The following is a 57,671-nucleotide window of genomic DNA, read 5'->3' as shown; positions in this document are numbered from 1 at the left end:
GTTGAACAATTTAGCATCCGATTTGATCAAAGGAGTTGAGCTCGACTTCAACTTACAGTCAGAGGAAGATTACCTAACGGGCAATGCGGAGACACGTACCGATTTAAATGTCGGCATTTCCAAGATGCTTTTTGATGAGCGGCTTAAGATTACAATAGGTTCCAATTTTGAGGTAGAAGGTAACACAAGACCAGGAGAAAATCAGACGAATATTGCGGGTGATATATCACTAGAATATCAGCTCTCAAAAGATGGCCGTTATTTTGCACGGGTATATCGGAAAAATCAATACCAAGCCACGCTACAAGGGCAATTTGTAGAAACAGGTATCGGTTTTATTATTAATATGAGCTACGATCGTTTCCGAGAACTGTTTATGTCTTCGAAAGCACTCGAACAGTATTATAATACCGAAAGTCGCGGCTTCCGACGCAGGTTTAACGTGGAACGTATGGAAATGGACTCCGTTTACCGCGATAGTGTCCGCACAGTTATTCAGGATAGCCTGATGACCCACAGTCCGGAATACCGAAAAAGAAAAGAAAAGGAACGAAAAGAAGAACTAAAAAAACAACGTGAGAAAAACAATCAACCGCCTGCAAAAAGCGTGATTGATACCACACCAAAAGCCGTCAGAAATGAAGAGGAAGAAAGGAATACCAATGAAAAGTAATACACTATTCTATTTCGGAAGCCTACTTATTTTGGCATCTTTGGCCGCCTGCAGTGGTACTAAACACCTCGCGGAAGATGAATTCCTATACGACAAAGGTACCGTAACCATCCATAAAGATAGTATGGATGCCCAGCGTAAAGCAACCTTTGAAACGTATATGCAAACACTTCTGACCCCTAAACCTAATAAAAAGTTTTTGGGGCAGCGGTTCAAACTGGGGATGTACTACGCCGGTGGCGGTGCTGATACCACAAAAAATCTGGTCCGCAACTGGCTAAAAAAACGTGGTGAAGAGCCTGTTCTTTTGAGTGATGTCAATCGAGAATACAATGAGAATATCCTGCGAAACCGCATGGAGAACCTTGGTTTCTTTAATTCTTATGTCACATCGGATACCATTATAAGAGGAAAACTTGGGGAAGTAAAATACAACGCCTTTCCAGGTAACATCTATCGTATTGCCAAAATCAATTTTGAAGTAGATTCCTTAAAAGAATTGGGACGTGATATCTACAGCACACGCAATCAGTCTTTACTCCAAGTCGGGAGTAACTATAACCTCGATGTTATTATTAACGAGCGTGAGCGGATTGACAATGACCTGAAGAATAAAGGATACTATTATTTTTCACCAGACAACCTACTGGTGGAGGTGGATAGCACGATTGGCAATCATAAAGTCAATATGTATGTAACGCTAAAGCCAGAAACACCTGAAAAAGCGAAACATCCACAAAAGATCGGTAATATTTTTATTCATCCTAATTATAAGGTAACAGATGGCGGATATACGCTATCCAACCCAAAACGGTATGAATTGTACCAAAATAATTTTTACATCATCGACCGACAGAATACCTACCGCAAGAAGGTACTGGCGAACCATATTTTCTTTAAACGTGGCGATACCTACAATCGGCAGGACCACAACTTGACGATTAGTCATTTGGTCAACCTAAATGCCTTTAAGTTTGTAAAAAACAATTTTGTAGATACACCTGACTCCACGAATAGCATGGATGTCTACTATTACTTAACGCCGTTACCGAAGCGCTCGCTGCGTTTTGAGGCACTGGCTAAAACAGCTTCAGTCTACAACGGAACGGAAGGAAATGTCAACTGGACGGTACGAAACGCCTTCAAAGGGTTTGAAACAGTGAACCTCACGCTATTTGGAGGGTATGAAACACAAACCGGTGGCAATGTAAACCTAAATTCCAGCTATCTCCGCTATGGTGCGGAAGTAAGCATCACGTGGCCGCGGTTATTATCCGTATACAAATGGGCTCCTTCGCGTCGCTTTATTCCAAAAACATACACCAAAGTAGGCTATGAATTCTTGAACCGTCGAAATGCATATACCCTGAATTCGTTAACAATCAACTACGGCTACAATTGGAAGGAGCATGAACAAAAGCAACATGATCTTGCTTTGTTGGAGATTATATATGTGCAACCGCGCAATATCTCCGCGGAGTATCAAGCACAGATGGATACCGTCCCTACGCTCCGACATATTGTAGATCCGCAGTTCTCGTTTGGCCCAAATTATAGCTACACGTTTACCAATAGCATGGAAAACAAGCAGCACACCTTTTATGCTAAGGCGGGCTTAAATACGTCCGGAAATGTGCTTGGTTTAATCCAAGGAGCCAATTACAAAGACAACAAAGTGGAGACGTTGTTTGGAACCGCCTATTCGCAATTCGTAAAAGTTGAAGCCGACTTTCGTCATTACATGAAACTAACACCGAAATCTACACTGGCTTCGCGCATTATGATCGGTACAAGTTATTCGTATGGTAACTCCAAGTCTCTACCCTACCTGAAACAATATTACACGGGCGGACCAACTGGTTTACGTGCATTCCGAGCACGTTCTGTCGGACCGGGAAGTTCCATGCCAGAAAATATTGGTAAAGAAAATTTCTTTGCCGACCAAACGGGAGACTTCAAGCTGGAGCTGAATACCGAATACCGGGCACAGATTTCAGGGATGTTCCATTGGGCCTTTTTTATCGATGCGGGAAATGTGTGGTTGCAGCGAGAGGATGAAAACAAACCCGGTGGAAAGCTTACGGGTAGTTTCTTGAAAGAATTGGCTGTAGGAGCTGGTGCCGGCTTACGATTTGACTTGGATTTCTTGATTATACGTACCGATTTAGCGCTACCGATCCGCGTGCCATACCGGCCTTCGAGCGAACGTTGGGTGTTTAAGGAAATTGACTTCGGCAGTTCAACATGGCGTCATAATAATTTGATTTTCAACCTAGCAATCGGCTATCCTTTTTAATTTTTTTCTTATATTTAGCATATAGTAGTTTTTGATCTTTTAAAACGACGCGATATGAAAATCACAGTTATTGGTGCAGGCGCTGTTGGTGCTACCACAGCCGACAATCTAGTTCGAAAAAACATGGCTGAAGAGATTATCCTTTTGGATATCAAGGAGGGTGTGGCTGAAGGGAAAGCACAAGATATGATGCAAACCTCGGCTTTGCTGGGCTTTGATTCTAAAATTATAGGTGTTACAAATGATTACAGCCGTACCGCAGGCTCTGCTGTCGCTGTGATTACTTCGGGAATTCCACGCAAACCCGGAATGACGCGTGAAGAGCTGATTGGAACCAATGCGGGGATTGTGAAATCGGTCGTCGAAAACTTAGTTAAACATTCACCTGATATCATTATTTTGATCGTATCAAATCCGATGGATACGATGACCTATTTGGCACTGAAATCAAGTGGACTTCCAAAGAACCGAATTATCGGAATGGGAGGTGCTTTGGATTCTGCGCGCTTTAAATATCAGTTAGCAGATAAACTTAATGCTTCAGCGAACGACTTAAATGCAATTGTTATAGGTGGACATGGTGATACAACGATGATTCCCCTCATCCAGCATGCCACGTGGAACAGCGTTCCGGTACGGAATTTCTTAACAGAAGAGGAACAAGATGAAATCGTAAAGAAAACAATGGTGGGCGGCGCTACACTTACAGCATTGATCGGCACTTCGGCCTGGTATGCACCTGGTGCAGCAGCAGCTGCCATGGTTGAAAGCATTGTGCGGGATCAAAATCGCTTATTCACGGCATCCGTTTACTTGGAAGGTGAATACGGTGAAACAGATATCAATATTGGTGTTCCCGTCATCATAAACAAAAAAGGTTGGGACCGCATTGTACCGCTAGAGCTTTCCGACAAAGAGGCTGCCCTATTTAAAGCATCCGCAGATGCTGTTCGTGCCATGAATGCGGTGTTGGGTGATTAGTTGGACAATTGGTAGACTATAGTTTATAGTTGGTCGAAGGAAAATAAAAAAGACACAAGGTATTGTGTCTTTTTTATCTATTACCCATGCTAATTTGAGATTTTAACCCGGACTTACATAATATCTTTTATTAGAGGACACGAGCCTTCGGCTCGCACCCGTATTCCGGCGAGGTTAAAGGCGTTAAGAACCAACAGCGAAAAAGCGGAAACAAACTCAGTTTCTTGAAGAATTTTTAAAAAAAACATGCAAAAAATACCATTAGAAATACTAAATCTACAAGGTGATGGCTACCATATCTTGGTCCGCGTCGAACTATTTGGACAAGTACATAAGATGGTAGTCGATACCGGAGCTTCCAAAACTGTGCTCGACAAAACCATGCTTCTTAACATCGGCATACAGGAAGAAGAAATGTTGCACACCGATATTCTATCCACCGGTTTAGGTACAAACAGCATGCAAAGTTATAGTATTATTATTCCGGAATTGCGGATAATGCATTGGCAGACTAAGAAGTTCAATGCGGCCATACTCGACTTAAGTGCCATCAACTATGCGTACGAACAAATGGAATTCCCTCCAGTGATAGGCATTCTGGGTGGAGATATTCTCCGTCGTTTTGCAGCAAAGATTAATTACAAGGAGCTCACGCTCACTTTAAATCAGCGTGGTCTAAAACTTGAATAAAGGTCGGTGAATATGTTGACGAAGATAGCCGTAAAAGAAAATAGCAATCGCCACTCCTGCCCCACCCATAATGTATAAGGTGGTTTTAATACCTGTATACTCCGCAACGGCACCAACCAACAACGTCCCCAAAGGCGCTACGCCTTGAAACGCCATTACATAATAGCTGATGACACGGGCTCGGTAGTGTGGCATAGCATGCGTTTGTAAATAGGTATTAATAGATGAGTTCTGCATCATCATAGCAAAAGATACCATCGCCGTAAAAAGCAAGGCTGTCGGTAAAAAATGTGCATACGCCAACAACAAGAGAGACAGCCCCATTAATAGCGCGGAGAACAAGACACGATAACGTAAATTTTGTCCTGTACGTAAACGTGCCATATTGATTGCACCAATCATTGCGCCCAAACCAGCCGCACTCTCAAACCACGAGAAAGTCGCCTCATTTCCATTAAACAAATCTTTGGCAACAGCGGGTAACAACGAAGTATAGGGAATGACAAGTAAGCTAGAAAAGGCCAACACAATAATCAATGACGCGAGGTGGGGCGATCGTTTCAAGTAATTAAATCCATCCACCAGTCCCTCCAAATTACTTTCCTTCGTTAATTTAATCTCCTCTTCGACGACATTCATGAGCATCAAACAAATAATAACCGGTATAAAACTTAGAAAGTTTATGCCAAAACAGACAAATTCGCCGTAATTCGTCAGTAACACTCCGCCAATTGCTGGCCCGACCATCCGTGCCGCATTAAATACAGACGAGTTAAGTGCTATGGCATTAGGCAGATCTCTTTTATTATCCACTAAACTAACCAACAAAGATTGCCTACCTAAGACATCAAATGCATTGATTACCCCCTGAATAAATCCCAATACAGAGAGAATCAAGACCGTCTCCCAGCCCATCCCTACAACGAGCGTCAATACGCCGGCTTGGATCATCAACGCAATCTGCGTTACAAAGACCAACCGATATTTTTTATGTTTATCTACAAAAGATCCCACAAAAGGAGATAATACAAGAGAAGGCAAAAGCGAGATAAACTGCACGAAACCAAGCCAAAATATAGAGCCCGTCATCTCATAAACCAGCCAGCTGATAGCTACACGCTGCATCCACGTACCTAAAAGCGAGATCGCTTGACCAATAAAATTCAGCTTGTAGTTCCGGTAAGAGAGGGAGCGAAATATATCCATATGGAGCTTCGTAATGTTTTGAACAAACTTATACAAGAATTGAAAATAATATAGCTATTTTTGTACCATAAATTGAAAAACACGATATTAAAATCTTTTAAATTACTATAAATCAACAATCAAAATGAAATTTTTTATTGATACAGCAAACTTAGCTCAAATCAAAGAAGCACAAGATTTAGGCGTATTGGATGGCGTAACAACCAACCCAAGTTTAATGGCTAAAGAAGGCATTAGCGGTGAAGAGAATGTACTTAACCACTACAGAGCTATCTGTGATATCGTTGATGGAGATGTAAGTGCTGAGGTTATTGCAACAGACTACGAAAATATGATCAAAGAAGGTGAAGCATTAGCTGCTTTGAATCCAAAGATTGTTGTAAAAATCCCGATGATCAAAGACGGTGTTAAAGCCATCAAATATTTCAGCAGTAAAGGTATCAAAACCAACTGTACTTTAGTATTCTCTTCTGGACAAGCGTTATTGGCTGCAAAAGCAGGTGCAACTTACGTTTCTCCTTTTGTAGGTCGTTTAGATGATATCTCAGTTGACGGCTTAGGCTTGATTGAAGAAATCCGTCTTATCTATGATAACTATGGTTTCCAAACACAAATTTTAGCGGCTTCCGTGCGCCACAGTGCTCACCTTTTAGGATGTGCTAAAATTGGTGCAGATGTGATGACTGGTCCTTTATCTGTGATTACTGCCTTGTTAAAGCACCCATTGACGGATAGCGGTCTTGCTCAATTCTTAGCTGATCACGCAAAAGCAGCAGGTAAATAATCAACTTACCTCATAACATATAAAGCCTTTGAGCAATAAACTCAAAGGCTTTTTTGTTTCTATCCCCTATCAAACCACTTTGAAAAATCCGTCCAACCGGTAACATCCAGTGAGATGATTCCCCCAATGAACCGTCTCCCGAATCTCCAAAGCACATTCACGGAATCTCCAATTCATCTTTAGAGGGGCCCCGCTTCCGCTACCATTCATGTACGGTTATCCTACTACGCATGTACGGGCTTAGTAGGACATAGGTACTGGAGTCCTACAGGAGAGGTACTAAACCCGTACATAAGGGTATCGATCCGATACATCAACCTTAGCATAACAGCCTAGTTTCCGTAAGGCAGCGACATAAAGAATATAGAGTAGGAAGTACTTTCTACAAACTGCTAACAACCAACCACGAACTACAAGCAACCACAAACTCCCTTCCCCTTTAATTTTTCTCCACTTTAAACAAAACAAACAATAAAGAAATTATTTTGTTGTAAACGATAAAAATAAAACTCTTATGAAGAAAATAATTTACACTGCAGTCTTGTTTATAACGTTACTGCATCTTACATCATGTAATGACCTCGACATCCTTGCCCCACCAGGACCAGCGGGGATGAGTGCATACAAAGAGTGGGTAAAGGCCGTTGAAGGCGGACAGATACAATGGTCCCAAGGAACCGATTTACCAAACTTCTTTAAGTTTCTAAAAGGCGAAAAAGGAGATAAGGGAGATGATGGAAAGAGTTCATACGATATCTGGAAAGATTATATTGCCAGCGGGGCTGTCGATGATCCCCACAATCCAGGTTCAAAATGGCCTGCGGGTAAAAACACACAGGCTGATTTCTATAAATTTATGACGGGTGCTAAGGGAGATGCGGGCTTAACCCCACACGTGAACGATAAAGGAAACTGGCAAATTGGTGATAAAGATACCGGCATACCCGCTAAAGGAAAAGATGGCACCGTAGTAACAATTGGCACGAATGGCAACTGGGTAATCGATGGAAAAGATAGTGGCATTTCAGCAAAAGGGAAAGATGGAAAAGATGGTACGGTAATCACGATTGGCTCAAATGGTAATTGGTTTATCGATGGCAAAGATACAGGAAGACCATCAAAAGGAGATCCGGGACCAGCAGGACCTGCGGGTAAACCTGGTACCGTGATTACTATTGGTGGAAACGGCAATTGGTTTATTGATGGTGCAGATAGCGGTAAACCATCCACCGGGAAAGATGGTTCTAAAGTCACGATTGGCGGCAATGGCAACTGGCATATTGATGGCGTCGATACGGGCGTACCGACCAAAGGCAAAGACGGCGTTGACGGTAAGAACGGATCTGTTATTACGATTAACTCCATCGGCAACTGGGTAATTGACGGAGTCGATACGGGTGTAAAGGCAGAAGGTTTAAATGGAGCTCCGGGGCCAGCGGGTAAACCAGGATCGGTTATAACCATAAGCACTACAACAGGAAATTGGGAGATTGATGGGGTAGATACAGGGAATCCATCTAAAGGAGCTAATGGTAGCAATGGTGCTGATGGTTCTAAAATAAAAATAAATGCAGCCGGAAATTGGGAAATAGATGGTGAAGATACAGGCGAACCAGCACGTGGAGCAAAAGGAGATACCGGTTCAGCAGGACCTACGGGACCTGCCGGCCAGAATGGCGAGAGTGCCTTTTCAATGTGGGTGGAAGAAGTTATGACTGGGAATATCTTTGATAAAAACAATAATCCATGGCCTCAAACCGACACTTCGTTAGAAGATTTTTGGAACTACCTTTCAGGAGAATCTGCACCAGGTGCTGTATTAGACATCACACCATTAGCCTTTGTTAAAAATTCTATCGACCCGAATGATAACACCAAAGAGATCTTCGAATTTATTACGGATCCCGAGGCTGAAGTATACGTAACTTATAAAGGCATGAAACGAACATACAAAGCTGGTTCTGATGGTAAAATTTCAATATTGCTGGAAAATGACGTTGAAAAAGATATAGCCTTTCTAGCATCTGCTAAAGCAAACAACAAATTAGAATCGACCAATTACCTGCTCAATGTCCCAGCACGTCCTGCGGTCTTTGAATTTGGAGAAGAGGCTGTGTTTGTACTTAAATTTCCAGGAATGCCTCCTGCGGTAGGAAATGGTACTGTCGGACATCCGAGCTTCCCAGGAATAGTTGTTGGAAGCTATGAGGTCACCCGACCAGACTATATTACGGCGTTGTATGACCCAGGTATTACACAAGATATGTACATACCTATACACGTAGAAAATGTACAAGACATTGTTGTTTTGGGGGGAGTCAATTTGTCCTATCAAATTCAGGCCGTAAAAGCCGATGACGTGCCACCCGAGGTTCTTAATTTATATGGGGCGGATAACTATATAAAAGTATCTCCTCCGGGAAATGCATCTGAGCATGGTAGATACACAACCACCATACAGTTTGTCAGCAAAAGCAAAAAATTGAGCTTCGCAAAGATAGACATAGAAAGACCAAAACAACTGTAAAAGACGATGAAAAAGATAACCATATTATACGCTATATCGCTCTTTTCTTATGTCTCCGCGCAAGCGCAGACCGGGACATTTGACACGGGCAGCAGGCAGGAATACAAAAAATCGACTGAGATTGGTCTTGGTGTAGATTTCCAATTCCTTAGCCGAATTAATTTTCAGAACTACGCCTCTTCCGCAGAGGGCGACCGCTATAAACTGAAGTTGCGGGATATGATGTTTGGCGGCAATATATACCTTGCCCGCGAGCTGAATCCTTGGTTTTACATTGACCTCCAAGGAACCTTGGGGGCCGTAAAGACCTTTGATGAGAACGATATCGGCAAGGAGAAAAACAAAATGTTCGCCATGGTTGGCCCGGGAATACAGTTTCGGTTGACACCACTATTTAAACGTAAATATGTGGAACCTTACTTCCGCGTAGGGGTCAACTACTACCATAAGGACTTCTATATTATCCGCCAAAATCAGCTGGAGAATTTTGAAGGTAACTTCTTGGAATGGCAGCATAGCGACCAATTCAATAAGAACACGGAAACCAAAAAGAACTTCTTCCCGATGGCCTTTGGTTTCGGGGTAAATAGCTGGTTCAACGACCGCGTCGGATTTGGGGTTCAGGGCGAGTATCTGACCACATTCAGCAGTAAACGCCTCAATTTTCCGCATGCCACAGCACGTATTATGCTGCGCTTCGGTAGCAGCAAAGCGAGCACACGGTCAGTTGATCCGGGAGCTCCAGAGATCCGTTACGTAGAAAAAATCGTAACCAAGGAAGTGCCTGTAGAGATCGTCAAAGAGGTTATTGTAGAAAAACTCATAGGCACAGAGAGTGATCCATTATTCTTGTTATTCTCGAATATCAACTTTGATTTCGATAAGAGCACCATCACACAAGAGTCCAACAAAGTACTGGACGATGCCGCTGTTATCTTAAAGAAAATGCCGAACTACAAGTTCTTAATTACCGGGTTTACAGATAGCCGCGGAGCTGTTGATTACAACCAGACGCTCTCACAAGATCGAGCCGCCGCAGTCAAGTCTGCACTTATTGCACGAGGGGTTTCGGCAAGCATGTTGAAGAGCAGAGGCGTCGGCAAGAATGCCGCTAGCTTACCTCCAACGGAAACCGCAACAGCGCGTGAAGGCGACCGTAAGGTAACCATTGAGTATATTAAAAACATGGAGTATTGGAATAAATTACCGTAAGGCGTAGTGTAGATCTGAAGAAGACTGCCTCTTAAAAAGGCAGTCTTTTTTGTATGTAAAAAGGTGTACCTCTCTCTGTGGCATGACGGCTAGAGGGGGGTAGAAATGTTATAATTAGTACGATCATTAGCCCCATTTTGTACTTACTCACTATACAATAATTCACATAATTACTCCCTCACTCGTCATCCTGAGCGAGGCACGAGGAGGGATCTAAAGAAAATATTTAGACGTAGTAAATCCTATTTTAGGGTATTTACCTATAGGATTTAAAGATACCTCCTACCGTCGGCATGACGAATAGAGGTGTTCAGAGGTGTTAAAATTAGTACCATAATGAGCCCATTTTGTACTTGCTTGCTATAGAATTATTCACAGAATTACTCACTTCGCCGTCATTCCGAACGAGGTACGAGGAGGGATCTAAAGAAAATAATTAGACTAATTTACAAAAGAATTCTCCACTAAAAAGACACAAACACCGAAGGGTTCAGCGCAGTTAAATCTTGTGTCTACAAAGCCATTTTCTACTAAGCCCCCCAACTACAAACAATCAACGACCAACTAAATCCCCTACTTATTTTCATTAAAAAACGTCATTACAAGGAGCCCAGCGACGAGACAATCTCACAGAAACCGGACTATTTGACAGGAGTAAAAACAGGTATACCCAAGCGGATATTCGTGCAATGGGTGCAGTAAAACAAGTAAAAAAACATGAGCCGATCCATCCAGAAACAACCCCGAACCGCATCATAAGAAAATGTCAAAACAAGGGAGTACAAGAGCTATCCAAAGCACTACAACTCCTCGATCTCAAAAGAAAAACACACAAAATATTTTATAGTTTTTTATAAACAACACCAGCATTGCTTTCGTCAACATAACGATTTCCCGAGCACATTTTGAACCAAAAGAACCTCAGCTGCGTCCTTGCTAGAACCGCCATAACCTACCACTTGAAATGCCCAAAACCTACGAACAAACCATCCTCACCCAATCCGAATGAACGCGTTTCATTATCGACAAAAAAATGTGTAATTTTACCTTTGTGATGATGGAAAAAAGAATAATTAAACAAGAGGATTTCGCACAATTGCTAAAGCAAAATGGGCTGAAAGTAACACCTCACAGATTGCGTGTTTTAGAAGAAATAACGCAAAAAGACGCAGCTATTTCACAGCCAGATCTAGAGAAGACATTGGGTAAGGAGATTGATCGCGTGACCTTATATCGTATCCTAGCCAGCTTCGAAGAGAAGGGAATTGTACATAAAATATTTGATTTGCATGGTACCGCAACCTATGCTGCATGTGCGCCAGGGTGTAGTCAAAACCACCACCATGACCAACATGTGCACTTCATTTGTTCGGTATGTAACTCGGTATATTGCTTGGAGGAGATTAGCCTTCCTAAGATCCAACTGCCCGCAAAATTCAACATGCAATCACTTGCTATCAATGCGGTCGGACTATGTGCTGACTGCCAAAAAGAAGACTAGGAAATGCAGGCTGAAGCGCCAGCTTTACTGCATTTTCTTTTTATAACCGACAAAACCACCTCCGCAAAAAAAGCCTTGAGCAACGAGCTAAAACAATGCGATATAAAAAAGCTAAAATTTTATCAATCAAAAATTAAACAACTGTACTATAACAAAATACATACATTTAAATAAACAAAACAAACAGATATATATTTTTTAGCAAAACAAATAAGCGCAACCAAAAACAACCGCCTCCATACAAAAGAGTCTTAGAGGGCTCAGAACTCACCTTAACACATTTAACAATTTTAGCAAAACAAACACTAAAACCTAAAAATCAAATAGATAATATAGCTAAAATAAACAAACAATAAACAAAACAAATTCCACACGAATCCGTTCAAAAGAAATCCCTATACAACATCCCCTTGTACATCTTTTTTCCGTACCTTAGACAATAGGAAAACTAACAATCGATATACGAAGCGAGCGCTCTTAATTATAGTAAAGACACTCCCCTCCCCTTGGAGCAACTCATATAACGAACGTCCTTTTTAAGACACGAAAGAAAGACAGATGAAACAGAAAAAAGAAAACCCGTACAAAGAAGTCCTGACGCAACTGATTGTTGACATTTTTGAAAAAAACAAAAACGCTGCTCTGAACTACAGACAGGTTGCTGCGAAGCTGAATGTGGTAGACACCGACTCCAAGGTCGCTATTGCCGACATCCTTTCTGACGAATCAAAATCAAGCAAGTTCGTGCAGACTGACCGCGGCAAGTTCAAGCTTCGCCAGCTGCAAGTATACGTAACAGGAAAGGTCGATATGACAGCCGACGGATCGGCTTATATTGTCCCGGAAGACGAGTTTGAAAACGACATCTATATCGCCCCACGCAAGCTGCGTCAGGCCCTCCATAATGACATCGTTAAAGTGCACGTTTACGAGCGTCGGAAAGGACGCAAACGCGAAGGTGAAGTAGTCGAAATTTTACAACGTGCCAAGACCGATTTTACGGGCACGATCAGCATCTCCAGCTCCTACGCTTTCTTCTTACCAGACGATCGAAAAATGCTTCATGACATCTTCGTTCCTCTGGACAATCTGAATGGTGCCAAGGCCGGCGAGAAGGTCGTGGTATCAATCGTTGAGTGGCCCAAAGATGCCAAAAATCCAATCGGAAAAGTAAAGTCTGTTTTGGGTAAAAAGGGAGAGAACAACACCGAGATGAATGCAATTTTGGCAGACTATGGTTTTCCTCTTTCCTTCCCGAAAGAAGTAGAAGCAGAAGCCAATGCCATCCCGGAAGAAATACCAGCCGAGGAGATCAAGAAACGTCGTGATTTCCGGAACACAACAACCTTCACGATTGACCCGTTTGACGCCAAAGATTTTGATGATGCTATCTCTTTCAAAAAACTGGACAATGGCAATTATGAAATTGGTGTACACATTGCAGACGTTTCCCACTATGTCGTTCCAAATACCGAACTGGACAAAGAGGCCTTTGATCGAGCTACCTCCGTGTACTTGGTGGACCGCGTGATTCCGATGCTTCCCGAACGCCTGTCGAACGGCGTTTGTTCACTCCGTCCCAATGAAGACAAACTATGCTTCTCGGCAGTCTTTGAGATGGACGACAAAGCAACCATCCATGACCAGTGGTTTGGCCGCACGGTGATCAATTCGGATAGACGCTTTGCTTATGAGGAAGCGCAAGAGGTTATTGAAAACAAAACGGGAGATTTTGCTGAAGAGATTTTAAAACTAAATGAACTCGCATATATCTTGCGTGAGCGCAAATTCAAAAATGGTGCTATCAGCTTTGAAAGTGAAGAAGTGAAATTTCATCTGGACGAAAACGGAAAACCACTTGGCGTATACACCAAGGTTCGGAAAGACGCACACAAGTTAATTGAAGATTTCATGCTATTGGCAAACCGGAAAGTAGCCGAATTTATTGGCAAGCAAGGCAAAGGGAAGAACAAGCTGACTTTTGTCTACCGCTTTCACGACACACCAAATCCAGAGACACTAACAACCTTTTCACAATTTGCTTCGCGCTTCGGGCACAAGCTTTCGATTAAAACGGATAAAGAGACCGCCAAATCACTTAATGCACTAATGACGAAGATAGAGGGCAGTAAAGAGCAAAACTTGCTTACATCGCTTGCCGTGCGCTCTATGGCGAAAGCAATTTACACCACAAAGAGCACAAGCCACTACGGACTGGCCTTCGATTATTATACACACTTCACATCTCCGATCCGTCGATACCCTGACGTCATGGTACATCGCTTACTCCAATTCTATTTGGATGGCGGAACAAAAGTCAATGCGGAACACTACGAGAAGATGGCTGAACATTCCTCACAAATGGAAAAGAAAGCTGCCGAAGCAGAACGTGCATCCATCAAGTACAAACAAGCGGAGTACCTTCAAGACCAGATCGGCATCGAGTTCACAGGAATTGTATCCGGCGTAACCGAATGGGGCATGTACGTGGAAATCGAAGCAAACAAGTGTGAAGGAATGGTACGCCTACGTGATATCACAGATGATTTCTACACGCTGGACGAAAAGAACTATGCCATCATCGGGCAGCGTAAGAAGAAGAAGTACCAGCTTGGCGACGAAGTACAAATTAAAGTCAAGAAGGTCGACCTCGAAAAGCGTCAGATCGATTTCACACTCCTAACCTAATATTTGATTAACCGATCAGGTTGACAACATAATCAAACCGTTTTTATAAGGGCTGGGGACACTGTTTACCCCAGCCTTTTTTTCATTATATCGATGCTGACGCGAACCTCCCTCGCCATCAAACTACTCTTTCCAGTAATAACTATCCGGATACTGCCGTTCACCGAACACCGCCGTTCCCACACGAACAATCGTCGCCCCCTCAGCAATAGCAATTTCCAAATCGCCGCTCATCCCCATGGACAACTCCACCATCTCCACACCTTCGATCGCAGCTTCTTTCACCAGCTCCTGGACCGCTCTGAGTCGCTGAAAACAAACACACACCTTTTCCTCTTCCGCACTAAAGAGCCCGATAGTCATCAAGCCCCGAACTCTTACATTTGGCAACAACGCAACCGCACGAACCAAATCCAGCGCTTGATCTGGATGTACCCCAAACTTACTTTCCTCGTCCGACGTATTTACCTGAATAAGTACATCCATCGTTTTTCCCTCCAACACCAACCTTTGACTCAGCTTCTCCGCAAGCTCGAGCCGATCGAGCGACTGTAAGCACACCACGTCGTAGCGTAAAAGCTCTTTTATCTTATTCGTCTGCAAATGTCCAATAAAGTGATTCGTATGCGGCATAGACCGCAAAGCCTCATACTTTGCTTTTAATTCTTGCAATTTATTCTCCGCAATCAAAGTCGCCCCAGCACCTAGGGCCACCGCTATCCGATCGGCCGACACCGTCTTAGTCGCCAATAACAACTTCACCTCTTCCGTACGACGTCCGCTCGCAGCACAAGCTTTTTCGATACGAGATCGAATATGATGCAAATTATTTAAAATACTTTCTTCCATACCTTATTTCAATTTATTGCTTTTTTACCTCACCCCGACTCCCTTGCAAGACAGGCAAGGCTTGCAGCAACGCGTAAGCTCCCATTTCTGTTTCTCCGCCAGCAAGCACCTGCCGTAATACCGCTCCCACAAAAGATTTCGCCAAAGGAATAGCTTCTTCCAAAGACTGTCCTAAGGTAAGTTGAGCCGAAAGTACGGCCGTAAACAAATCTCCCGTTCCCACAGCCTCTACCGGCACCATATCCTCCAAGAAACGCCGCACCTTTCCCTTCCAGATTAATACCGTTTCCACTTTATCTGCCGGTGTATCTTCAAGCAGAGCACTCGTAAGCACAATAGCCTTATCCCTTAACACAGAATGGGCTGACACAGCCTCCAACAAATTGTTGATCGTCGAGAACTTACACCCCAACAGGTAACTCAACTCAAAATGATTAGGGGTCATAATATCACATACTGGAAGCAATGTCGCAATCGAAGCATCCGCAACCGCTGCTGGCAAATACAAACCATTTGTACGCATATCGCCAAAGACAGGATCATACACATAAGGTCTATTACCACCTACCTCTTTCCAATGTTGCACAAAATCAACAACCGCAACCATCAAGGAAGCATCATTGATATAACCACTAACGATACAAGCCAACCTTTCGTAAACCGGGATCGCCGCAACACCACGAAGCAAATCTCGAAATAACTCAGGTGCCGTACTAGCACCATAATAAACTGCATGATCGGTGTGTGTCGATAAAAAGACAGTCGGCACATTCACCATATCAAGACCATGAAGTGCAATTGCCAATCCTGCCACGTTATTGCCTACATACCCCGACGATACCATGCTCTGTATCGATAAGATGGAAGATCCCTTTCTTTTTGCCATATTTAGATTCTTTGGAATAAAATAAACTATCCATATACAAAACCATAAGCTCCCCTAATTGTTCACTGATGCACAAAGGTGCCCTATTCTATTCGTTTATTGGCGCACCAGTATCTTTAAATACATATAGTCCAGCCCCACCAAAAACTTCTTATCCTACATCAATGCAAAGTCTGTTCGGGCGATGTACTTTTGTACTACACAAAGCAAGAAAGGAAAAACAACATGGCAACGAAAAACATAGAAGCAATCATCAATCCAAGAACGCCACACTTTGTCGGCGATGGATTTCGGGTACACAACTTCATCCCTAGCGGAAACAACATGGGGTCAAAACGAATGGATCCGTTCATCCTATTGGACTACAATTCAAAATTCTACTTTCCACCAACAGACAAACCACGCGGTGTCAGCGTACACCCGCACCGCGGCTTTGAAACAGTAACCATCGCTTACAAAGGTAGCGTCTCGCACAATGATAGTAGCGGCGGTGGCGGCACTATTGCCGAAGGCGATGTACAATGGATGACTGCTGCCTCAGGCATTCTTCATAAAGAATACCACGCGGAAGAATTCAGTAAGACGGGAGGTGATTTTCAAATGGTGCAATTGTGGGTAAACTTACCTACGAAGGATAAAATGTCGACTCCAAAGTACCAAGCGTTAAGCAACAAAGATATCGCTCGACACCCGTTAGATAATAACGGAAGTTTCATGGAAGTCATTGCCGGTACATATAACAGCACAACAGGAAGCGCCTCGACCTTTTCACCCGTTCATGTTTTTAATGCACACTTGAAGCAAAACGGAAAAGCTTCTTTAGACTTTCCGGCCCACTACAACACGGCACTATTGGTGATCGAAGGACAAGTAACCGTAAACGACAAGGATATTATCCCTTCTGATCATTTTGGCTTATTTAAAAATGACGGCACGTCTTTTGAAATAGAAGCTTCCAGCGACGCCGTCGTATTGATCTTGAGTGGAGAACCGCTAAACGAACCTATCGTGTCACATGGTCCGTTTGTCATGAACAGTCATCAGGAAATCATGCAGGCAATTGATGATTATAATGCAGGAAAATTTGGGCATTTAGAAGAATAAAAGACAACAAGTACGCTGTAATGCGTATAAAACAGTAAATATTAAACAATTAATAATAAACACTATGCTAGTAGAACAATTCAACAGAGACCGCAAAGGTTTTTTCAAAGCCACTGAAGATGGTAAAGAAGCCGGCAGAATGACATATTCCTGGGCGGGAGACAGTAAAATCATTATCGACCACACCGAAGTAAACGCTGAATTTAATGGTCGCGGTGTCGGAAAACAAATGGTGATGGCAGCTGTAGATTTTGCCAGAGAAAATAACATCAAGATATTACCACTGTGTCCTTTTGCAAAAAGCGTATTCGACAAAACAGAAGAGATTAAAGACGTTCTTTTTTAAAAGACGCTGCCACGCTACTGCGATAAGCGCAGTAGCGTGGCAGTCCTCCTAAGCTTTCAAAGACATTCTAATCCTTTTCGAAGTTTTCGCTAGATTTACCGGAAAATAAAGACACGATGATAATCAGACCTGCGACACCAAGTGACTACTCCGTTATTATGGAAATCTGGCGTTCCGCTGTTTTAGCGACACATCATTTTTTATCACACGAAGATTTCAAACTCTTCGAACGCTTGATCCCAACCGACTTTCTACCGCAGCTTGAGGTATACATAATGGAAGAGGCAAATGCAGCCAAAGCTTTTTTCAGTGTTTCCGAAGACAACCTCGAAATGTTATTTGTATCCCCTACCGAAAGTGGAAAGGGCTTTGGAAAAGCTGCCGTACAATTTGTGGTCCATACCCTCGGCGTCACCAAGGTGGATGTAAATGAACAAAATGAACAAGCTGTTGGCTTTTACCTAAAACAAGGGTATAAACAGATTGCCCGATCAGAAAAGGATGGCATGGGAAAACCATACCCACTTCTTCACCTTCTTTATCCCACAGAATAAAGCCTCCTCCCCCATACGAGATATTTTGTTTATTTTTACAGAAACCCTTTAAAACAACTTATCATGAATGGAACAGCAATTGTGGGCGGACTCGCCTTTTTAGTCGTTATTATTTTAGCCCTTATGTTTGGATTACCACGTTACTCGGTTTGGCAACAAGAGATGGCCGGTAAAGCAAGATTAGCTGAAGCGACACAATCACGACAAATATTAATCGAACAAGCGCGCGCAGAGAAAGAAGCAGCCTCCCTACAGGCTGAAGCCATAAAAATTATGGGCGAAGCCGCACAAAAATATCCAGAATATAGAAAACAAGAGTTTATTGGAGCTTTTGGCGAAGCGCTTAAAGCCGGAAAAATACACCAGGTTATTTATGTTCCAACCGAAGCGAACATCCCTATCATGGAAGCATCCAAGCGACCAGCCATAGCGGTTGAATAAAAAACAAAAGAAAACAATTCAACATGAAGGGGCCAGCAGATATCTGCTGGCCCCTTCATTTTTTAACAAATGTAAAAACTTTCTCGCTTCACAATACGGAACTTTGCTGCTGTAATCAAGGTGATAATTCACTATTACACTGCGCTTTTAAAACACCGAAACAGTTATTCCCTGTTTGGTGTTCTTTAAGCATCGTGAATATTTATAAAGCAAAGAAAGCATGAACAACATTCTAACGAAAAGCACACTTATTCGTCTGGTATCAGTTTGGCTTATTGTCCTCGTATTTATGCTTTTCGGACATACGCTGATTGGCGATAACATGACCATCCCATCCGCCGCCCTAGGTTTTACGGTACTTCTGGGCGCCATCATTGCAGCATCCTTTGGTGTAGTCAAGGAAGCAGACAAACTCGCCCATACATTGGGCGAACCTTATGGCACACTGATCTTAACATTGTCGATCGTTCTGATCGAAGTGATCCTGATATCCGCCGTGATGCTTGGCCCCGGGGAATCGCCGACTATCGGCAAAGATTCCATCTTCTCCGTCATGATGATCATCATGAATCTAGTCGTAGGTTTATGTATCCTTTTCGGCGGCTTACGCTATGGGGAACAATCTTATAATGCACAAGGGACACTTACATATATCTCGATGATCGTTATACTCGGTGGACTGGCCCTGCTCTTGCCTAACTTTATTGTCGGTGCTGGAGGCGGTATGTTTACCAACACGCAGGCAATAGTTATCTCCGTGCTCACCGTGGTTTTATATGGTTTTTTCCTGCTCTTCCAAATGAGGAGCTACAAGCACCTTTATATACAGCCGGCCCCGGGAGAAATGACAATTTCTTTTCCCAAAAAAGCGATCATAGAACAACATGCAGCAACGACAGAGAGCACCGCGAATTCCAGTGAAATCTGGATGCGTAGTATCATATTGGTTTTAATGGTACTCCCCATTGTATTGCTATCCCATAGTATGGCGACCGTTGTAGACTTCGGCATCACTACAGCCAACCTACCGAAGGCATTAGGTGGCATCCTGATTGCTGTTATTGTTTTCACACCGGAATCAATTACAGCCATAAAGGCAGCAATAAACAATGAGTTCCAACGGGCAATCAACTTGTGCCATGGCGCCTTCGTATCCACCGTCGGACTTACCGTTCCCGCCGTCCTGATTATCGGGATTCTAACAAACAAAACAGTGCTATTCGGCCTCACCTCGACAGAAACACTTTTGTTTGTACTGACAAGTATGTTAAGCCTGGTAAGTTTTCTTGGAAAACGCACGACACCTATCTTGGGTATTATTCACCTCGTGCTGTTCGCCATGTTTATTTTACTGGTGTTTAACCCTTAATTTTTTAGACGTTTTAAAATTTGAATTATAGTATATGAAAGAAGAAAACGGGGCAATACGCACGTTTATGTCCCAAAATTACCTCCATTTCAATGCGGCAACAGTAGTCGATGCAGCACAAGGGTATGAACAACATTTGCTAGAGGGTGGAAAAATGCTAATCTCCCTTGCCGGCGCTATGAGCACAGCCGAGCTAGGCATCTCCTTAGCCGAAATGATCCGAAACGATAAGGTTGATATTATAAGTTGTACAGGTGCCAACTTGGAGGAGGATATCATGAATCTAGTAGCACACTCCCACTATAAAAGAATCCCGAACTACCGGGATCTGACTCCACAGGATGAGTATGACTTACTAAACAATAAATATAATCGGGTTACAGACACTTGCATCCCCGAAGAAGAAGCTTTTCGCCGAATTCAATCGCATATTGAAAAGATCTGGAAGGATGCAGAAGCCAAGGGTGAACGTTATTTTCCGCATCAGTACATGTACCAATTGCTGTTGAGCGGCGTCTTGGAGGAGCACTACGAAATTGACCCAAAGAACTCATGGATGCTAGCGGCCGCTGAAAAGAATTTACCCATTGTTGTCCCGGGATGGGAAGATTCGACCATGGGCAATATTTTTGCCTCCTATGTGATCAAAGGAGAATTACAAGCCAACACGGTAAAGAGTGGCATTGAGTATATGGTATGGCTAGCCGACTGGTATGCAACACACGCGAATGGCAAAGGGATTGGTTTCTTCCAAATTGGCGGCGGCATAGCCGGTGATTTCGCGATGTGTGTAGCACCGATGCTGGAACAGGACTTGGAACGTGACGACCTATTGAAATGGCGTTACTATTGTCAGATTACAGATTCAACAACGTCCTACGGTTCATATTCAGGTTGTATTCCCAATGAGAAGATCACTTGGGGAAAACTTGATGTGGACACACCGTCCTATGTCATTGAATCGGATGCCACCATTGTAGCACCATTGATTTTCGCTTGGATATTGAAATGGTAATTAGTGTGTAGTTAGTGGTTGGTAGTTTGTAGAAGCACGAAAGTACACAGTAGAGAGTAGGGAGTAGGTAATACTTCATACGCTCTACTTCATACTGAGTAAGAGACAGAAACTCTGAAGGACGCAGTACAGCTAGACTTTATGCCGGTTTAACGACAATAAATACTTTGCACTAACTACAAACTATGACCTACAAACTACAAACTCAACAAACCAACCATACGTACGGGTTACCCTTGTGGTCCCCCCCTCCTTTAGACCGCACTTCTACAAGCTTAGTGTGACAAAACGCTACTTCCTTCCGAACATTCCATCATTAAAGGCTTGAGAGCCTCCTCGCGGAATACTTAAACTTTTCCAATCCAAGCCATGGCAAATTTTCCCGATCAGCACCATCTGACCAATATGATACGAATAATGTGCTACTTGACGGTTCACCGCTTGTATAACCGTATGTGCTTGCCCCCGGATATAGACCGTCCGTTCTAGATCCGCTTCTGTCAATGTATTCAGCAGATCCAACAACAGTGTCCAACTTTCATTCCAAGCCTGAAGTAAATCTTCGCGTGCGACTACCTGATCTTCAAACTCGCCATCCCGATTCCGCCAACTCTTCTCCCCATCGCTGGTTAGAAAATCAGTAAAACGCGAACGGATATTAGCGGTAATATGTCGCACAATAATGGAAATACTGTTACTCCCCTCCCCCGGATTCCAGCTCAACTGCTCATCACTTAACACAGCAATGGTTTTATCCGCCAGCGCCTTTCCATCAGTAAATTCTTTTATTACGCTTTGTATATAGGTATTCATTTTTGTTTAATTAAGTCTTTATGATTTTATGATTAAGGATCAGCTCCCCCTCCACACTCTTGATTTCAAAAATACAAACTATCAATTAGTATTAAATAGCGCGCATGAAGTATTCAGTACTTTACACTCGCTACAAACCACCAACTAGCTACTAAAACCGCACGCAAGCACGAGCCTTCGGCTCGTGTTGTGTATCATATAAGTCCGAGTTACAAGCTTAAGCTAGCAAGGGTAATAGATAAAAAATCAACAAAACAATCACAAACCACCAACTACGATCTAACAACTACGATCTAACAACTACGATCTACTATCTAACAACCACCAACTACCAACAAAACACCTTCACAAAAAAATAACACACAGCTCTTTACATTTTCAGATACTTTGATTATCTTTGCGGACTTAAAAATTAATTTTTTACAAATTAAAAAACAAAAACAGGTAAATGCCTACTATTCAACAATTAGTTAGAAAAGGTAGAGTAGCTCTGGTTGATAAGAGTAAGTCACCAGCGTTGGACTCATGTCCACAGCGAAGAGGTGTGTGTACGCGTGTATACACTACTACCCCTAAAAAACCAAACTCAGCAATGCGTAAAGTAGCTCGTGTACGTTTAACAAACGGTAAAGAGGTTAACGCATACATCCCAGGAGAAGGTCACAACTTACAAGAACACTCGATCGTATTGATCCGTGGTGGTCGTGTGAAAGATTTACCGGGTGTACGTTACCACATTATCCGTGGTGCATTAGATACTTCAGGTGTAGCAGGTCGTAACCAACGTCGTTCTAAATACGGAACAAAACGCCCTAAACCAGGACAAGCAGCAGCAGCTCCTGCAAAAGGTAAAAAGAAATAATTAAACGGAGGAAAAGAAAATGAGAAAGTCAAAACCAAAAAAGAGAATCATTTTACCTGATCCAAAGTTTAACGACACTCAGGTAACACGTTTTGTAAACAATATGATGTTAGACGGTAAAAAATCTACCGCTTACTCTATTTTTTACGATGCAGTAGAATTAGTAGAACAAAAAACACAAGAGAGCGGTCTTGAAGCATGGAAAAAAGCGTTGAACAACGTAATGCCAGCTGTAGAGGTTAAATCTCGTCGTGTAGGTGGTGCCAACTTCCAAGTTCCTATGGAAGTACGTCCAGAGCGTAAAATCGCTTTAGGTATGAAATGGTTAATCTCTTACGCACGTAAACGTGGTGAGAAAACTATGTTCGAAAAATTAGCAGGAGAAATCATTTCAGCTTCTAAAGGTGAAGGTGCTGCAGTGAAGAAGAAAGAAGATACGCACAAAATGGCGGAAGCTAACAAAGCGTTCTCACACTTCAGATTCTAAGCTTGAAAGCTACAAAGCAAATATGATTACACCGACTCATGTTAATCGAACTATCGTTTATCAGGGTCGGTGTACTTGTTTATTGTGTAATTAAAACATTAAGCCTTCCAAGGCAAACTGCTTAAAATATTATGGCAAAAGATTTAAAACTAGTTAGAAATATCGGTATCGCTGCACACATCGATGCTGGTAAAACTACAACAACAGAGCGTATTTTATTCTACTCTGGTGTTAACCACAAGCTAGGAGAAACTCACGAAGGTTCTGCTACAACTGACTGGATGGCACAAGAGCAAGAGCGTGGTATCACGATTACCTCTGCTGCGGTTACCGTATTCTGGAACTACCGTAACAAAAAATATCAAGTAAACGTTATTGATACACCAGGACACGTTGACTTCACTGTTGAGGTTAACCGTTCATTACGTGTACTTGACGGATTGGTATTCTTGTTCTCTGCTGTTGATGGTGTTGAGCCTCAATCAGAAACAAACTGGCGTTTAGCGGACGGATACAAAGTTCCTCGTATCGGTTTCGTAAACAAAATGGACCGTTCTGGTGCTGACTTCTTGAAAGTTGTTAAACAAGTTAAAGATATGTTAGGTTCTGATGCAGTTGCTTTGCAATTGCCAATCGGCGCTGAAGATGACTTTAAAGGTGTAGTTGACTTAATCAACAACCGTGGTATGGTTTGGAATGAGCACGATAAAGGTATGACCTTTACTGAAGTTCCAATTCCAGAAGATATGTTGGATGAGGTTGCTGAATACCGCGAGAAATTATTAGAAGCAGTAGCGAGTTATGATGAGACGTTGATGGAGAAATTCTTCGACGATCCTAACTCATTGACTGAGCGCGAAATCTTAGACGCTTTACGTAAAGCTGTATTGGATAACGCTATCGTTCCTATGGTTTGTGGTTCTTCATTCAAAAACAAAGGTGTACAAACAATGCTTGACTTGGTAATGGAATTATTGCCATCACCATTAGATCAAGAAGCGGTAAAAGGTACAAACCCGAACACAGGTGAAGAGATCTCTCGTAAACCTTCTGAAGCAGAGCCTTTCGCAGCATTAGGTTTCAAAATCGCAACAGATCCATTCGTAGGTCGTTTATGTTTCGTACGTGCGTACTCTGGTGTACTAGAAGCAGGTTCTTATGTCTTGAACACACGTTCAGGTAACAAAGAGCGTATCTCTCGTATCTTCCAAATGCACGCAAACAAACAAAACCCAATCGAGCGTATCGGTGCAGGTGATATTGGTGCGGTAGTAGGTTTCAAAGACATCAAAACAGGAGATACTCTTTGTGATGAGAAACACCCTATTGTATTAGAATCTATGGTATTCCCTGAGCCAGTTATTGGTTTAGCGATTGAGCCTAAGACACAAGCTGACGTTGATAAATTAGGTATTGGTCTGAGTAAACTTGCTGAAGAGGATCCTACATTCGTAGTAAAATCTGACGAAGAAACTGGTCAAACAGTAATCTCAGGTATGGGTGAGCTTCACTTAGATATCTTGATCGACCGTTTACGTCGTGAGTTCAAAGTTGAGGTTAACCAAGGTGCACCTCAAGTAGCATACAAAGAGTCTATCAACGGTACTACAGAGCACCGTGAGGTTTACAAGAAACAATCAGGTGGTCGTGGTAAATTCGCGGATATCAAAGTTGTTATCTCTCCTATCGATGAGGACTACGATACTTCGAAATCAGCGCTTCAATTCGTAAACGAAATCGTTGGTGGTGCTATTCCTAAAGAATACATCCCTTCTGTTCAAAAAGGATTTGAATCGTCATTGAAAAATGGTGTATTGGCAGGTTTCCCATTGTCAGGTATGAAAGTACGTTTGATTGATGGTTCATTCCACGCGGTCGATTCAGATGCTTTGTCATTCGAATTAGCAGCGAAAATGGCTTACCGTGAAGGTCTACCTAAATGTTCTCCTGTATTGATGGAGCCTATCATGAAAGTGGAGGTTTTAACACCAGAAGAAAACATGGGTGATGTAATGGGTGACTTAAACCGTCGTCGTGGTCAGATGCAAGGTCTTGACTCCCGTAACGGAGCGCAAGTAATCAAAGCATTAGTTCCACTTTCTGAGATGTTTGGTTACGTAACACAATTGCGTACAATCACTTCAGGTCGTGCAACATCTACGATGGAGTTTGATCACTATGCAGAAGCACCTCGTAACGTACAGGACGATGTAATTGCAAAGTCTAAAGGAAGAGTTAAAGGATCTGTAGAATAATCCTTTATTAATAATAAACCGACCTCCTATTGTGAATAGCTCTAATAGGAGGTCTCTTAAAACAATATATAATGAGCCAAAGAATCAGAATCAAATTGAAATCTTACGATTACAACTTGGTTGACAAGTCAGCTGAGAAAATCGTAAAAACTGTAAAACCTACAGGTGCTGTTGTGAGTGGTCCTATTCCATTGCCTACAGAGAAAAAAATCTACACGGTTTTACGTTCACCACACGTTAACAAAAAAGCACGTGAGCAATTCCAATTGTGTGCTTACAAACGTTTGTTGGATATCTATTCATCAAACTCTAAAACGGTTGACGCATTGATGAAACTTGAACTACCTTCAGGTGTTGAAGTAGAAATCAAAGTGTGATAGATTTCAGTGCATGAAAAAGAAAACCGCCAGCGTAACAACTGGCGGTTTTTTTTGTTTACATAGCATGCTTACAATAATTTCATTGTAATAATTATTTTTTTTGTAAGTTCGCAAACCAACATATGAATATTTTCGACAAGCATAAATACGAACACCTCGTAAATCGCCTTTCTCAGGGCGACCACCAAGCTTTTGAAGAATTATATCATATCTTTTATCCCGACTTGGCCGCACATGTTCTTTCCAAAGTAAACGATGATGCTGTGGCCCAAGATATCCTCCACGATCTCTTTTACAGCCTCTGGAAGAACCATGAGAAAATAGCGCAGATCCAGTCTCTCCCCGCCTATCTCTTTACTTCATGCCGTTATTTAGTCATGGCTTACTTTCAAAAAGCTTACCTGATCGACAAACAGCAAAACGTAGAAGATCTCGAAATCCACAGCACCCAAGAATCCATTGAAGACCAGCTATTTAACAGACACCTTCTCGATATTATACAAACAGAAGTAGAGAATCTACCCGAAAAATGCCGCCTTATCTTTAAGATGAGCCGCGAGGATCAAAAATCAATACGCGAGATAGCACAGGAGCTGAATATTTCAGAATCTACGGTTGAGAATCAAATAAATAAAGCGCTCAAAAGGATCCGTACCGCAACAAAAAACTTCCTACACACCGTGATTGTATTTTTTTAAACAAAAAAAATACACTGAAAATAAGCCATTTACATATTTTTCAACTTTTTATTCAAAATAGCGTAGGTGCTAACCCTAGTTGAGCACACTTACCATCACAGCGTTTATAACAAGCGCCTACTGATAGTAAGATAATAGATGAAAATCAATCAGCATATAGCAACAATCATACGTAAGTATTTCGACCGAAAGGAGTCCAACGCTGAACGGAAATCATTATACGAATGGTACGATGATATCGACAACAGCCAAAAGATTACACCCGAACGGATTGCGCGTCTGAAGGCGCTTAACGCAGCGCGTCTCTTTCCCTTAACCCGACCGAAGCAAGTTAAAAGACTGTCTACTTTTGTGAAGGTTGCAGCCGCTGTTTTGTTGTTATCGGGATTGGGGTATATCGGCCTTCAATACTACGAAAATCAACAAGAATACGTAATGGGAGCAGCTGAGCTGGCCAAAATTACGCCAGGCACGGATCAAGCCACTATTACACTTGGTTCTGGTGAAACCATAGACTTGGAAAACATAAAACTTAATGACTCTTTAAAAATAGGAAATACGGTTATTTATAAAGATGAACAAGGGCAAATAACCTATGCAGCAGTAGCTGAAGGCCTTAATACAGCAGATATTTACACCGAAAACATACTTCAAACCCCAAAATCTGCGCAGTATAAAGTGATGCTATCGGACGGTACGAAAGTAACATTAAATGCAGAATCTAAACTCATCTACCCTGCTCACTTTGCCTCCGGTAAAGATCGAATAGTCACACTCAGCGGTGAGGGATATTTTGAGGTAAGCAAGACTTCTGATAGCCGTAAGTTCATGGTAAAAACGAAAGGGCAATTGACTGAAGTACTTGGAACCAAGTTTAATATCAACGCATATGCTAATTCAAACAAAACAGTTACCACCTTGGCAGAAGGTTCAATCCGTGTCCAAAGCGACAACCACACCATCGTTTTACAACCGAATCAACAGACAGTCCTTAAAGATGGAGATCTAATCAAGCAGCATATCGATGCCACTACCGCAATTGGCTGGACCGAGGGTTACTTCTACTTCGACAACACAAATGCGGCTGAGATTATTCAACAAATAGGTCGTTGGTATGATATTGAAGTGGAGTATGATGGCAAGACACCGATTACATATAGCGGAAAGATCCCGAAGAATCTAAACCTGGGCAAACTAATTGAGTTACTGAACTACGCTGACATCAAAGCGAAAGCCGTATCGAACAAGAATAACAAGAAAAAACTAGTCATCAATTAATCTAAAAAATGAAGTTAAAACAAACAAAAAGCTAAGAGAATTGCTGAATAAAAAAACCGGGAAAGTGTTGGCCCACCTCCCCGGCAAAATAACATTCAGCTGCAAACGGAAATTTGAGCAATCTGCTCAAATTATAAACAGATTATTCACAACCAAACTAATCAAAGTTAATGAAAATTACGCTAAAAAAACGCTATGCGAAAGGTTTAGCTGTAGCTGCTTTTTCACGAACCGGGCGATGTATGATGACCCCGAAAAAGCAAACGCGTACCCCTTTCCAGAGTGCTTTAAGATCTACGTTAATGAAACTAAACCTTATAGCCAGCCTGCTCGTTATCGGACTATTGCAAGTCCACGGTAATAGTTACGGGCAGAACATTAAAATAAAACGACAGAACGCCAGCTTCGAAGGTATCCTCAAAGAGATGGAGAAGCAGAGCGGCTATATGTTTTTCTATAAAAAAGCAGAGGTATCAACGGTCAAGAACCTTCAGGTTGACTTCAATAATACACCGTTCAAAACAGCCTTAAATGAACTCCTTAAAGACAACAATTTTGAGTACGATTTTTTTGATCAAGCCGTTGTAATTAAGAAGAGCGAAAAGAGCAACACTTCGGAACCAACTGTGGTGAAGCAGCAGCGTATCCTGGGTCGGGTTATGGATAAAGATGGCAAAGGAATTTCTGGAGCTTCTATCCGTATGAAGTCTGACCCGCAAGCTGCCACAAGCTCGGGCGAGGATGGAGATTTCAGTTTACCGGTAACAGCCAGTAACAAAACGTTTATCGTTTCTTATGTTGGCTATGGGACGGTTGAATTTGTAGCTGATCCGAAAAAGGAACCGATCAAAGTTGTTTTAGTAAAGACAGATCAGGAGTTGGAAGCAATTGTCGTATCAACCGGACTTGTTACCCGTAATAAAGAAAGCTTTACGGGTGCTACCGCTAGCTTTACAGGCGCAGAGTTGAAGCAAGTCGGAAATACGAATGTAATCCAAACCTTGAAAACTCTAGATCCTTCTTTTATCTTAATGGAGAACAATTTAATGGGTTCAAATCCAAATGGCTTACCACAAATTGAAATCCGTGGAAAGACGAGTATACCAGGACAGAGTATGAATGACTTATACGGGATGGATCCGAATCAACCCTTATTCATCTTAAATGGCTTTGAAACGACTTTAAGAACGGTTGTCGATTTAGATATCAACCGTATTCTCTCGGTTACGATCTTAAAAGATGCGGCTTCCACTGCAATGTACGGTGCGCGCGCATCAAATGGGGTAATTGTTATCCAGACGATCCGTCCAACTCCGGGTCCGCTTCGCATTACCTACAATAATGACATGAACTTTGAAGTGCCTGACCTTTCCGTCTACAATATGATGAACGCTGCTGAAAAGTTAGAATTTGAACGATTAGCGGGGCGATATCACACCAGCAACCTCACTTGGAAATTAACCTTGGATGAGTTATACAATAAACATTTAACAGATGTTATGCGTGGTGTAGATACATATTGGTTAAAAGAACCTCTCCGCGACTTCGGTTTCACCAATAATTCTTCCATTTATGTCGATGGCGGTGCCGAGGCTTTCTCCTATGGTGCCAGCTTTAATTACAAACGACAGAACGGTGTAATGAAAGAATCGAACAGAGACTCCTGGACCGGAACTGTTTCATTAATATACAAAAAAGATAATTTCACCTTTGACAATGAAACATTCATTCGTGGTTATCAGGGACAAGAATCTCCATATGGCGCCTTCTCTACTTGGGTAAATACAAACCCTTATTTTGAAAAAAATACCACGGACCCATTTCTTGAAAGAGCCATAAACTCTCAAAACAGCTACGTATATACCCTTAACCCTATGTATGAAGCGAGTTTATACTCCTACGATCGCAACAAGAACGTGGAGATTCAAAATAATATGCGCTTCACCTACAAAATCAATGACCGTTTCAATTGGATAACAGGACTTCAGGTAATGAAGGGCTTTACCACTAGCGAACTATTCCGAGATCCGAGAAGCAATGACTTTGTTAATGTAATTGAGACTCAAAAAGGAACATACAGACAGGGTAAAGTAGATAACGATTCGTACAACTTCAATACGATGCTTACCTATAATCACATTATAGCGCAGCTCCATTCTATTACCGCTAACTTTCGTGTTGAAGCTGCACAGCGTAAATCGGGCAGTTTCGTCACGGACCTAGAAGGATTCCCAATTGGTAGTGATGGTAATCCACGCTATGCTTATTCGTACAAGAATAATAGTTCCCCTTCAGCTGCAAAAAACACCTACCGTACGCTGAACGGCTTATTTGCAGTTAACTACGCCTATAACTCACGCTATCTATTTGATTTTTCCTATCGGGTTGACGGATCGACCGCTTACGGAAGTGAAAATCAATACTCCCCTTTCTGGTCGACTGGTATAGGTTGGAACCTGCATCAAGAAGATTTTCTAAAAGAACACCCTTGGATCAACAAGTTAAAACTAAGTGCAAATGTTGGGATAACGGGTAATCAAAATTATGGCTCCGTTAGCTCTTTCAGAACATACGACTACGGATCCAACAGCTACTACAATTCATTTGGCAATACGATCGCCTTATCTTCTATCGGGTTTCCTGATCTAAAGCCGCAGGCAACAAAACAATACAACTTTGCTGCTGATTTCTCTTTATTCAATAAAAGATTCAATGCTTGGGTTAACTACTACATAAAAGATACGGATCCTTTGGTTGTAAGCAGTAACCGTCCTTCATCTACTGGTGTCCCTCGTTCCCCAATCAATGCCGGCAACCTTGTTGTAAAAGGCATCGAGGCCCGGGTAGATTATACCATAAAACAAAACGAGGACCGCTCTTTTGTTTGGAAGGTGAATGCAACCGCCAACCATTACAAAGATCAATATCGAAATTTTGGAGGTGCGCTCGCGGCATTGAATGGTGAAGAGGCTCTTAACAAAACACTTATTCGCTATGCTGATGGGAATAGCTCTACTGCTATTTGGGCAAAGAAATCAATGGGTATTGACCCACTAACTGGAAGAGAAGTTTTCTTTACAGGAGAGGGACAGTACACCTTTGACCCCACTAAAGCGGAGGTGATGAATGTCGGAAACACCATCCCTAATTTCGAAAGCGTTTTCTCCACTTCTGTTTACTACAAAGGTTTTAATTTTGGTGTTTACTTCAGATGGCGCAATGGAGCTGATATTTTCAACACCGCTTTATACGACAAAGTTGAAAATATCTCATTCACAAACATTGTAAGGAACCAAGATAAGAGAGCTTTATATGATCGCTGGAAAAATCCTGGAGACATTGCATCTTTTGTCTCGATCCGACAAACAAATAGTTTAAGTGACCCTTCTTCCCGCTTTGTGCAACGTGAAAATGTATTATCAGGTGAATCCTTAAATTTCGGATATACCTTTTCACAACAAGCCTGGCTACAAGCCTTAAAAGTGAAATCATTAAATGTTACAGGTTATCTAAACGAATTTTTTAGAGCTTCGACTGTACTTCGCGAACGCGGAATTAGTTATCCTTTCGCAAGGTCTGGTTCATTAAGTATCCGGGCATCTTTTTAATTGACATCTTATGAAAAGAAATACAATCAAATTAGTGCTTCCTATAATAACGATCCTTTGTGGACTGTTATCGTGCAATAAATATCTCGATGTTAAACCAGAAGGTTTTATCGATGAAGAGGAGGCGTACAGAAATGAATCTACGGTTAATGCCCGTTTGAATAATGCCTACATATCATTAGCAAGTAGCTCTCTCTATGGAGAAAACATGACAATGAGCACCGTAGAAGCATTAGGACAACGCTTTAATTTAGTGGAGGATAATAAATACTACCAAGTAAGTAAATACAATTATACCACGGCTGAGTCCAAGAATCTTATGGAACAGATCTGGAAAAAAGCTTACACCACAATATTAGATGTAAATGAATTTGCTGAAGGGCTAGATAAACACTATCAAAGAGCAGGCTTATCTGAAACAACGCGCGATATATATAAAGGAGAAGCGATTGCTATCAGAGCTTTTATACATTTCGATTTATTACGCCTTTTTGGTCCTGTATATAAAACAGATGCGACCAACATCGCAATTCCATATAATAAGACAACGAAAAGTGGTACACTTAAGTTACTTACAGGCAAAGAAGTAATAGAAGAGGTATTAGCTGACCTCAAACTTGCGGAACAGTTATTATTGAATGACCCTATTTTGAAAAATGGCCCTATGCCGGGTACAATAGTAGGTGCTAATAATTTCATGCGTAACAGAAATTATCGTTTTAACTATTACGCTGTAAAAGCACTACAAGCCAGAGTAAATTTATACATCGATGATAAACCGACGGCTTTACTAGCAGCTAAAGAGGTCATCGGCGTGAGTAATTTCTTCCCTTGGACGACCGTACAAAATGCGGTTTCAGAAAAGGAAAATCCCGATAGAGTCTATACAACAGAGATGGTTTTTGGGATACAGAACAGTAACCTTTATGCGCGATATAATGACCTCTTTAGTCCGGCGCTTACGGGAGCCAATATTCTTTCGACCAATCAAACACGATTAAATGAATGGTATGAAAACAACGGTAACGATTACCGTTTTAATCCGTTTTGGGTGGTCCCTTCTGATGGTAGTAAAACGTATAGAACATTTATCAAATATCAAGATATTGTTGACAAAACTAAGGTATATCGATTCTCAATGCCCTTATTAAGACTCAGCGAAGTTTACCTCATAGCGGCTGAAACGGAACCGATAGCCAGTCAAGCATTGGAATATCTAAACAAGGTTCGTAATCAACGTGGTATTCTGAGCCTGAGTGGTACTGTCAATATGGATACAGAAATACAAAAAGAATACCGCAAGGAATTCTTCGGAGAAGGTCAATTATTCTTTTATCACAAACGAAGAAATCTACCGAATATTCCAAATGGAGCAGCCAATACTGGAAACATCGTTATGAGTAAGAACACGTATGTCGTACCACTTCCGGACTCGGAAACACAACCAAGACAATAACATGAAAAGATTTGCACAAACAATATGTATACTATTCGCGCTGATGAGTACTTTTTCTTGTGAGAAAGATAAGCTTATAGACTACAGTGGCGAACCAAGCATATACTTCTTTGAAACCAACCGTCCGCTAAAATTTCAGGGCGAAATTCTAAAAGATTCTACCATAATTGAGTTCGCTGCAACCAATTTGACAGATAGTATACAGCCCATCGTGATAGCTACCCTTAGTAAGCCTGAAAATGTGGACCGAAGTTACATCTTAAAAGTAGACCCGAAGTCGACTGCTATAGAAGGAACGCACTATGAATTCGTAACCAAGGATTTTGTAATCAGCAAAAACGAAATACAGGATACAGTCTTTATAAAATGGTCAAAAAAACCAGAAATGGCCAACACGGAATTTAAACTGTATCTGTATATAGAGTCGAACGAGAACTTTAATACTGATATGAAAGACCGGGTCATTAACCCAAATACAGGTGAAAAGATATCACATATCAAGTATCAAATAATTGCCCATGATATGATCCCTAAGCCCGTCTACTGGTTGGATTCCTTTTACGGGCCTTTCACCAGGAAGAAGTTCTTGTTGATGTGTGAGGTATTTGATATGGAGCCTCTATACTTTATCAATCTTATGGATATATCAGAGATGACAGCGCTAGCCAAGATGATGCACCGCTACTTGAATGAACAAAAGGCTGCGGGCAATATTATTTACGAGGATAATGGTACACCAATGACAATGGGTTCCGTGGGACAGCAATAGGAGCCTCTATCAAAAAAGATAAATATTATGAAATCTAAAATATATAAAAATATAGCCATACTTTCCTTAATCCTGACCATGTTAGCCGTTTTTGCAGCGTGTAATAAAGATTTAGGGAACTACAACTATACCGAATTAAATGCCGTGGATACGGTATATGATTTACGTGATACCACCGTTTTGTACAACTCTCGTTTTCAACTAGCTCCCAAACTAAGTTTCACCTTAGATCCTACGGCGAGCCCGGATGACTATACCTATGAATGGGTATATTTTACAGGCGTTAAGGATGAGGATAAAATTGCGATCTCTACTGAGCGAGCTATTGATTACGAAGTGCGTCTATCGCCGGGAACACGGGTGATATACTACGCGGTAAAGAATAAGAAAACGGGTATAGAGAAGCGTTTTTCATTTAGACTCACCGTTGTAAACGAAATAAACGAAGGGTGGATGTTCTTAACAGAAGTGAATGATGTCGCCCGGGTAGATATGCTCTCGCTCCATACCACAGGAACAAAATTCGACCTGATTAAAGATCTACTAGCGACAACAAAGTCAGACCTTCATTTAACGGGCAAACCACGTTCTCTATACGGTTATACTTCTGGTTTAGCAACAAGCCTAGGTGCAAATTTTTCTTATGCGTTATACATCAACACAACAGAAAATGGTTTTCGCTTAGAGCCAAATACATTTGCCTGGCAGAGCAATTATACATTAAGCAAAGAGATGATTGGCGCTCCTGACAAAGTGAGTGCTGATGTTATCAAACGGAATAGCAGCAATCGCGCCTATATGATTAGTGGAGGGAATTTATACCTTTTTGATCGGGTTAACCAATTGCGTTTTGGCATTGAATTAAATCTTATCGCCCTAAAAAATCAATCTTTTAAAGTTGCGCCATTCATTGCATCCAATGAAAGTACGACAAGTTCAACTGCAGCCATCTTTTTTGATGACACCTATAAAAGATTTGTAAAACATACAGGAACCGCAGCTTCATGTACCGAAATTCCTGACCCAACAAATAAGCTCTTTAGCTTTCAAATCGACAAAAACCTTTTGTACATGACCCGAACCCCGTACAACAGTGGTGAGGTTTTTTCTGTACTTCAAGATTTGCAGTCCCCTAAGCGATACATCGCACGATTTAATCCTGTAAATAATGCACAAGCTTTCTTTGAGGAAATAAAAATCCCTGATTTCGACAAAGCCGAAAATTTTGCTGTCAGCCCTGTGTATGGTTACTTATTCTATTCGATAGGTAGTAAAGTTTATGAATACGATATGTTCGCTAAAACCACGAAAGTTATGGCTGACTATGGCAATCAAAAAATTACCATACTACGGTTCTATTCTTTCCAAAATGCAACCAAGTATACGGGTGAAAAAGATCTTATCGTGTGTACATATGATGAATCAAAACCTGTTGGCGAAGGTGGTAAAATGGACATTTATGATGTACCAGGGTTAAACGCGCAGATTACACTTAAGAACAGCTATAGCGGTTTTGGTAAAGTACAATCATTGATGTACCGTGAAAGATAAGGGAAGAATCAATATGAAATTACTAATTAATGGGTTCATTTTAATAGCTGTAGGTTTTTTCAGCCTACAAAAGAGCTACGGTCAAGGCACTGAACAAATTGTTCAGGCCTTGCGCCTGGCTTTCCAAGAAAAAAATGAAACAGTAATTCTTCCTTATTTATCTCCAGACTTTACCGTTGCAGGAAATACGGATGGCGGTGCTAAAGGCATCCTAAAGCACATAATACAGGAATATCCCATAAAGGATATTAAAATTCTATCGGAGGAAAGCGTTAGCGGAGGTCAAAAAATTAAGGTAGCCGTAGATCAAAACGCAGACACGAAGAGCCAAACCAATATCTATATCGATACAAATGGAAAGATTCGTTACATCGACTTGTTCGATCAGCTCTATGGCATGAATCGATACGGGACCGCCAAGCTACGGACCCGTATCCCATTTGAAAATAGAGATGGCTCCATTATCCTTTCCGTTCGGATCAATAATTTTGCGCGTCCCTTACGTCTATTGTTTGATACCGGAGCTGATGGTATGGCCGTTAGTCAAACCTTAGCCGACGAAATCGGCCTTACGGTAACGCGTCAAAACAATGCTTCAGTAGTAGGGAGTAATATTGCAATTCAGGTATCCGATAAGAACAGCATCTTACTCGACACCTTGAAACTTGAGAATATGGGGATTGCCATATTTGCAACAGTAGGTCACGATGTCGATGGGATTATTGGTAATACCCTGGTGAAACGGTTTATTGTACAAGTAGATTACGACAAAAGCGAGCTTTCTTTATTCGACTTCGGCGATTTCAAAAATAGTGGTAAAGGGACATCTGTTCCACTTCGTATGTCCAATGGTATGCTTTCCTTGCAGGGGGAATTAACGATTAAGCCCGGAAAAAGCTACACCGGAAACTTTGTCTTCGACACAGGTGCTGCCTATCACTTAATCTGTTTCCGTCCATTTGTTCGTGATAACAGACTGCTAGTAAACGGCTTCAAACCATTGTACAACGGTTCGACAGCAAGCTTAGGCATGGTGTCGCCTACATATACGGGACGGAGTCATCAGTTTTCTTTAGCAGGTATAGAACCATTGATGGCAATGCCCATCACACTTATGGCAGGTAGCTCCGCAAATGAAAATTGGCGTCCTGCTTTTGACGGTTCCATCGGCGTTCGTTTGATGAGTCGTTATAACTTTGTAATTAATGTGCAGCGCAACGAGCTATTCCTCACAAAGAATAATACCTTTCATTATCCACATGATTTCTTATTAGGGGAAACCGTACTGGGATGGAACCACCAAGGTAAGCTGGTGATACTCCAATCATTAAATCCGACATCCCCCCTATCCCCTGCTGGCAGTGAAGTGGTTCGGATAGGTAATATCAAAGGAAGTGAATTACGTGATGCACCAGAAAAACTAACCGCCCTCCTTCAGTCGGACGCGAATCTTAGCGTGAATGTAGACATCTTGGAGGACAACAATTTAAAAACACATACTCTATCTCTTGAAAAAAGATTTTAACATGAAAAAAATAACACTTTCAATATTCGGTATCATTCTATCCACCCTTATGTATGCGCAGCAAGCTAGCATTATTAATGGTACAGTGGTAAAAAAGGCATTAAACAAGGTGTATCTATACAAGGTATACAATGGTAAACTTAGTGAAATCGCGACTTCTACCCCCGATAGTTTAGGACAATTTGCTTTCAAATTTACACCCGCTTACACCGGGTTGTATGCGCTTGGCGGAAGTGATTCGTTGGCGCTGCGAACAACAAAAAACTTCTATTTTAAAGGAGGTGATGAGTTAAATATTGAGCTTTCAAATGGGGATTATACTTTGGTTGGCGAAAACACGAAAGAAAACCTGCAAATGGCGAAGTGGCACGACCGAACAAAGAAGATGGCTGCAAAAGCATTTGGTATGACAGGAAGAAGTACATTTGTTGATTTCTTTCCTGACGTAGAAGAGCTAAATGAAGAAATCGCAGGCATTAAATCAGCCGTTAACACGGGAAACCCAACCTTCGATAAAGAATTTGCATCTATCGTAGATTATGATTTCGCCTATATCGCCATTGGATACATCTATACACCAAGACCCGCGCATCCTGGCAAGGAAGAAATGAGCGATTATTACGTAAATTTTAATCCAGACCATTTCTTAAAAGATGATCTTTTAAAGTTCCCATATGGAAACAGACTGCTCAACCAATTGATCTTTAGAAAGGTAGATCTAAGCAAAAAACCAGATCTTGATCAACAGCTGTCCGTTATTCCAACTACCGCTCTAAAAGGACAATACGCTATTAACGCTATGGAATCCACGAAATCATATAGTGACTATCTAGCACAATATGAAAAGTATAGCGCATACTTGATTCTACCAGAACAAAAAGAACGTGCAAAACGTGTAGAGTTAAAATTAGTAGATACCAAATCAGGAGCTCCAATTATTGACTTTTCTTTTGAAGACACAAAGGGAACGAAACTTTCATTATCTTCCTTAAAAGGCAAAATGGTACTGATGGATGTATGGGCTACCTGGTGCGGACCGTGCAAAGCAGAAGAACCACACTGGGAAAAACTAGTTGAGAAATACGAAGGTAAGAATATTACATTCCTTGGCATCTCCGTAGATAAGGATAAGGATGCTTGGATCAAATATAACGTAGACAAGAAATTGAAAGGTTTGCAGGTGCATGCTGGACCACAAAATGACCTTTCTAAATTTTATAAGATCACGGGTATACCTCGGTATTTGCTGATCGACAAAGCTGGTAATATTATTTCGGTGGATAGCCCACGTCCTAGTGATCCAGCATTGATCAAGCTAATTGATCAGGGCTTAGCACGATAGGTTTAATTAGTTTATAGACAAAAAAGGGGCAACGAATAACTATTCGTTGCCCCTTTTTTTTGTTTGGAGTTAGATAGTTGGTAGTTGATTGTTGGTAGTTGGTAGTTGATAGTTGGTAGTTAACGGCGCTTAGAAAGCAAAAACGTCACTGCGAGGAGGAACGACGTGGGGATCTTTGTAAAGCTAAAAACCACTGGTCACTAGCTCACTAAAAGATTGCCGCACCTTCATACCTCAGGTTCGCAATGACGTTTTAAAAGGTTTTAAAATCCTATTTGTTCATTAACACGCTTGTCGTTAACGACGCTTAGGAATCCACTCCCTTCTTAGAATTGGAAGCCAATTCCGAATGATAATACGTTGTTCTTTGTTTTACCAAAGCTATTTTCAGCAGCGATATCAATTAAACCAAAGCCGTAACCTGCATTAATCAAGAAGCCGTTAGCCAACTTGTAGCCTAACATTGTATTGATACCAAAGTCAAAACGTTTAAGATCTTTATCCGTACCACTTCCCCATTCCACATCCGTTTTAACATCTCCAACTTTATATTTTCCTGATAAACCAATTCCAGCATAAGGACCAGCACCAATAAATACATTACCTGATCCCGCAGGAATATAATAAACTGCATTTACAGGCACCTCTAAATACATCAAGTCTGTTTTTGTTTCGAAGTCTTTATCCAATTTATCATCGGAGAACTTACCTCCCTTTCCTTGCAAGGATAATCCAGGTTGGATAGAGAAATTACTTGCTACAGGTAAGTCTGCATAACCTGTCACATAGAAGTTCGTAGAAGACTTCGTAGACATTGAAACACCGTTTCCTGAGAAGGAAAGTTTAGGAAGGTTCACCCCAGCTTTCAACCCCCAACTTGTTTGTGCTTGCGCTCCGGCAGCTAAAATAAATGCTGCACCTAGTGTAAGTAAAGTTTTTTTCATGATCATAATCTTTAATTTTCTGATATATACATACCATTACAAGATTTAGACCAAAAACAGTTAACGTATGTGAAATTAGGACAACTATTTAAATACAAGTGGTTTAAAACCGTCAAAAAGCAATATTTACACAGAAAAATAATATATGATTTACCTGGCTTTTGTTGAAAAGAAATGAAATGAAAATCTTTTTCCAATAAGCGTTGTATATGTCAAAAGTAAATTTTATTTTTGCATTCCCTCGAACGGGAAAAGGGTCGGATGGCCGAGTGGCTAGGCTGAGGTCTGCAAAACCTCCTACAGCGGTTCGAATCCGCTTCCGACCTCGTTTTTTTGACAATAAAAAAGATTACAATGGGAGTTACACGTTTAAAAAGAAAAGATAGAAGAAATAAAACTGTTTCACGTGTGGAAGTACAGTTTTTGAAATTAGGCCGTAATATTGAGCTTGGTTCGAAGAGCCAAATGCCTAAAGACAGCCAAATCACTAAAAATGATGCAATCTTAAACAAATTAGCTGCTGACGCTAAATAATTGTTTAAAACAGATAAAAAAAAAGAGATGGTGAAAACCATCTCTTTTTTTGCTTTATATTGTTTGGAGTAATGAAGCAAGCACCTTGACCTTTTCCCTATCGGTGGTCCATGTATCCTCATTCATCCCTATTAAAGGTGCATTATCGTAGGTCATTCGAGAAGCCACTACAGTCTTTGCTGAACTATGGATCGATGTAGCGCCTGTGGTCGCAAGTATATCAACAATATTGCTTTCCTGCACGCCGGAACCGGGCATAATCTCAATCCGTCCGTTAGCTTTCGCTATCAGATGGTGAAGCAGCTCTTTCCCTTCTTCAGCAGTTACCTGAAGACCAGATGTCAGAATACGATCAAACCCCAATGCTATAATCGTTTCTAAACTTTCAAACGGATCCCGACAGCGATCAAACGCACGATGGAACACTGTTGTCATCGGTTTTGCTAAAGCGACGAGCTCTGCACAACGGTCTGCATCTACCGAACCATCTGGATTTAATATCCCAATCACGACACCATCACAACCCGCTTCTTTGCAGAAAGCAATATCCGTCTTGATTTCTACAAACTCATCCTCCGAATACACGAAATCGCCTCCACGTGGACGAATCAAAACATGTACACCAATATGCAACAAACTACGTGTATGCATAATTTGTCCGTAGGAAGGCGTCGTTCCTCCATTTTCTAAATTTTGACATAGTTCGACTCTACTCGCTCCTCCCAATTGCGCCTGCAATGCAGAATACGAAGAGTTCGAACATATTTCAAGTTTATATCCGTTTATATGATTTTCTTTTCCCGTCATACTCAAAGGTGCTAATTTATACGATCGATCTCAAAATAATGATAAAAATTTCTCGTTACTCGATAACAACAAGCACAAAATCAACATTTTACAAAACATTTCTCAGTCATTATCGTTATTAATTTTGCGAGTAAACTATTCAGCAAATTTTTAGGTTATGACTATTATTTCTAAGGAGACAGAAATACAGGGTAAGCTGTCTTCTATATTTGATGAGTTAATAAGCAAAAAAGAATCTATCCGTAAAGAGTTGATCGAAACTCGATTAACCTATAAGCGGGTCTGTGACAAGCATATCCTTTCTGGATTCAGCTCCGAATACGAATGGCTGGAAGCCACTAACAATCATCAAAATAAATTTGTTGAATATGATATCCATTGCTACCTCATTGAAATTTTATCTGATTATCGGAATATTGAGGGAGACTTCCCAGAATATTCCGATATGACCACAACAATAGAAAGTGTAATGTTCAAGTTTGCCAGCGAAGAGCGTTATGAAATTTCAGCTATTATTCAAATGTGGCTAAATAAACTGTTAGTAGTAGGGCGTTCCTAGTAGTTGATAGTTTGTAGTTCATTGTTGATAGTTCGTAGTTCATTGTTGATAGTTGGGATTTCGTAGTTGGTCGTATTTTATATGGTACTCAATGTAATCGGCAGCGTATAGCTCACACGTACAGGTCGACCGTTCTGAATGCCAGGGCTCCATTTTGCAGCCTTTTTTAACAAGCGGATAGCTTCTTCTCCTGTACCAAAACCTAGATCGCGTACCACTTTAATATCTGTCAAAGAGCCATCAGTCTCCACAACAAAGGAGATAACCACGCTTCCTTTTATGCCTTGTTCCAAGGCCGCATCTGGATACCTGTATCCCGCCCCTACCCACTTGACAAATTCCGCCATACCACCACGTGGGTTAGGCATGATCTCTACCGAAGTAAAAGGAATTGTACTTTCACTGGCCCTTCCACCGACCTCTTTTCCATCGAGATTACCTGTGATTCCTCCCATCTCTTTCTTCGGACCAAACTCCCCCTGTGCCACATAGCTACCGCCAGCCACTTTTTTCAACGTGATACGAGCGGACATCTTCGTTTTCAATTCATCCTGAGAAGCAACATCCTCCGTTACTTTACTATAATGCGTCACCTTCGGCTCAACGTAACGAATCAAATCTTGTGCTGGAGGATCTTGAGCAATCTTTTGAATCGGAGCCTCTACAGCGGGTAATGGCTCTTCCTTAGCAGGTGGATCTGGCACAACGATCTCTTCTATGGTTGGTAATTCATATTCTACCACTCTCATTTCTGTCGATTTTGGGAGGCGGTCGTATCCAACTTTCCAAACGACTAGGAGTGCCACCACACATAACACCGTCAAAAGCGCCTTGTTTGTCGCAACCGAAGAATAACGTCGTAAATCGTATGCGCCATAGCTTTGATTACGGGAAGAAAACACAACCGCTAACCACTCTTTTTCATAGATATTTAATTTGTTGTTCCACATAACGAAAAGATTAAAGGGTTTATACTCGTTTCTATGAGGATGATGGAATGTTAAGAATTCCATAAACAAAAAAAACATCGATGTTTCCACCGATGTCCTTATCTTTTTATACCTGCAACATCCAGCATTACACATGCATCCGCGCCAATGGAGATATATCTTGACCGACAAAATCCGATTTCAAAAATTTCTGATACCCCGCTATTGCAATCATAGCAGCATTATCCGTACAATACTCAAACTTCGGGATAAAGACATTCCATTTATACTTTTCGCCCATAGCTACCAAACCGCTGCGGAGTCCAGAATTAGCAGAAACACCTCCTGCAATCGCAATATCTTTGACTCCAGTTTGTTTCGCCGCTTTCTTTAGTTTATTGAGCAAAATCGTCACAATACGTTGCTGTACAGAGGCACATACATCTGCCATATTTTCGGCCAGAAAATTAGGATTTTCCTTTTCTTGCGCCTGTACCATATAAAGAATGGCTGTCTTCAACCCAGAGAAACTAAAATTGAGATCCGCAATCTGCGGTTCCGGCAATGCAAAAGCCAATGGATTGCCCTCTTTCGCATACTTATCGATAAGCGGCCCACCGGGATACGGTAGATTCAATATTTTCGCCGTCTTATCAAACGCCTCTCCGGCAGCATCATCCAGTGTTTGACCAAGCAGTTCCATATCAAAATAATCTTTGACCAATACAATCTGCGTATGTCCCCCTGACACCGTCAAACATAGAAACGGAAAAGCCGGTTTAGGGTCCTCGATAAAATGCGCTAATATATGCGCTTGCATATGATTCACCTCAATCAAGGGAATATTTTGCGCAAGGGCGAAAGACTTCGCAAAGGACGTCCCTACCAAAAGCGAACCTAAAAGTCCTGGTCCACGCGTAAAAGCTACTGCATCTATATCATTTTTGTTTATTTTTGCCTGTTGTATCGCTTGATCGACGGTTGGTATTATATTTTGTTGGTGTGCACGCGAGGCAAGCTCCGGAACAACCCCACCATAATTTGCGTGAATTGCTTGACCCGCAATAATATTTGACTTAATTTCACCGTCTATACATATAGAAGCGGAAGTTTCATCGCAGGATGATTCAATCCCCAGTATAACTGCCATTTTTAGAGAGTTTAATAGAATACAAAAATATCAAAAAAATACTAAATATAACGCTGCTGTCCCTTTTAGGTATCCTAGTACTACTAGTCGCCTTAACCGTGTCGTTACATTTTTCAGCAGTACAACAATACGCCTCCAAGAAAGTAGCTAAATACCTCAGTAAAGAATTAAAAACCACAGTTACAGTCGATGGTGTTTACTTCAGTCCCTTCAATACCCTCGAGCTCAAAAATATTAGCGTAGATGACCGACAAGGCAAGAAGATGATTGCCGTTAAATCGATACGCGCCAATCTATCCTTCGTGAAATTTTTTGATAACAAAATCTCCGTTATCGCATTACACCTGGACGATGGATTTGTAAACTATGAGATTTATAAAGACAGTACTAATTTCAGCTTTCTCGTTGATTACTTCAATCCACCTAAGAAAGACAAAGGCGAGAAACCTGCGGGTCTTCAATTGGACCTCCACAAACTTAAACTGCAACATAGTTATTTTAAGCTGACCAATCACCAATACAAACATCATAATCGTGGTGTCGACTTCAGTGACTTAGAACTTACCGATATCAATGGCGCATTTGAAGATATCAACATAACAAAAAAAGAGATCCGTGCACAGGTACATCAATTAACCTTTAAGGAAAAATCTGGTCTTCACCTCAAAAACCTAACCGCTCAATCTGTGGTTTCTAATAAACATATGTTGTTTACGAACCTTCTCTTGCAGACCAACAGATCACAACTATCGCATCATGTAGGGCTCTACTACAATCAATTCTCGGATTTTGAAGATTTTATAGAAAAAGTACGAGTCGAGGGTCGATTAAAAAATAGCACGGTAGACTCACGTGATATCGAGTTTTTTGCCCCAGACATGAAGTTTGTGCAGTTTGCGACCCAAATACAAGAAGCCACATTAGATGGTACTGTGGAACATATCCGTGCAAAAAACGTACACCTAAAAACAGGAAAAGCAACAAGTTTACAGGCAAACTTTACAATCGATGGATTGCCCTATATCGAGAAGACAATATTCAATCTCGATGTGGCGAATCTAAGCACAAACAGCAAGGATGTGGAAACACTTGTCCCTCAATTAGGGAATCTACCTCATTTTATGCTACCTGAGCACTTAGATGCCTTTGGTCAGGTACAGTATAGTGGTAAACTATCTGGCTATTACCACAACTTTCATGCAGATGGACTTGCACAAACAGAACTTGGACACATTAGAACGGTGAGTGATATCCGCATAAAACCTACGTTACAGTTCGCCGGCAATGCACAAAGTCCGTCCTTTGAGCTGGGTAAATTTATTAAAACAACAGAAATAGGCAGTAGCGGTCTGGATGTCAAATTTGACGGTCGAATTACGGATTCAAAAGACGTGCAACTCGAGCTTTCGGGACGCGCCAATTCTTTCTTTTTCAAAAACTACCCTTATACACAGATCGATTTTGAGGGTGCACTCTTAGCCAACAAACTAACGGCAGTTGGTCACGTGGAAGACACACATGCCCAATTAGCTTTCGATGGTACAGTAGATTGGTCAACAACAGAAACCTTGTACAACTTCTCTTCGACCATCGACCACCTATCGCTAAAGCAAACCCATCTGCTGTCAAAAGATAGCATCACTATTCGTCAAACCGATGTCAATGCAGAACTGCAAGGAAATACCTTGAACAACCTGACAGGCTTTGTAAAGGCTGACCAAATTTCCCTGAGTTCCACTAGAGGAGATTTCACCATCGGAAAGTTCCAGTTCGAGTCCTCCGGGAACGAGCAATCCAAACTTCTTCGTATTGATTCGGATGTACTTAATATGGTGATGGCCGGACAAATAGACTTAAACTCGATTGGTGCTTACTTCACCTCGCTAGCTATGCGCTATGCACCAGCGATTAATATTGACACCAAACCCTATAACCCGCAGAACTTTGACCTCAATGTAAAAATAAAGTCGTTTGACCCCATCTCCGCATTATTTGACCCCGACCTAAAGCTCGATAACGGAGCAACGCTTTATGCGAGCTTCTCTTCACAAAACTATCTCGCACGGTTCGAGGCTTTTAGTCCGATCCTGACCTACAAAGGAATAACTGTTACCAATCTAAAACTTGATGAGGACGCAGATAATAAAACATTTGATCTAAATTTAGATGCCGACAGGATAAGTTTTTCTGATTCTGTTTATGTCGATAATATAAGAATCAAAAATACACTAGCGAACGATAGCCTTCACTTTAATATTCTACTATCCGAAGAGAGTCGTCCTAATCATTTACTGCTAAACGGTAATATCCATTTTGCCTATAACAAACCGGCCTATATTCGTTTTGATCAATCTAAGATCGTATTGAATAACGAGCATTGGGATATTAGTAAAGAGGCTGATCTACGTGTATCGAAGGGTAAATTTTACCTAAACAACTTACTGTTCAAACGTGACCGGCAAGAAGTATTAATCAATGGGGTATTGTCGGACGATGAGACGGACAACCTCATCCTTGCTTTCAAGGAATTTAATCTTGCTTCTTTTTCGGGGATTACAAGCCCAATGGGAATAAATTTACAAGGCCATTTAAATGGTGATGTTAAATTAAATTCCGTCTTTAAGCGACCTAATTTTTCCACACATATTACAACAACACCGATTACCTATAACAATCTACCTCTCGGTATTCTCGCTATCCATGCAGACTATGAGCCGCAAACGGGATTGGTAAAGCTAATTTCTACCTTACAGAATATTGATGGTCGAGGTGTGGAACTATCCGGTTATTACGACGTACGATCCAAGACCGATGCGCTACAGCTCCGAGGTAAAATAAAAGAAACAGATTTACTCGTTGTGCAACCCTTTCTAAAAACGCTCGTATCTAACCTTTATGGTAAAGTGAGCGGCGATATTGCTATCACAGGAACATTGAATCATCCTGTCATCAGTGGTTCTGCACAGATAATTGATGCTTCGTTTATGGTAAATTACCTACAAACGAAGTATAATATGGCCAATCAAAATGCCTTTATCGATAATAATATTATCCACTTAAATAACCTTCGTTTTACAGATTCAAAAGGCATGGCAGCCATAGGCAGTGGAACAGTAGACTTAAACACCTTGGCTGACCCGACACTAAATATTAATGTTGTAGCAAGTAATCTACAAATACTGAACACCACAAGAAAAGATAATGAGCTTTTCTTTGGGACAGCTTTTGCCAGTGGTAAGTTTGGATTTAAGGGACCTACTTCAGCTATCAATATAGCGATCGATGCAACTTCAAACCCTAATACCGCCATCACAATTCCTTTTAACAGCTCCTTGAAAGTGAGTGAAAATGACTTTATCTATTTCACCAGTACAGACTCCACGAAAAATAAAGAGGCTGCGCAACGGAAGCTTTTCAAAGGGTTAACCATGAATATGGATTTGAACATTACACCGGATGCGGAAATAAACTTGGAAAACAATGTTGGTTCCCTCAAAGGATCAGGCCGAGGTAATCTATCGTTACGAATTTCTAATCTGGGGGATTTTGAGATGTTTGGAGATTATCACATTCTATCGGGTAAGTTTCACTTTACTGCGCAAGATTTTTTCAACAAGTATTTTGACTTGAAAGAAGGCGGGACTATACGTTGGGCTGGAAATCCTTCCGAAGCGGTGGTCAACCTTGCGGCAAGCTACCAGCAACGTACCTCGGTAGGTCCGCTATACAATGCTGCAGGGCGTACTGAAAATAACGATCGTGTATTGGCACAAGCGGATATGATGTTGAAGGGAACACTTTCTCAGCCGGAAATATCGTTTGGTTTAACCTTTCCTCAGGATCCGTATATCAAGGATGAGTTACAGAGTTACTTCTTAGATGGGAATAACATCAACCAGCAAGCGATCAGTTTGATTGTCAGGCGAAGCTTCACACCTGCTTCGACGCAGGAGTTTGGTAAGGAAGTGAATAACACCTTAATTTCGGCCGGAACGGAGATTGCTTTCAATCAGTTGAACAGTATTATTTCGCAGTCGCTCAATATGAACTTCTTCGATCTGAATATCCGATCCTTCAATGATGCTTCAGCGTCCCTACGCTTCTTCGATGATCGTTTGACACTTACAGGAGGCGTAAGTGATCGCAGTAAAAACACCTTGATGACGGACTTGACGCCGTTCTCCGATCAAGTAGCAACTGACGCGGAGGTGACGTTTAAGTTACGGAAAGATGGAAGTCTGATCCTACGTGCTTACAACCGATTAAATACACGTAATTTCCTTTTTACACCGTATAGTGATTATATCAGTGCTGCCGGTGTGGTATACAGACAGGAGTTTAATAGTTTATCGGAGTTCTGGCGGAAGATGTGGATCTGGAATGACAAGCGGGATAAGAAGGATATTCTCCCCGTTGATTCAACAGCGACGCAAGGTCCCTTAAAGTAGTTGTTTGACCAACGCTGTCCACTCGTCTTTTAACGATCCTTTAAAGACGGGCTGTTTAGCCCGATCGTACCAATAACCTGCATTCCATTGATCGCCCTCTACCCGGTGTAAATAGGCGTGCACATGTGCCGACTGTGGGTCACTGAGCTGATCAACTAAATCGTGTGCTTGTTGCCAATCTCCCTTACCATCGTACCAAAGTGCCCGTAACTGAACGGATAGCCCCTCCGGCGGTGTGGCGTTTTTTAATGTGTCGGTAAATTCGGTTATTGTCATGGTTGAATATAGATATAAAAGGTAAAAGGGCGAAAAATTTTTCGCCCTTTTACCTTTTATATCCTTTATTTTGGAACAGTCAGTAAAAACAAATTCTTGTATTCGACATGATCCTCCATCCGTCCTACTTAAACTTGCTTGCTAATGCAGCAAGTTTAGAAGCCATATCAGACTCCTCTTGACGCGGTTTCGCTTTACCTTTCGCTACTGGTCTTGGTGCTTCAGTCTTCATCGTCAAACCAATTCTATTTCTACGCTCATCAATCTCTGTAACCGTCACCATTACTTTTTGCTGCACTTTAACCACTTCATTCGGATCTGCCACAAAACGGTTCGCTAATTGGCTTAAATGCACTAAACCATCTTGGTGTACGCCAATATCAACAAAAGCACCAAAGTTCGTGATATTCGTAACAATCCCTGGAAGACGCATACCTATTCTTAAGTCCGAAATCTTATTCACGCCGTCCGTAAAAGAGAATTCCTCAAACTGCTCACGTGGGTCACGCCCTGGTTTCGAAAGCTCTGCAAGAATATCATTTAACGTCGGAAGCCCCACTTCTTCTGTTACATATTTCTTCAGGTCAATCTGTTTACGCAAGGTATCATCCGTTAACAAATCCGTTACTTTCGCATTTAAATCCTTCGCCATTTGCTCTACCAGCGAATATCTTTCCGGGTGAACGGCTGAACCATCCAGCGGGTGCTCGGCATTGCGGATCCGTAAAAACCCAGCAGCCTGTTCAAATGCCTTATCTCCTAAACGCGGTACCTTTTTCAATTCCTTACGTGATTTAAAAGGCCCATTAGCTCCTCTGTAATTTACGATCTGTTGCGCCAAAGAAGGACCGAGCCCTGATACATACGCCAAAATCTGCTTTGAGGCAGTATTCAATTCCACACCCACCGCATTTACACAAGAAATAACCGTATCATCAAGCGCTGTTTGTAACTTCTGTTGGTCCACATCATGCTGGTACTGACCTACCCCAATAGATTTAGGATCGATTTTCACTAACTCCGCTAACGGATCCATCAATCGACGCCCAATAGAAACAGCGCCCCGAACGGTAACATCATAATCAGGAAACTCTTCACGCGCAACATCCGATGCCGAGTAAATGGAAGCTCCCGATTCGTTCACCATTACTAATGTTACCCCTTGCAATCCAAGTTTACGTACAAATTCTTCCGTTTCCCGTCCTGCGGTACCATTTCCAACCGCAATAGCTTCTACATCATATTTCTTTACCAAGTGTTCAATGGTCTTGGCCGCTTCTGCAAGACCACCAGCACCATTATGCGGAAAGATTGCGGTATTCTCCAATAACGTACCTTGTGCATCCAATACCACCGTCTTACACCCCGTACGGAAACCCGGGTCAATTGCTAACAAACGCTTCTGCCCTAAAGGCGCCGCAAGCAGCAACTGACGTACATTGTCCGCAAACACACGAATAGCTTCTTCATCCGCTTTTTGTCTGGTTACCACACGAACTTCAGTCTCCATCGAAGGCTTAAGTAAACGCTTATAGCTATCTTGAATCGCCAATTGTACTTGATTGGCTGCTTCGTTGTTACCTTTAAGGTGTAATTTTTCGATGACTGGAACTACCGCTTGTTCATCCACTTGGATATCCAAATACAACATCTCCTCCTTCTCTCCGCGACGCATCGCGAGCACCCGGTGTGAGGGAGCATCTTTCAACACCTCAGACCATTCATAGTAGTCTTTATATTTAATAGCTTGGTCTTCTTTACCTGCCACAACCCGTGAAACAAACTGACCTTGATCTAAAAAGATCTTACGGGCACGCGTACGTACCTCGGCATCTTCTGCAATTTGTTCTGCAATGATGTCCCGAGCACCAGCAAGCGCCTCCTCGATGGTAGATACGCCTTTTTCTTCACTGATAAAACCTTCTGCCTGTTGAGAAACATCGATACGTTCCTGCTCTAACAATAGATCAGCTAGTGGTTGTAACCCTTTCTCTCTGGCCATGGAAGCGCGAGTTTTGCGCTTTGGTTTGTATGGCAAGTAAATATCCTCTAAAAGCGCCATGGTTTCAGCACCTAAAACTTGAGCTTCTAACGCTGGTGTTAATTTTCCTTGTTCACCAATTGATTTCAGAACCGCCTCTTTACGTTTATCTAGATCTCGCAGCTGCTGTACGCGATCTCGAATCGCCGTAATCTGCACTTCATCTAAACTACCTGTCATCTCTTTACGATACCGCGAGATAAAAGGAACAGTAGCACCTTCATCTAACAATCCAAGTGTGGTGAGCACTTGTTTTCCTGTTATCCCTAACTCATTCGAAATAATAATTTCGTATCCCATACGATTTAAAGTAAAAAAAGAGTTGCCTTCAAAAAACTTAAAAACTCGTCACTGCGGCAAGGTTCGATATAGCCATCTCCTTCGGTTTATCGCCTCTAAAGATTCCTACACCCCAATCCCTCGGGTTCGCAATGACGAGTATTAAGACTTATAATTCAGCCTCTCTTCGCTATATTAAAAAAAATAATTTTATACGTTTTTTGTTTGATCACCTTCGGAAGAAGCTTTCGCTGTTTCCGTTTCTTTATTTTCGTCTTCTATTTTGTCTGAAGCGAAGTGATCTTGGTAACCATAGGTGTAATGTTCATCACCAGGTTGCTGACCTGGGTTATGCTGCACAGCATGATCTGGTGTACTAAATTGAGGGAAAGCCTTTTTCTCTTCTGTTCCCTCATCAGCTGTTCCTTCTGTTGCCTCCCCCTCTTTTTGCTCATTGATTTCTTGCGCAATTGTAGCTGATTTATTTTGCTGTGAAGCCGGTTTATCTTCAACCGTTACATCCAAATCCTTTTCGAAATTATTAATCTGATCAGATATTTCTCTTTTAATACCCTCTGAAGCATCTTTAAACTCCCGAATACCTTTACCTAAACCCCTAGCCAATTCAGGAAGCTTCTTTCCTCCAAACAATAACAAGATAATGATTACAATAAAAATCATTTCCTGCGTACCAATATTTAAGAATCCTAAAGTCATTTTTCTTCTCTTTTTATCAAAAATTATGCGACTAAGGTAAGTGTAAATTTATTATTCATCAACGTTTAGTTGTAAATATTTAGTAACATTTCCTATGTGCTTCGATTCGCTTTTAAACGATTATACCGAATACCGCTATAATATTTCGTATTTATATTTTAGTTATCTATGGATATTTCAATAAAACATCCAAAAGTAAAAGAATTGGCAATTCGTCCTCGAGACACGCTTCGTGGAGATTCCGTTAAAACTAAATACGTACTTTTGCGGATTCATTATGCAGAATACATACTACAAACAAAACAAGCATTTCTATTGGAGTGCTTTTGCATTGGCTGGGCCTGTCATTATTTCGCAACTTGGGCAAACCTTGGTCCAGACGGCTGACACAGTCATTGTCGGGAAATTTGCAGGAACCATCCCATTGGCAGCAGTTTCTCTAGTACACTCGGTTTTTATTGTGGTGATGGTCATCGGTATTGGAGTTGCCTATGGTCTTACCCCGTTGATTGCACGGGCGAATGGTAAAGGAGATAAAGAGAAGTGCGGGCGTTTACTTTCCAATAGTTTGTGGTTAAATATTATCACGGCTATTGTTTTATTTTTTGTCGTTGATTTCGGTTCTATGTATGCCGTAGACCATCTAGACCAAGACCCTCGGGTCGTAGAGACAGCCAAGCCGTATCTCTTCATCCTCATGTTGTCGATCGTTCCTTTAATGGTTTTTAATACTTTCAAGCAATTTGCCGAGGGGTTAGGATTCACCAAACAAGCGATGAACATCACAATCTGGGGAAATGTCTTGAATATTATCCTTGCTATTATTTTTGTGAAGGGTTTCTTTGGGATAGAGCCAATGGGGATCGTTGGTGTTGGATATGCAACATTAATAGATCGCGTGTTAATGATGATTGCTATGTCAGCCTATGTCTTAAAGTCGCATCGTTTTAAAGGCTATACAGCATACTTCAAAATATTCCATATAGAGTGGGAAACGGTGAAAGGTATCTTTAAAATCGGTGCTCCAGTAGCCATGCAGTATGTTTTTGAGGTTGGAGCATTTGCTGCAGCATCGTTGATTGCTGGAAAAATTGGGGCCGTCGAGCAAGCGAGTCACCAAGTTGCCATCACTTTAGCAGCGATGACCTATATGATGGCTAGTGGAATTGCCTCGGCAGCAACGATTAAAACTGGACACAGCTATGGTCGAGAAAATATGTTACGTGTACAGAAGTTTGCAACAGTATCGTATCATCTCGTTCTTATTTTCATGATCTTTTGTGCTTTGATTTTTGCCGTATTCAATCAGTACCTACCGATGCTTATCAGTGATGACAAGGCGGTTATTGCGATATCGGCTCAACTTTTATTAATCGCGGGGTTATTCCAATTATTTGATGGAACACAGGTGGTTGGATTAGGTGTATTGCGAGGTATGGGCGATGTAAATGTACCCACACTAATCACATTCGTTGCTTACTGGGTTATTGGTATACCGACCGCCTATGTGATGGGAATCACATGGAATATGGGGGTTCAGGGAGTATGGTATGGCCTAACACTGGGTTTGTTGACCTCATCCATTTTATTATTCTTCCGTTATAAAACAATGATTGGCAGGTTGACTAAGTAGGTTAAGTGTGAAGTGGGAGGACATGAGCTAAAAGCTTGCCTGCCGTAGATATGCTCGCGCTAGCATAAAGCCAATAGTGTTTTTCATATGGCCTCTATGCCGGCCGGGCATCTTACTTTTGAAGACAAAAGTAATCAAAATCTTGTCGCTAGGAATTTTTGCAGGGCAGGCCTGTGCAAAGGCAAGTCTCTACAGGTCGCAATAATTCATCAGGCGACTTTTGTAGCTTAAGGGAAGCTAGAAGCTGAATAGTAGTTACCGACCTCTTCCTAATTGCGCAATTCCCACCTTATCGTCATCGTAAGTTTGTAGGATATTAGTTGGAAAGTAGTTTGAAGAATATTTTTTTGTTGCGAACCTGAGACAACCGCAGATAGGCTCACAATAGCATTGAAAAACAAACAGGGCATTTTCTAGAAAATGCCCTGTTTGTTTTTTATATATCTCGATTTATATCCCAGTCTTCCAGGTAATCGGCAACCCGTTTTAAAAACGTTCCTCCGAGTGCGCCATCGATAACACGGTGGTCATACGACATGGAAATATACATCATGTGGCGAATTGCAATCACATCACCATGCTCCGTTTCAAGTACAGCAGGACGTTTCTTAATGGTTCCCACGGCTATGATTGCCGCCTGCGGCTGGTTAATAATCGGTACCCCCATAATATTACCAAAAGCACCGATATTGGTAAACGTAAACGTAGCTCCCTGGATATCATCCGGCTTTAATTGATTCGCACGTGCACGCGTTGCTAAGTCATTAACAGACTTACTAAGTCCGACCAGGCTCAGTTGATCCGCATTTTTAATTACGGGAACGATAAGGTTACCCGTCGGCAAAGCTGCTGCCATACCAATATTGATATTCTTCCGTTTAATGATATGATGACCATCCACCGAAACATTGACCATAGGGAAGTCTTTCAATGCTTTACTAACTGCCTCAATAAAAATCGGTGTAAAAGTAATATTCTCGCCTTCTCGCTTCTTGTAACTATCCTTTACTTTATTACGCCAATTCACAATATTCGTTACATCGGCCTCTACAAATGATGCGACATGGGGTGAAGTCTTCACACTTTGCACCATATGGTCAGCAATCAGGCGACGCATGCGATCCATCTCTATAATCTCATCACCACCGCTCACTACAGGTTTCACCGTTTCCGCTGCGGGCTGTGCTATTCTTTGCGCTACACTGTTGTCAACAGGAGACTGTACTACAGGCTTATCCGCTTTCACTATCCCTTGACTTTGAGCGCGTTGCTGAATATAGTTTAGAATATCCTGCTTCGTTACACGTCCGTCAGCACCAGTGCCCGATACACCGTCTAGTTCCGCTTGACTCAATCCCTCCTCTTGCGCAATATTTTTCACCAAAGGTGAATAGAAACGATTTGTAGAATGTATGGTTGTCGGTGTCGAAACATCTTCCTTAAGCAACTCCGTGCCAGGAATAACCAACTCTTCCGTTACAGTTTCATCAGCCCCCTCTTCGACAAATGTAGACTGCGCCACAGGAACTTCTTCTTTTGCAACAGCAGGTACGTTCGCAGCGGTTTCCTCAGAAGAGTCCATCCCGTCTACTTCGATGTGTGCAATAATATCGCCAACCTGAGCGACTTCATTTTCTGCAAAAATTTTCTTGACAAGCCTTCCACCTACAGGCGACGGCACATCAGAATCCACCTTATCTGTCGCTACTTCAATGACAGACTCATCCTCTTCAATCACATCTCCCACCTCTTTCAACCAGCGTGTGATCGTTGCTTCAGAAACACTCTCTCCCATCTTCGGAAGTAGCAGTTTGTATATACCCATATTTCTTAAGTTCGTTGAATGAATTACTAAGTTAAAAATTAATCCGACCAATACCCATAAACAGAATATAATATTTAAATAAAAAGATAAATCAAAATATTATTCTAGGTCATTTTTACCTCTTTGCTAAAGAGGTTCCATAGCATATTTAAGGACATCGCAACTGTTCGCTCAATATTAATCTTTCTATCGTTGGTAAATTGAAAAGTTGTGACTTCCCGACCATAACGACCTATAACAGCGACACATACCATACCAACTGGTTTTTCTGCCGTTCCTCCGCTTGGACCTGCAACGCCACTCGTAGCAATTGCATAATCAGTCTGAAAAACTCGTTTTGCACCTTGCGCCATCTCCATTACTGTTTGTTCACTCACCGCACCAAACTGCATCAACGTTTCTTCAGCTACCGCTAATACATTTCGCTTAGCGCTATTTGCATACGTCACTGCAGCCCCATTGAACATTTGGCTTGCACCTGGAATGGCCGTAATGGAAGCAGAAACAGCCCCCCCCGTACAACTCTCGGCTGTCGCTAAGGTAACCCCTGCTTCGGTAAACTTTTCTACGATTATTTCCTCAAAGTCGCGTGCATCATGGCCTACGATATGGCCTTCCAAACGTGCGGTGATCTGATCTACGAAGGTCGCCGTTTCTCTTTCCAACAGTGCACCATCCGTCCCACTAGCGGTCAGCCGCAAGCGCACCAGGCCAATTTTAGGTAAATAGGCCAATCGGATATAATCAGGAAGGTTATCTTCAATATCTGCAATCTGTCGTGCTAAGTGAGATTCACCAATCCCAACGGTTAAAATATAAGCGTTATGGGTTATCTCACGTGCCGAAAAAGCCGCGAATCGTGGAAGGACCCGCTCTCGCATCAGATATTTCATTTCGAAGGGAACGCCAGGCATAAAAACGAAAACACAGCCATCCCGCTCAATCCACATCCCCGGTGCAGTCCCCACATCATTAAAAAGAACATCTGCATCGGCCAAGACATCCGCTTGTTTTTGATTAATGGGTGGCATATCTGCAAAGCCAAACTTTGCAAAAAGTCGCTCCACATGACGTAATACCTCTTCATCCCGAATGATGGGTGAATCAAAATAAGTAGCGATTGTTTCTTTGGTCACATCATCATTCGTAGGTCCCAATCCGCCTGTTACCAAAACAATCTGCGCCCGTTGACTAGCTGCCTCCAAAGCCTCCTCAATCGCCTCTTTCTTATCCGAAATAGAAGTTATTTGTACAACACGAATATTCAGCGGAGCAAGATGCTGTGCCATCCAGGCTGAATTTGTATCTACGACTTGACCATTTAAGAGCTCGTCGCCAATGGTTATAATTTCTGCTTTCATAAAGCTGAAAATGATTAGTATACATAATGACTCTCGCGCTTAGTAAGTTTCAAATCCTGCAGGATTGATGACTTGGCTCGAATCGTAATATTATAACTTTTATATTGTCCAAAAGGCACCCATCCAACCGACATATCCCAGCAGTGTAGATCCCTATAAATACTGAAACGCGTCAGCGATAAAGCTTGTTGTTTTAAATCGTATCCCGAATTAAATTGCACCTTCCATTTCGGTGTAAGGTTAACATCTCCGTTGATATTCACCGTGGCTGTGATATCATTCTTCATCTGCTTTACATTACTATCCCAACGTTTGCTATAGTTCATACTAAAGGAACCATTCAAATTCCACGGAATATTAAAATCCACAAACGCATTCGGATCGGTACTGATACGCGCTAAAGCCTGTGCTTGCTCTTGCGTCATATTTGGCATTTGGTTGCGCAAAGAATCAATATTATTATTTCGGCTCTTATTGGCATTCGGATTTAAACTGTAGTCAAATGAAAGTCCAAAGTTGGTCAATCGTGCCAAGCTACCTTCTTTGATCGCAAATTTATCGATACGCACCCCTTCGCTATTCACGACATATGGATCAAACGTACCATTGAAATTCAAATTGATCTTTTGGTTGAAGAGCGACGTTCGTCCCGAGAAACTAATGGTAGAAAGTTTAAGGGAGTCTGCCATAAAGTTATAGTTACCACTAAAGGTCAAGCCCTGGATTAATGGTATCTTTTTAAATCCTTTTCCTGTCGTATCATTTTTCGTTCGGACTTTCGCTTCAATATTATTATCAACGGAGAATCCTATCCCCATGGATTTACCTGCTGACGGTCCGCCATATATTCCCCCTTCAAAGACAGAGTATTTTTGCGATATACCATCTTTATTGATGTAATCCTTATAAAAACCATAACGTGGATCCGAGAAATCCGGACGATAGTTCAAGTTGATAGAAGGCGTAACAATGTGGCGAATGGCTTCGATTTTTCCCATCTTCGGGTACGAGCCATAAATCTTGGTCGAAAGACCTGTCGATAAAGAATAGTCGTAAGCACGACGGAACCCCTGTACCGTATCTTTCACCTCCACAAAACCACCAACCTCGTTGGTCAATCCTTTACGAATAGACTGCAGGTACCAACGCTCCGTATAGTTTACCGATGTATTAAACTGGAAATACTTAAAAGCATTCAGGTTTAAACTGATGGGAATATTATGTTGAAAACCATTGGTAAATTTCGATAATGCTTCTTTGGTAAAAAGCACAGAGTCGCCTGCCGAAATCGAGTTTCTTCCCTGTAAGCTATATCCAACAGTGATACGCTGATACCATTTCTGCTCGCCGACACGATTCTTTGAATCGAATGGGTTAAAGGTAGAAACGTTTAAACTAAAGGATGGTAGCTCAAGATCAACCTGTCCGGTACTGATATCCTGACGGTGACTTAAACTCGACGTAAAATTGACCTTCCCATCGGCAAACACCCGACCATAAGCAATGGACGATGACATATTGTTACGTACGACATCTTGGATACTATTAGTCTGGTTAAACCCTGTATTTTGAAAGTATGATCCTGTACCAAAATTCACCGAGGCAGAAAACGAGGTCCCCGGATTTGCTTCCTGACGTTGCGTATGGTTCCAGGTAACATTAAAATCTTTATTAGCCCCATAATTTGGTGTACCTTCAATCCCCACTTTCGTCGACGCATAACGGATATTGAAACCACCACTATACTTATAGTTCACAAGATAATTCGTTCGGATGTTAGTTTCCCAAGATCCCTTGGAGTAGAAACTTCCCCGCAATTCGCTATCCCAATAATCGTTAAATGCTAAATACCACCCGATATCCCGGAGTGCAAAACCACGCGAGGCATCCTCCCCAAAAGAAGGGAACAGAAAACCAGATGATCGCTTATTGGTTTTCGGGAAAAATCCGAAAGGAATAGCAATAAATTTTAACGGTATATTTTCAACCACTAAGTACGATGGTCCGGCAATAATTTGATTT

General features: G+C 41.7%; 45 protein-coding genes and 1 tRNA gene (2 of these 46 running past the window's edge). 32 read left to right on the top strand and 14 right to left on the bottom strand.

Annotated elements, in window-relative coordinates; genetic code table 11:
* From B9Y69_RS15285 to B9Y69_RS15270, 4 genes are all read left to right on the top strand, one after another.
* Positions 1-673: the end of a translocation/assembly module TamB domain-containing protein gene (locus B9Y69_RS15285; RefSeq protein WP_085473845.1), read on the top strand. The gene continues 4,601 nt to the left of window position 1, outside the view; 673 of the gene's 5,274 nt are visible here — the last part of the coding sequence; its start codon lies beyond the left edge, outside the window; it ends in the stop codon at positions 671-673.
* On the top strand, positions 663-2,969 hold the full coding sequence (gene tamL / locus B9Y69_RS15280) for a translocation and assembly module lipoprotein TamL (protein ID WP_234991273.1): 2,307 nt from the start codon (positions 663-665) through the stop codon (positions 2,967-2,969). The genes B9Y69_RS15285 and tamL overlap by 11 nt, the downstream gene beginning before the upstream one ends.
* A gap of 54 nt (positions 2,970-3,023) precedes the next feature.
* Positions 3,024-3,950 (top strand): malate dehydrogenase, encoded by a 927-nt coding sequence (locus B9Y69_RS15275; RefSeq protein WP_085473843.1) that lies wholly within the window; start codon positions 3,024-3,026, stop codon positions 3,948-3,950.
* 246 nt (positions 3,951-4,196) lie between these two features.
* A complete protein-coding gene (locus B9Y69_RS15270; protein WP_085473842.1) occupies positions 4,197-4,640 on the top strand; it encodes a retropepsin-like aspartic protease in 444 nt (147 codons plus the stop codon).
* Here the strand turns inward: B9Y69_RS15270 and B9Y69_RS15265 are convergent.
* Positions 4,626-5,846, bottom strand: a complete 1,221-nt coding sequence (locus tag B9Y69_RS15265) for an MFS transporter (RefSeq protein WP_085473841.1) — start codon at positions 5,844-5,846, stop codon at positions 4,626-4,628. The two genes, B9Y69_RS15270 and B9Y69_RS15265, sit on opposite strands and share 15 nt — an antisense overlap.
* A 124-nt stretch (positions 5,847-5,970) precedes the next feature.
* On the opposite strand from B9Y69_RS15265, the gene fsa reads away from it, so the two are divergent.
* The 5 genes from fsa to rnr all read left to right on the top strand — a co-directional run bounded on the left by fsa (position 5,971) and on the right by rnr (position 14,558).
* Complete coding sequence (gene fsa, locus B9Y69_RS15260; RefSeq protein ID WP_085473840.1) at positions 5,971-6,630, top strand: fructose-6-phosphate aldolase; 660 nt, start codon at positions 5,971-5,973, stop codon at positions 6,628-6,630.
* A gap of 514 nt (positions 6,631-7,144) precedes the next feature.
* Complete coding sequence (locus B9Y69_RS15255) at positions 7,145-9,157, top strand: collagen-like domain-containing protein (protein ID WP_085473839.1); 2,013 nt, start codon at positions 7,145-7,147, stop codon at positions 9,155-9,157.
* Positions 9,158-9,163: 6 nt separating this feature from the next.
* Positions 9,164-10,369 (top strand): OmpA family protein, encoded by a 1,206-nt coding sequence (locus tag B9Y69_RS15250; protein WP_085473838.1) that lies wholly within the window; start codon positions 9,164-9,166, stop codon positions 10,367-10,369.
* Between the two features lie 1,033 nt (positions 10,370-11,402).
* A complete protein-coding gene (locus B9Y69_RS15245) occupies positions 11,403-11,870 on the top strand; it encodes a Fur family transcriptional regulator (RefSeq protein WP_234991271.1) in 468 nt (155 codons plus the stop codon).
* 558 nt (positions 11,871-12,428) lie between these two features.
* Entirely contained in the window at positions 12,429-14,558 is a 2,130-nt protein-coding gene (rnr, locus tag B9Y69_RS15240; RefSeq protein WP_085473836.1) for a ribonuclease R, read from the top strand.
* A gap of 123 nt (positions 14,559-14,681) precedes the next feature.
* Here the strand turns inward: rnr and B9Y69_RS15235 are convergent, their stop codons facing one another.
* The gene (locus tag B9Y69_RS15235) at positions 14,682-15,407 is read right to left on the bottom strand and encodes a YggS family pyridoxal phosphate-dependent enzyme (protein WP_085473835.1); all 726 of its coding nucleotides are present in this window, start codon (positions 15,405-15,407) and stop codon (positions 14,682-14,684) included.
* A 13-nt stretch (positions 15,408-15,420) separates the two neighbouring features.
* Positions 15,421-16,293 (bottom strand): pyridoxal kinase, encoded by an 873-nt coding sequence (pdxY, locus tag B9Y69_RS15230; RefSeq protein WP_085473834.1) that lies wholly within the window; start codon positions 16,291-16,293, stop codon positions 15,421-15,423.
* A 225-nt stretch (positions 16,294-16,518) separates the two neighbouring features.
* Here pdxY and B9Y69_RS15225 point away from each other — a divergent pair, with 225 nt between their 5' ends.
* From B9Y69_RS15225 to B9Y69_RS15200, 6 genes are all read left to right on the top strand, one after another.
* Entirely contained in the window at positions 16,519-17,397 is an 879-nt protein-coding gene (locus tag B9Y69_RS15225) for a pirin family protein (RefSeq protein WP_085473833.1), read from the top strand.
* A 64-nt stretch (positions 17,398-17,461) separates the two neighbouring features.
* Entirely contained in the window at positions 17,462-17,743 is a 282-nt protein-coding gene (locus B9Y69_RS15220; protein WP_085473832.1) for a GNAT family N-acetyltransferase, read from the top strand.
* A gap of 116 nt (positions 17,744-17,859) precedes the next feature.
* Entirely contained in the window at positions 17,860-18,297 is a 438-nt protein-coding gene (locus B9Y69_RS15215; RefSeq protein WP_085473831.1) for a GNAT family N-acetyltransferase, read from the top strand.
* Between the two features lie 63 nt (positions 18,298-18,360).
* Entirely contained in the window at positions 18,361-18,738 is a 378-nt protein-coding gene (locus tag B9Y69_RS15210; protein WP_085473830.1) for an SPFH domain-containing protein, read from the top strand.
* 220 nt (positions 18,739-18,958) lie between these two features.
* Positions 18,959-20,107, top strand: a complete 1,149-nt coding sequence (locus B9Y69_RS15205; RefSeq protein WP_085473829.1) for a calcium:cation antiporter — start codon at positions 18,959-18,961, stop codon at positions 20,105-20,107.
* 34 nt (positions 20,108-20,141) lie between these two features.
* Positions 20,142-21,122: a deoxyhypusine synthase family protein gene (locus tag B9Y69_RS15200; RefSeq protein WP_085473828.1), complete on the top strand. Its 981-nt coding sequence runs from the start codon at positions 20,142-20,144 to the stop codon at positions 21,120-21,122.
* 291 nt (positions 21,123-21,413) lie between these two features.
* On the opposite strand, the gene B9Y69_RS15195 is transcribed toward B9Y69_RS15200, so the two are convergent.
* Positions 21,414-21,935: a DinB family protein gene (locus B9Y69_RS15195; RefSeq protein ID WP_085473827.1), complete on the bottom strand. Its 522-nt coding sequence runs from the start codon at positions 21,933-21,935 to the stop codon at positions 21,414-21,416.
* 448 nt (positions 21,936-22,383) lie between these two features.
* Between B9Y69_RS15195 and rpsL the strand changes: the two genes are divergently transcribed.
* From rpsL to B9Y69_RS15135, 12 genes are all read left to right on the top strand, one after another.
* A complete protein-coding gene (gene rpsL, locus B9Y69_RS15190) occupies positions 22,384-22,797 on the top strand; it encodes a 30S ribosomal protein S12 (RefSeq protein ID WP_002993550.1) in 414 nt (137 codons plus the stop codon).
* A 19-nt stretch (positions 22,798-22,816) separates the two neighbouring features.
* The gene (gene rpsG / locus B9Y69_RS15185) at positions 22,817-23,284 is read left to right on the top strand and encodes a 30S ribosomal protein S7 (RefSeq protein WP_085473826.1); all 468 of its coding nucleotides are present in this window, start codon (positions 22,817-22,819) and stop codon (positions 23,282-23,284) included.
* A 131-nt stretch (positions 23,285-23,415) separates the two neighbouring features.
* Positions 23,416-25,539 (top strand): elongation factor G, encoded by a 2,124-nt coding sequence (gene fusA, locus B9Y69_RS15180; protein ID WP_085473825.1) that lies wholly within the window; start codon positions 23,416-23,418, stop codon positions 25,537-25,539.
* Between the two features lie 71 nt (positions 25,540-25,610).
* Entirely contained in the window at positions 25,611-25,916 is a 306-nt protein-coding gene (rpsJ, locus tag B9Y69_RS15175) for a 30S ribosomal protein S10 (protein ID WP_002993539.1), read from the top strand.
* A gap of 125 nt (positions 25,917-26,041) precedes the next feature.
* On the top strand, positions 26,042-26,617 hold the full coding sequence (locus tag B9Y69_RS15170; protein ID WP_085473824.1) for an RNA polymerase sigma-70 factor: 576 nt from the start codon (positions 26,042-26,044) through the stop codon (positions 26,615-26,617).
* Between the two features lie 138 nt (positions 26,618-26,755).
* Entirely contained in the window at positions 26,756-27,895 is a 1,140-nt protein-coding gene (locus B9Y69_RS15165; protein WP_085473823.1) for a FecR family protein, read from the top strand.
* A 170-nt stretch (positions 27,896-28,065) separates the two neighbouring features.
* On the top strand, positions 28,066-31,503 hold the full coding sequence (locus B9Y69_RS15160; RefSeq protein WP_085473822.1) for a SusC/RagA family TonB-linked outer membrane protein: 3,438 nt from the start codon (positions 28,066-28,068) through the stop codon (positions 31,501-31,503).
* A 10-nt stretch (positions 31,504-31,513) separates the two neighbouring features.
* Positions 31,514-32,959 (top strand): RagB/SusD family nutrient uptake outer membrane protein, encoded by a 1,446-nt coding sequence (locus B9Y69_RS15155; protein ID WP_085473821.1) that lies wholly within the window; start codon positions 31,514-31,516, stop codon positions 32,957-32,959.
* 1 nt (position 32,960) lies between these two features.
* The gene (locus B9Y69_RS15150; RefSeq protein ID WP_159451859.1) at positions 32,961-33,728 is read left to right on the top strand and encodes a DUF4843 domain-containing protein; all 768 of its coding nucleotides are present in this window, start codon (positions 32,961-32,963) and stop codon (positions 33,726-33,728) included.
* Between the two features lie 27 nt (positions 33,729-33,755).
* Positions 33,756-35,279 (top strand): PKD-like family lipoprotein, encoded by a 1,524-nt coding sequence (locus tag B9Y69_RS15145; protein WP_085473819.1) that lies wholly within the window; start codon positions 33,756-33,758, stop codon positions 35,277-35,279.
* 13 nt (positions 35,280-35,292) lie between these two features.
* Positions 35,293-36,804, top strand: a complete 1,512-nt coding sequence (locus B9Y69_RS15140) for a retropepsin-like aspartic protease (RefSeq protein WP_134431240.1) — start codon at positions 35,293-35,295, stop codon at positions 36,802-36,804.
* A 1-nt stretch (position 36,805) separates the two neighbouring features.
* A complete protein-coding gene (locus B9Y69_RS15135) occupies positions 36,806-38,146 on the top strand; it encodes a TlpA family protein disulfide reductase (RefSeq protein WP_234991269.1) in 1,341 nt (446 codons plus the stop codon).
* Positions 38,147-38,472: 326 nt separating this feature from the next.
* Here the strand turns inward: B9Y69_RS15135 and B9Y69_RS15130 are convergent, their stop codons facing one another.
* On the bottom strand, positions 38,473-39,090 hold the full coding sequence (locus B9Y69_RS15130) for a porin family protein (protein WP_085473946.1): 618 nt from the start codon (positions 39,088-39,090) through the stop codon (positions 38,473-38,475).
* 255 nt (positions 39,091-39,345) lie between these two features.
* On the opposite strand from B9Y69_RS15130, the gene B9Y69_RS15125 reads away from it, so the two are divergent.
* Both B9Y69_RS15125 and B9Y69_RS15120 read left to right on the top strand, forming a co-directional pair.
* A tRNA-Cys gene (locus B9Y69_RS15125) sits at positions 39,346-39,416 on the top strand.
* A 28-nt stretch (positions 39,417-39,444) separates the two neighbouring features.
* Positions 39,445-39,624 (top strand): spore protein, encoded by a 180-nt coding sequence (locus B9Y69_RS15120; RefSeq protein WP_085473817.1) that lies wholly within the window; start codon positions 39,445-39,447, stop codon positions 39,622-39,624.
* A 54-nt stretch (positions 39,625-39,678) separates the two neighbouring features.
* On the opposite strand, the gene B9Y69_RS15115 is transcribed toward B9Y69_RS15120, so the two are convergent.
* Entirely contained in the window at positions 39,679-40,431 is a 753-nt protein-coding gene (locus tag B9Y69_RS15115; RefSeq protein WP_085473816.1) for a copper homeostasis protein CutC, read from the bottom strand.
* 157 nt (positions 40,432-40,588) lie between these two features.
* Between B9Y69_RS15115 and B9Y69_RS15110 the strand changes: the two genes are divergently transcribed.
* Positions 40,589-40,990 (top strand): hypothetical protein, encoded by a 402-nt coding sequence (locus tag B9Y69_RS15110; RefSeq protein WP_085473815.1) that lies wholly within the window; start codon positions 40,589-40,591, stop codon positions 40,988-40,990.
* Between the two features lie 77 nt (positions 40,991-41,067).
* Here the strand turns inward: B9Y69_RS15110 and B9Y69_RS15105 are convergent, their stop codons facing one another.
* Positions 41,068-41,940, bottom strand: coding sequence for an energy transducer TonB (locus B9Y69_RS15105; protein ID WP_085473814.1), 873 nt, complete (start codon positions 41,938-41,940; stop codon positions 41,068-41,070).
* Positions 41,941-42,067: 127 nt separating this feature from the next.
* On the bottom strand, positions 42,068-43,069 hold the full coding sequence (tsaD, locus tag B9Y69_RS15100; protein ID WP_085473813.1) for a tRNA (adenosine(37)-N6)-threonylcarbamoyltransferase complex transferase subunit TsaD: 1,002 nt from the start codon (positions 43,067-43,069) through the stop codon (positions 42,068-42,070).
* On the opposite strand from tsaD, the gene B9Y69_RS15095 reads away from it, so the two are divergent.
* Complete coding sequence (locus tag B9Y69_RS15095) at positions 43,063-47,517, top strand: translocation/assembly module TamB domain-containing protein (protein WP_449448551.1); 4,455 nt, start codon at positions 43,063-43,065, stop codon at positions 47,515-47,517. The two genes, tsaD and B9Y69_RS15095, sit on opposite strands and share 7 nt — an antisense overlap.
* On the opposite strand, the gene B9Y69_RS15090 is transcribed toward B9Y69_RS15095, so the two are convergent.
* The 3 genes from B9Y69_RS15090 to B9Y69_RS19380 form a co-directional block, all read right to left on the bottom strand.
* A complete protein-coding gene (locus B9Y69_RS15090; RefSeq protein WP_085473811.1) occupies positions 47,509-47,793 on the bottom strand; it encodes a hypothetical protein in 285 nt (94 codons plus the stop codon). The genes B9Y69_RS15095 and B9Y69_RS15090 overlap by 9 nt on opposite strands.
* A 124-nt stretch (positions 47,794-47,917) precedes the next feature.
* Positions 47,918-50,134, bottom strand: a complete 2,217-nt coding sequence (locus B9Y69_RS15085) for a Tex family protein (RefSeq protein ID WP_085473810.1) — start codon at positions 50,132-50,134, stop codon at positions 47,918-47,920.
* A 189-nt stretch (positions 50,135-50,323) separates the two neighbouring features.
* Positions 50,324-50,830, bottom strand: coding sequence for a Sec-independent protein translocase subunit TatA/TatB (locus B9Y69_RS19380; protein ID WP_085473809.1), 507 nt, complete (start codon positions 50,828-50,830; stop codon positions 50,324-50,326).
* A gap of 277 nt (positions 50,831-51,107) precedes the next feature.
* On the opposite strand from B9Y69_RS19380, the gene B9Y69_RS15075 reads away from it, so the two are divergent.
* Positions 51,108-52,463, top strand: coding sequence for an MATE family efflux transporter (locus tag B9Y69_RS15075; RefSeq protein WP_085473808.1), 1,356 nt, complete (start codon positions 51,108-51,110; stop codon positions 52,461-52,463).
* 436 nt (positions 52,464-52,899) lie between these two features.
* On the opposite strand, the gene B9Y69_RS15070 is transcribed toward B9Y69_RS15075, so the two are convergent.
* The 3 genes from B9Y69_RS15070 to B9Y69_RS15060 form a co-directional block, all read right to left on the bottom strand.
* A complete protein-coding gene (locus tag B9Y69_RS15070; protein WP_085473807.1) occupies positions 52,900-54,288 on the bottom strand; it encodes a dihydrolipoamide acetyltransferase family protein in 1,389 nt (462 codons plus the stop codon).
* A 104-nt stretch (positions 54,289-54,392) separates the two neighbouring features.
* A complete protein-coding gene (locus B9Y69_RS15065) occupies positions 54,393-55,649 on the bottom strand; it encodes a competence/damage-inducible protein A (RefSeq protein ID WP_085473806.1) in 1,257 nt (418 codons plus the stop codon).
* A 14-nt stretch (positions 55,650-55,663) separates the two neighbouring features.
* Positions 55,664-57,671 carry the 3' portion of a putative LPS assembly protein LptD gene (locus B9Y69_RS15060; RefSeq protein ID WP_234991267.1) on the bottom strand. Its footprint extends 461 nt past the window's final position, so only the last 2,008 of its 2,469 coding nucleotides appear in the window; its start codon lies off the right edge, out of view — the gene reads right to left on this strand; its stop codon occupies positions 55,664-55,666.

This window comes from Sphingobacterium psychroaquaticum (genome assembly GCF_900177625.1).
GTDB classification, from domain to species: domain Bacteria; phylum Bacteroidota; class Bacteroidia; order Sphingobacteriales; family Sphingobacteriaceae; genus Sphingobacterium; species Sphingobacterium psychroaquaticum.
This window is presented reverse-complemented; position numbering and strand designations above follow the sequence as displayed.

Coding starts and splice junctions, on each gene's coding strand:
- B9Y69_RS15165 (WP_085473823.1), top strand. CDS start 26,756: ATGAAAATCAATCAGCATATAGCAACAATCATACGTAAGTATTTCGAC.
- B9Y69_RS15145 (WP_085473819.1), top strand. CDS start 33,756: ATGAAATCTAAAATATATAAAAATATAGCCATACTTTCCTTAATCCTG.
- B9Y69_RS15075 (WP_085473808.1), top strand. CDS start 51,108: ATGCAGAATACATACTACAAACAAAACAAGCATTTCTATTGGAGTGCT.
- rpsJ (WP_002993539.1), top strand. CDS start 25,611: ATGAGCCAAAGAATCAGAATCAAATTGAAATCTTACGATTACAACTTG.
- rpsL (WP_002993550.1), top strand. CDS start 22,384: ATGCCTACTATTCAACAATTAGTTAGAAAAGGTAGAGTAGCTCTGGTT.
- B9Y69_RS15225 (WP_085473833.1), top strand. CDS start 16,519: ATGGCAACGAAAAACATAGAAGCAATCATCAATCCAAGAACGCCACAC.
- B9Y69_RS15085 (WP_085473810.1), bottom strand. CDS start 50,134: ATGGGATACGAAATTATTATTTCGAATGAGTTAGGGATAACAGGAAAA.
- B9Y69_RS15275 (WP_085473843.1), top strand. CDS start 3,024: ATGAAAATCACAGTTATTGGTGCAGGCGCTGTTGGTGCTACCACAGCC.
- B9Y69_RS15245 (WP_234991271.1), top strand. CDS start 11,403: ATGTGTAATTTTACCTTTGTGATGATGGAAAAAAGAATAATTAAACAA.
- tamL (WP_234991273.1), top strand. CDS start 663: ATGAAAAGTAATACACTATTCTATTTCGGAAGCCTACTTATTTTGGCA.
- B9Y69_RS15105 (WP_085473814.1), bottom strand. CDS start 41,940: ATGTGGAACAACAAATTAAATATCTATGAAAAAGAGTGGTTAGCGGTT.
- B9Y69_RS15070 (WP_085473807.1), bottom strand. CDS start 54,288: ATGGGTATATACAAACTGCTACTTCCGAAGATGGGAGAGAGTGTTTCT.
- B9Y69_RS15135 (WP_234991269.1), top strand. CDS start 36,806: ATGAAAAAAATAACACTTTCAATATTCGGTATCATTCTATCCACCCTT.
- B9Y69_RS15170 (WP_085473824.1), top strand. CDS start 26,042: ATGAATATTTTCGACAAGCATAAATACGAACACCTCGTAAATCGCCTT.
- B9Y69_RS15265 (WP_085473841.1), bottom strand. CDS start 5,846: ATGGATATATTTCGCTCCCTCTCTTACCGGAACTACAAGCTGAATTTT.
- B9Y69_RS15270 (WP_085473842.1), top strand. CDS start 4,197: ATGCAAAAAATACCATTAGAAATACTAAATCTACAAGGTGATGGCTAC.
- pdxY (WP_085473834.1), bottom strand. CDS start 16,293: ATGGCAAAAAGAAAGGGATCTTCCATCTTATCGATACAGAGCATGGTA.
- B9Y69_RS15235 (WP_085473835.1), bottom strand. CDS start 15,407: ATGGAAGAAAGTATTTTAAATAATTTGCATCATATTCGATCTCGTATC.
- B9Y69_RS19380 (WP_085473809.1), bottom strand. CDS start 50,830: ATGACTTTAGGATTCTTAAATATTGGTACGCAGGAAATGATTTTTATT.
- rpsG (WP_085473826.1), top strand. CDS start 22,817: ATGAGAAAGTCAAAACCAAAAAAGAGAATCATTTTACCTGATCCAAAG.
- fsa (WP_085473840.1), top strand. CDS start 5,971: ATGAAATTTTTTATTGATACAGCAAACTTAGCTCAAATCAAAGAAGCA.
- B9Y69_RS15220 (WP_085473832.1), top strand. CDS start 17,462: ATGCTAGTAGAACAATTCAACAGAGACCGCAAAGGTTTTTTCAAAGCC.
- B9Y69_RS15155 (WP_085473821.1), top strand. CDS start 31,514: ATGAAAAGAAATACAATCAAATTAGTGCTTCCTATAATAACGATCCTT.
- B9Y69_RS15160 (WP_085473822.1), top strand. CDS start 28,066: ATGAAAATTACGCTAAAAAAACGCTATGCGAAAGGTTTAGCTGTAGCT.
- B9Y69_RS15140 (WP_134431240.1), top strand. CDS start 35,293: ATGAAATTACTAATTAATGGGTTCATTTTAATAGCTGTAGGTTTTTTC.
- B9Y69_RS15255 (WP_085473839.1), top strand. CDS start 7,145: ATGAAGAAAATAATTTACACTGCAGTCTTGTTTATAACGTTACTGCAT.
- B9Y69_RS15210 (WP_085473830.1), top strand. CDS start 18,361: ATGAATGGAACAGCAATTGTGGGCGGACTCGCCTTTTTAGTCGTTATT.
- B9Y69_RS15120 (WP_085473817.1), top strand. CDS start 39,445: ATGGGAGTTACACGTTTAAAAAGAAAAGATAGAAGAAATAAAACTGTT.
- tsaD (WP_085473813.1), bottom strand. CDS start 43,069: ATGGCAGTTATACTGGGGATTGAATCATCCTGCGATGAAACTTCCGCT.
- B9Y69_RS15130 (WP_085473946.1), bottom strand. CDS start 39,090: ATGAAAAAAACTTTACTTACACTAGGTGCAGCATTTATTTTAGCTGCC.
- B9Y69_RS15200 (WP_085473828.1), top strand. CDS start 20,142: ATGAAAGAAGAAAACGGGGCAATACGCACGTTTATGTCCCAAAATTAC.
- B9Y69_RS15250 (WP_085473838.1), top strand. CDS start 9,164: ATGAAAAAGATAACCATATTATACGCTATATCGCTCTTTTCTTATGTC.
- B9Y69_RS15090 (WP_085473811.1), bottom strand. CDS start 47,793: ATGACAATAACCGAATTTACCGACACATTAAAAAACGCCACACCGCCG.
- fusA (WP_085473825.1), top strand. CDS start 23,416: ATGGCAAAAGATTTAAAACTAGTTAGAAATATCGGTATCGCTGCACAC.
- B9Y69_RS15215 (WP_085473831.1), top strand. CDS start 17,860: ATGATAATCAGACCTGCGACACCAAGTGACTACTCCGTTATTATGGAA.
- B9Y69_RS15065 (WP_085473806.1), bottom strand. CDS start 55,649: ATGAAAGCAGAAATTATAACCATTGGCGACGAGCTCTTAAATGGTCAA.
- B9Y69_RS15150 (WP_159451859.1), top strand. CDS start 32,961: ATGAAAAGATTTGCACAAACAATATGTATACTATTCGCGCTGATGAGT.
- rnr (WP_085473836.1), top strand. CDS start 12,429: ATGAAACAGAAAAAAGAAAACCCGTACAAAGAAGTCCTGACGCAACTG.
- B9Y69_RS15115 (WP_085473816.1), bottom strand. CDS start 40,431: ATGACGGGAAAAGAAAATCATATAAACGGATATAAACTTGAAATATGT.
- B9Y69_RS15205 (WP_085473829.1), top strand. CDS start 18,959: ATGAACAACATTCTAACGAAAAGCACACTTATTCGTCTGGTATCAGTT.
- B9Y69_RS15110 (WP_085473815.1), top strand. CDS start 40,589: ATGACTATTATTTCTAAGGAGACAGAAATACAGGGTAAGCTGTCTTCT.
- B9Y69_RS15195 (WP_085473827.1), bottom strand. CDS start 21,935: ATGAATACCTATATACAAAGCGTAATAAAAGAATTTACTGATGGAAAG.